Genomic DNA, 57421 nt, shown 5'->3' with positions numbered 1-57421 from the left:
ATATATCAACTGGAGAAGAACCGGTGTACCTACTTTCAGCGTAGGTGCCGGTACTGGTAACAGTGGTGTTATCCCCAAACGCTTTAAGTACCCTGACGCAGAGCGCTCAGCTAACACTATTAACTGGACGGCTTCCCTACAAAATCAGTTTAAAGGGACTACAGATGATATCAATGCGAGTATGTGGTTGCTGAAGTAGCTTTTAGCCATTAGCTTTTAGCTTTTAGTAAATGCAGCGTAGATTAACAATTGTTGATCTACGCTGCATTTACTAAAAGCTAAAAGTAATAGCTGTTAAACTAAACGAAGTTTAGTTTAACTTAACATTAAGTTCAGCTATTGTTAACAATGTGTTTACATTGGACCCTCACCTTTGTCCCAAACCATTCGTTACGATATGCTGAATATTCCCTGGTTGCAGAAACGATTGCAGAACGCGCACCACCTTACTTTTTCCTTATATGCTGCCTTAGTAGCTTTTGGTACCTATTCCTGCATGTACGCCTTTCGTAAGCCCTTTACAGCGGGTATTTTCGAAGGCGTAACTTTTTTGGGGATAGATTATAAAATATGGTTAGTGATTACGCAAACTATCGGGTATGCCTGCAGTAAGTTTTATGGTATCCGTTTTATTGCGGAAATGAAGGGGAATAAACGGGCGCGGAGTATTATGGTGCTGATGGCCATTTCCTGGCTGGCATTGCTCTGTTTTGCGATAGTGCCGGCACCTTATAATATTGCTTTTCTTTTCTTGAATGGCTTCCCTTTAGGAATGATATGGGGGCTGGTATTTAGTTACCTGGAAGGCAGGCGCAGTACGGAGTTTATGGGAGCAGTATTATCTATCAGTTTTATCTTTTCATCAGGATTTGTAAAGTCGGTGGGTAAAATGACGGTAGTGGACTGGCATGTAACAGAGTACTGGATGCCATTTGTAACGGGGCTGATATTTGCACTGCCCATCATTATTTTTGTGATATTACTGGAACAAATACCGCCACCAAGCGAAAAGGACGAGCAATTGCGAACCCGGCGTGCGCCGATGAATAAGCAGGAGCGAAAAGATTTTCTGCAAGCGTTCTTACCTGGTCTGGTACTGCTGATAGCCAGTTATGTACTGTTAACTGTATTGAGAGATATGCGGGATAATTTTGCTGCAGATATCTGGAAGGACCTGGGCTACGGTGCGCGGGCGGGGATTTTTACACAAACCGAAATCCCTATTTCTATTGCCATCATTGTTATTATGGGATTGCTGGTGTTTGTGAAGAATAATTTCCATGCCTTTATGCTGAATCATTTTATTGTGATTACGGGTTTTGCGATAGCCTTTATCAGTACATTATTGTACAAGCAGCATCACATAGATCCTGTGTGGTGGATGACTTTAACGGGTCTCGGTTTATATATGGGCTATATTCCGTTTAACTGTATTTTTTTCGAACGATTGATTGCTGTATTTAAATACGTGAGCAACGTAGGCTTCATTATTTATGTGGCAGATTCGTTCGGCTACCTGGGTAGTGTATGTGTGATGTTATTTAAGAATTTCAGTGGAATGTCGTTGTCGTGGAGCCAGTTTTTTATGGATGCAGTACTCGGTGTATCCGTTACCGGTATTGTGATGATGATAGTGGCAGCCTGGTATTTTAAAAAAAGATTTGAATCAGTGAACAATAAAAATGCTGCAACACTAACAACAGATGTGCAGCTGGCTGCCTGATCACGGGCGCATTAAAAAAGGCAAATCGTTCATGCTATATGAGCGATTTGCCTTTTGTTTTTATAAGAGGAATTCAATTAGCTTTTTGCGTCTGTCGCATCAGCATTGCTTCCTTTCTTTGATGGTTCATCTTTGGCATCTTTGAATTCACGTATGCCGCTACCCAAACCACGCATCAGCTCAGGTATCTTCTTACCACCAAACAATAACAATACTACTAATGCTATCAGCAGCAATTCTTTGATACCTATTTCCTGCAAAAATAAAAGCGGGATATTCAGAAAAGATGTTGTCATTATATCAGATTTAATTGTGTTCTTTTATATACGGTGAATGCAAACATAAAGTTAGCACGATTTACCAGTTTTTTTGTTTTTTAGGAAGATATTTAAATATTTTAACATAATTGACTTACTGGCAATTAGTTACAAATTAGAAAATATCACTTTTACCTCCTCATTTTCCACTTGTAAATGCGAAATCCGGCCATAATCGATTTGAATATCGAAAGCATCCACCAGTGCAGTATCGGTCACATGCGCTAATATACACCGGATCACTCCGCCATGTGTCACCAATACGGCATCATTTCCTTTGGCGATTACTTCCTCAAGTAATTGAATGCTGCGCGTATACAGTTCTTCATAGCTTTCTCCACCCGGAATGTGCTCAAAAACCACGTTGTCGGCCCATTTACGGAGCGCGGTACGGCTGATATTATCCCAGGGCAGCATTTCCCAGTCGCCGAAATTCATTTCTTTCAGGCGGTCATCTTTAATATAATTGCTGCCAAACAAGGCAGCAGCCAGCTTTTCGCAACGCTGCAAAGGGCTGGTATATACATCCATTGTTCCGGCTGGCAGCAGGGGCTTTACCCTGGCTGCTTCTATGTCAAAGCCAGCGGCAACATCCACGTCAGATGCTCCATAACAAACGCCACTTTCTATTGCCGGTGTGGTATGCCGGATCAGGTATATTTCCATGTGAGAATACAAAAGCATAAATAAATAACGGTTTCGGATACCTGTTGCACAGCTCCCAGGCAATCGCCCGTATAACCTCCTATCCACTTCTGCATTAGCCGTACCAGGTACCAGCGGGCCAGTAACAGCGCCGGAATGGTCAACAGCAGGGTATAGTTATGCAGGTAAATAATGGCGCCTATAAAAGGCAGCCAGCCCCATATAGCGGCTATCGCCAGATCAGATAAACTGATGCCTTGTGCAATAGGCTTTGCCTTACTATCGTCGTTTTCGCGTACGTACCGGTGCGTGTACACTACGGTGATGGCCATAAAGCGACTCAGTGGCTGCGCCGTAATAATAGTAATCATGACCAGCGGCAATGAAAGCTCCCGCAGCGCTAAAAATTTCAGCGTCATAATCAGTAAAAGCCCCAGCATACCATAAGTGCCAATGCGGCTGTCTTTCATGATATCCAGGATCTTTTCTTTTGTCCAGCCGCCACCAAAACCATCACACATATCAGCAAAGCCATCTTCATGAAAGGCGCCGGTAACCCATACGCCCATAATAATAGACAGCAAAATGCTGATCATGGGCGGAGCAATGTTGCCCAGGATGTACAATAAGGCAATCATGAAACTACCCGTTATCCATCCTATCAGGGGGAGAAAACGGGTAGCTTTATTAAGCATTTCCGGTGTATATGGAATACTAACGGGAACGTGTATACGAGTATAAAACATGATAGCGGTTAGCAACAACTGCCATTGTTTCTTCATATGGTACGATTTGATACCTGCGCACTGTTAAAGCTGGCCATTTCTGTTAGAAATGCTACGGCACTTTGTATCAGCGGTATCGCCAGTGCCGCGCCGGTGCCTTCTCCCAGGCGCATATCCATTTGTAATAAAGGTGTTACTTCGAGGTGCTGCAGCATTGCTTTATGCCCTTTTTCTTCTGAGCAATGCGCAAAAATACAATAGTCTTTTACAGCAGGCTGTATGTTGGCTGCTACCAGCAATGCTGCGGTAACAATGAAACCATCTATCACCACCAGCATCTGCAGCGCAGCAGCTTGCTGTATGGCGCCACAAATCATGGCTATCTCAAAGCCACCAAAGGTGGCTAATGCCTGTTCAGGTGATGCAGGTGAAGCATGTTTGGCTACCACCTGTTGTAATACAGCCCGCTTTTGTGCCAGCTGTTGCGCATTACTGCCGGTGCCTGCGCCCGCACATTCGGCTACCGGTATTTTGGTAAAATGGCTCATCAGCAATGCTGCTGCAGAGGTGTTACCAATTCCCATTTCCCCGAAGCCTACAATGTTGCAACCCTGTTCATGTAATAGTTTTACTTCTTCTGCACCGGCCTGCATCGCCAGTTTGCACTGATCGAGCGACATAGCAGGCATATGCAGAAAGTTCTGCGTACCCATGCCCATCTTGCGGTCTTTCAACAGCGGATGTGGTGCAAAAACATGGTTTACACCGGCATCTACTACAGTCAACTGTAGCTGATGCTGACGGCAAAAAACATTGATTGCTGCACCGCCCTGTAGAAAATTATTCACCATCTGCGCAGTAACGGCCTGTGGAAAAGGATTTACCTGTCCATCAGCGGCAATACCGTGGTCGCCTGCAAATACAATAATAGATGGTTTTTTGATAATCGGTGTCAGCGTATTCTGTACCAGACCTGCCTGCAATGCTATGCCTTCCAGCTTTCCCAGTGATCCGGGCGGTTTGGTTTTCTGATCTATTTTATCCTGTAATGCTCCTCTCAATTCCTGTGACACAGGTGTTATGCGGATATTGCTCATCATGCGGGTGAATTTATTACGCTTCCTTTTTTATGACTACGGGTATACCGGATACCATCAGTACTACGGTGTCGGCTATACGTGCAATGTATTGGTTTACCCAACCCTGCAAATCTGTAAACTGTCGCCCGACTGCAGTTTCCGCATGTACGCCCATGCCTATCTCATTGGTTACTACAATAAAAGTACCGGCCTTTTGTTGCAGCGCGTGTATTTCTGCTTTTATAGCTTCCAGGGTATTGTTCACATCATACGTCTGTTGTTCAAAGAAGTTCGTAAGCCATAAGGTAACACAGTCTACCACTACGGTATGTCCATCCAGTGGTAAACGGCTTACATACAATTCCTGTTCATAGTTGATCCACATGGCGCCCCGCTCTGCTTTGTGCCGCTGTATCCGTTGTACAAAATCATCATCCCACACTTTGGCAGTCGCCACATACACCGGGTGTGCACTCAGTGATAGCGCCATTTCCTGCGCATACCTGCTTTTACCAGACCGCGCACCACCTGTAATTAGAATCAGCATGTAGCTTTTAGCAGTTAGCTTTTAGATAAGTAATTGTTAAAGCGTTTTGTCAGCGTTGTAATACTTAGCTTTTAGCCATTAGTAGTTTCCTGCATGGCTAAAAGCTAAATGCTGCTAGTTAAATACTGGCATCGCCGGGAAGAAGAAGCCGGTGTAGGCTACACTTTTCTTCAGGCCACCACTGGAAGCATCATAGATGTAAAGTGCATTATCTTTATAGTTGTCGCCATAACCCGATTTCACATCTGTTACTACCAGGGTGTTATTACCAGGATTATATCTTACGGCGGCGCCAATCAGTTCGCGACCAGCCGGAATAGTAAGGAATGGAGTAGAAAGGGAAGCGCTATTACCTACGGTGTATTTGTAGATTTCTCTGCCACCAGCTCCCCAGCTGTTGGTTTTGCCAATGAATACGGCATTTTCAACAGAAGAGGCAGTCAGCATACCCGCATTCCATGCGCCCCAGGAACCGTTTACTGCAAATGGAACAGCAATGGTATCTACTCCCAGTGTTTGTGCATTAATGGCAAAGAGTGATTGGCCCTCTGCAGCCCAGATACGACCATCGGGTGTCATAGCAAAACCTACATCTGACTTCTTGAGCACTTGTTTGGCCACACTGAAATCATTGATGTTTAATGCTAATACCCCATCTGTCTGAGACATTACAAATATATAAGCGCCCGACTTTATCAGGCCACCTATTTGTCCGTTTACATTGTTTATTTTGCTACCTGCGGTCAATGCGGTCAGGTTGATAGGATACAGACCATTAACAGTACCAATAAGACCAGTACCCGTATTTACACCCAGGAAGGAATTACCATTGGAGGGCAGTTGATCGATGCGGCCGGTCTCTTTCATGGTGCCGGCGTCTGCTACTACTAAACCTGCTCCATCTTTGGATACCAGGTAAATTTTATTATTGAAAACGGCGCCATACTCTGTAGTGGTGCCTAATGTTTTACCCGGATTATTACGTTGAAATACATGCTGGTAAACGGAATCTTCTCCGTTGCGGTAGAAGTTTACATCACCCGGCTCATGTCCAAACCAGCCTTCATTTACCAGGAAAAATCCATTTTCAAATTTACCCAGCACTTTTACCTGGTAGTAATAGCTGGCCATGGCATTGCCGGAAATTATTTTATAAGAGATGGTATAATCACCTCTTTCTGTTGCTGTAAACGTAAAAGTTGAATCAGTACTCTTCTGTACACCATTCACCAGCCACTGGAAGGTTGGATTTTTAATATCTGCCAGCTGAGGATTCAATACCCTGCTGTCACCAATATAGATTGTGTCTTTACCATCTTTTAAACCCGGAGCTACAATCTGAGGAACGACTACTTCTGCCTGGTTATCTTTTGAGCAGGAGGCTAAACCCGCTATAGATATGGCTGCTACAATAAAGGAAAGTTGGAATTTGCGTGAAATACTGCGCATGTTTAGTTATTTATTTACGTATATCTTGTTTTCGTATGGGTATTACAGTTAGTGACTGTATTGATGGTGCCTGTACAGAATGCTGATGCAGAAGAGGGAAATCCCTATAATAATTTAGAGATTTGGAATCAGACAAATGTAGTCATCTGCCCAATATCCAAATCTCTAAAAAACAAATTCAAAATATTATTGCGCAAAACGCAGTCTGCGTTTTACCACTTCAAAGCTGCCGAAGAAAATAGTGCTGTAGATAAGATTGCCAACCAGGGTATACCACATGTAAGGGATCGCCTGGATATAGCAGCTACTGAATCCTGCCAGATCTTTAGTGTAAGGCAATCCGGTCAGCATATCGGTAGATCCGCTGATCCACACACCGAAGTTGGATACCAGGAAGTGAATGAGCGCAGCGCCCGCAGAACCCATCAGGATATTTACCACACTTGCTTTTTTGATCATCAGTTGTCCCAGTAATACGATCAGCACAAAGCTGGCGTAGTTCCAGATCCAACCCTTGTACAGTAAGCCATCTGCATATTGCTTATGAAAAAACTGCATCAGGATGATATCACTGATAAACAAGGCCAGTAAAGGAAAAGCATATGATTTCCACTTTTGTGAAAAGGAAGCCCCGCCAAATAAGGCCATAGCGCCAACAGGCGTGAACATAGCTATTGGTGACATGTTCGCATCAGCTCCCAACAAGACGCGTATTACACCTGCCGCCAGGATGAAAAGCAGCAATACACCAAAGCGCGGATTAAGATTCTTTAAAGACATTATGTTGGTTTTAATGTTTACAAATTGACTGTGATGCCGGTGGTAAAGTTAAACCGACGTGAATTATAACCGGAAATATCAAAATACTGATAATTTGTAATATTTCTAAATCCGGCGAAAATTTTAAGCAAGTTACCAAATTTATATTCACCGTATAAATCCAGGGTATAATAATCCCCCATAGGCACTTTTGCTTCGAACCGCTGTCCGGTATACTTATATGTAGCCGACACATAAAGGGCTGGGGTGGCCTGGTACCCTAAAGTCGCATTCACCGCATGTTTAGGTATTCTGTACAGGTTGTAGTAAGATGTATCTTTTTTATCCTGTGAAACGGTAATACGCCCATCTACATAAGTATAATTGGCGGTCAGTACTAATCCCTTTGTAATCAGCCAGCTAGCCTCCACTTCAGCCCCATAGGCCTTTTGTTTGTTGGCATTCCGATACTGGCTGACCATGGTGGTCGGATCATAAAAGAAGATGATCAGGTCGCGGGTTTCCCTCGCAAAGCCGGTTACCCGGAAGTCTAACCGGTTATGCGCCACATTGGCCTGGTAGCCCATCTCATAGCTGGTAGTGGTTTCTGGCTTCAGTCCGGTGTTGCCATACCCGTTTGTATATAACTGGTACAGGGAAGGTACACTGTAAGCAGAAGATATATTAACAAATAGTTTATGATGATCGTTGATCAGGTAAGAGGGATTGATGGAAATGGTTTGGTTATTTCCATATAAGTTGTGGTAGTTAAACCGCCCGCCCAGTTCCAGGTTGAAGCCCCCGAGATTGTGTAACAGCAGGGAAGCATAGAGGCTGGTTTGATTGGTATGGGAGCTGTCCGGAGACAAAGAGGTAGTATCCGGCCTGGAGCTGTAGAACGACTGCAGATAGTCCTGCTGCTTCATATTGGAGCGGGTATACGAGGCGCCGCCAATCAGCCGTATCTGGCTCGTCACATCCCAGTTCACATAGGTTTCTACCTGGTGGGTATTAGCCGTAAACAGGGTACTGTCAAATTTCGCATAGGCAGTAGGCACCTGGAAGGAAGAGTCATTTACCACTGCGCGTTTGGTGCGCTGATAGCTGTATAGCACATGCCAGGACCCATTCTTAAAACGGTATTCACTACTGAAGCCATTCAACAGGTATTTGGAAGTACCGGTATAATCTTTATCATCCACATAGCGATCTTCATCCAGGGAATGATGATAATCGTTCCAGTTCAGCAGGTACTGAAAATTCCAGCGGGAGCCGGCGCTCAGTCCCAATTTGGCGAATACGGCATTTTGCCGAAAGCCATCTTTATCAAAACCAGCCTTGCTGGTAGAATCATGTGCGTCAGAAAAACCATCGGTCTTTTCATGTTTGTAGCTTACGAGGTAAGAAAAGCGTTGTATGTTGCCATGTACGTTTACATTGCCCTGGAAATCACGGTAGCTGCCGTAACTGCCGTTTAAGCCCACGCCAAATTTCTTATCTCCGCTTTTGCGGGTAATAATATTGATCACACCAGCTACGGCGTTGGAGCCATATAATGTAGACTGGCTACCACGGAGTATTTCAATTCTTTCTACCTGATCCGGGGTAATAAAATTAAGGTCAAAGCTGTTGTTAGACTGAGAGGCATCACTAACCGGTAAGCCATCTACCAGGATCAGCGCATTACCACTGGCAGCACCACGCATAATCACAGATGGTACGGTGCCGGGTGTATTTTCGGACCCTATCAATACCAGTCCCGCCTGCTGGTTCAGGATGCTGGCAATGCTCTTGCCGCTATTCTGTTGCAGGTATTCATGAGAAAGAATGGTAACTACTTTGCCGGTTTCACTGGCTTTTTGAGGGCCTTTGTTAGCCGTTACAGTGACCTCATTCAACTGACTAATCCGGCTGGAATCCTGTGCAATAGCGGCTACGTATAGCAGCGTAAAAAGAAAAGTAGTGTAAAGTTTTAATTGCATCCGCGAAATTTTTATGTAGAAAAACTAAAAATGCAGCGAAGATAAAAGTTAGGTTACTTCATCTACGCTGCATTTCTAAAAGCTAAAAGCTAACTGCTAAAGCTTATCCCGGCATCCGGGAAATATATTTATCCATTTCTTTAATCTGGCTCACGATCTGCGCAGTGGTAGGCTTTTGTGCCTTGGCTCTGCGGAAGTATTCTTTGGCAGATTTGAAGTCACGACGGCTCATGGCAATGGAGGCCAGCGTTAACAGGGCAGCAGCCGTGTTTTCCTTGTCAGGTAAACCTTTACGCATGGCGATTTTCAGGTTCTGATCAGCCGTTTTCAAATCATTTTTCTGATAGGCAATGGTGCCCAGCTGAAAGTACTGCATGCCTTCGTATTCCTTCATCGGACTACCGGAGTTAATACTCTGACGGATAGTGGCTTCAGCTTTATCGAGGTCATTGGAATACATGGCCATGTTGCTTTGCATAAAGTAATATACAGAGCGGATAGGTTTGTAAAGCAGTTTAGGGAACTTCACCTGGTTCATCAGGGCGGTAGCCCTTTCAATATCTCCGGCTTCCACGGCTTCCTGTACCATTCTCATGGGACCAAACATCACGTGTGTAACCAAACATACCAGTGCCAGCACCAGCACAATGGTAGCTTCCCACCAGCCTACAGTTAAGCCCAGTGCAATACCGCCTGCTAATAATATAATACCTATCGGGAGGCGATATAGAATAAAAAAATTAAATGCTTTCATGAAAAAACAGTTCGTAAATCACTAATAGAGGGTGCAAAGATAAATAAAAAAAACACCTCATGGGTTTTCATTTACGACGTTTCAGATTCGCCATGGCAATAGCACTTAATATGATCACCACCCCTAGTATCTGTAGGGCAGATACGCTTTCGTGCAAAAAAATGGTGGCCGCCAGCATGGCTACCGGCAACTCCGCCGCACTGAGGATAGCTCCCAGGGATACCCCTGTTTGCGGCATCCCTTTGGAAAAGAGGAAGGGAGGCAGCACCGTACCAAAGAGTGCCAGGGGAATTCCCCATATCCAGAGGTTGGTACCAGTAAAACGGCCATTAAACAGATAAAGCGGGGGGAAGATCAGGGAGATAATTACAAAGGCCCCGGTAACCAGCCAGGCGCTTTTCAACACCGGCCCAAGCGATGCGGCTACCCGGCCACTCACCACAATGAATACGGTGTAACATATGGCCGCCAACATCCCAAAGCCTATTCCTTTCCAGTTAAGGGGCGTGTCTCCGGCGTTGAATACCCCGCCTGCCAGCAATGTACCACCCAAAATAAAAAATACCGCCAGCCATTGTATAGGAGAGGGCCGTTTTTTGTAAATAACCCACTCGGCGAGCATGCTCATCCAGGTAAACTGCATCAGCAGTATAATGGCTACACTGGCCGGAATATATTGTACACTCTGATAATAAGTAATGCTTACCAAACCGGTGGAACTTCCCAGTATAAAACAGGTACGTGCATCCTTATTATTAAGTCCATAGGTTTTACGGCCCGATAATAAATGAAGTATCCATAATACCAGCATGCCGAACCCTGCCTGCACACTGCACAATTCTCCTAATGTATATCCCTGGTGATACCCTGATTTAACGATCGTTGATAATATCCCAAAGCTGCAGGCACCTAATAGTACCAACAGTATACCTTTCCACATAACAATTGTTTTAGGGTGCGAAAGTAGATGAATTTTGTGTTACTCCCTTTGAACAGGAGTAACACAAAATCGGTTATTTCTTTTTCTCCAGATTGGGTAAAAGTGCAGTGAGGATTCCTATTAAAGGAAGATACGCACATACTTCATATACATAAGAAATACTGGTGGCATCGGCTAAGCGGCCCAGTAAAGCAGAACCTACACCAGCCATACCAAAGGCAAGACCAAAGAACAGACCGGCAATCATGCCTACTTTACCTGGCACCAGTTCCTGCGCATATACCAGGATAGCAGAAAATGCAGAAGAGAGTATAACGCCAATGAATACACTTAATACAGCAGTCCACATCAGGGTAGCATGTGGCAGCAATAAAGAAAACGGCGCCACACCCAGAATAGAAATCCAGATCACATATTTGCGGCCAATACGATCACCGATGGGGCCACCAATGAAAGTGCCTGCTGCTACGGCAAACAGGAAGATGAACAGGTATACCTGCGCGCTTTGTACCGATACATGGAAACGATCCATCAGGTAAAAAGTATAGTAGCTGGTCATGCTGGCCATGTAAAAGTATTTGGAGAAAATCAGCACCAGTAATATACCCAGGGAAAAAACAACCCGTGTGTTAGACAGGGTCGGCTGATCCAGCTGCTGTACTACTTTTTTAGGCTTAATGCGATGTGTATTGTTCAGGTACCATTTGCTGATGTTCAGCATGATCACAATAGCAATTAACGCGGCTACCGAAAACCAGATCACATGGAATTGACCGAATGGTACAATCACCATGGCCGCCAGTAAGGGACCGAGTGAACTACCGGCATTACCACCCACCTGGAATAATGACTGCGCCATACCATGCTTACCACCGGATGCCATGTAAGCAAGTCTGGATGCTTCGGGATGAAATACGGCTGATCCAATACCTACCAGTCCTACGGATACCAGTACCATAGGGAAGGTATGCGCCATAGACAAACTGACAAGTCCCATCAGCGTAAAGCCCATGCCAATGGCCAGTGAATAGGGTTGCGGCTTTTTATCGGTGTACAAGCCTACCAGTGGCTGTAGCAATGATGCCGACATCTGGAACGTGAGGGTAATTAAACCTACCTGTGTAAAATTTAGTTTCAGTGAATTCTTCAGTACAGGATACATCGCGGGGATGAGCGACTGCATGGTGTCGTTCAGGAAGTGGGTAAAGCTTAATGCCAAAAGGATAGACAGCACCGTTTGCTGTGCTACCTGCTGTGCAGCGGCTTTGGGCTGATCGGTAAATGTTGTTTCCATTTCTGTTCTTTTGAGATCAGATCATCTGATGTTTAAGGGTAAAAAATTATTTAAGCTGGTGATGGTTTTATTTCCAAAACCAGTACTGTTAAGGTTAAGTATATATCTTTTTGTAAGCTGGACGGGCTTGCATCCAACGCCTTTTAAATAAACAAAAACCAATTCAAGTTAACACGGATCCAAAGCAAGCCTCCATCACTAAATACTTCGTGGCACGTCACTGATTTTGGTGGCCCAAACCAGTGCTTTCTTTGGATCTTTATCTATAATACTTTGCAAGAGCGCATCATGGTAATGCTGGGTTGTTATGAAAGTATTAGTGTTGGTATAGCGCAACAGAAACGAATTCTTTAAGTGTTCTGATACGGTTCGGTAAAGGTCGCGCATGATCTCATTTCTGCCCGCTTCCGCAATCGCATTATGAAAATTGATATCCGCCTGTATACAAGGTTCCAGCTGATTACTGGCGGCATATTCAAAGCGCTTCTTCAAAAAGCCCTTCATTTTTTCTATGTCTTTGTTATTGCGATGCATCGCTGCCTTCTCCGCAATTTTTACTTCCAGTAAAAAACGCACTTCATTCAGGTCTTCAAAATCTGCCCGCTGCAGCCGCTGCGATAAAGCCTCTCCGGGGCCCGACTGAGACAATACAAAGGTGCCGAGCCCCTGCTGTACACGTACCAGTCCTCTGTGCGCCAGTATTTTCACTGCCTCCCGGATGCTGGATCGGCCAACGGAAAACTGTGTCATCAGTTCCGGCTCCGTAGGGAGTTGCTGCCCTACTACGTATTTGCCGGCAACGATTAATTCCTGCAGCCTGTCTGCTACTTCCTCAGCCAGGCTGAGTCGCTTTAAAGGAGAAATGTTTAAATTCGTCATATCATCTGATGATTGCAAAGATAAGCGCTTTTTTATTTTTTTTATTTTTTTGAGAAGATTTTTTGGGAGATTGTTTACTGAAAACAGATGGATACACTGCTCGATACCTTGCAAAACTGGCCTTCCTGGCTGCTATGGATTATTTTCCTGGCGGAGAATACTGCTATTTTAATAGGAGTACTTGCCTGGGGGAACAAATTGCAGCGGAAATCCCGTCATATGTTTGCCTATACCCGGCGGCAGTGGCGTATTGCAGCCGTTACCACCATCCTCAATACCGCCATCACCTATGCAGGATACTGGCTATGGACACAAGACGCCATCCGCCTCACTACCGCTTTTTCAGGTAGGATCCTACTCGATGCCGCTTTCCTTTTTTTCGCCATGGATTTGCTGATGTATGTATTCCATTATGTAATTCATAAAACGCCCTTGTATCAACTGCTGCATACCTTACATCATAAAGCGATTGATCCGGAACCGATAGATCTGTTTATTTTGCATCCACTGGAAACAATCAGTTTTGGTGCTTTATGGCTGCTGTTATTATTATTGTTTCCGCTGAATATTTATGGCATTATCATCTACCTGATCATCAATGTTATTTTCGGTATGACAGGGCACCTGGGAATGGAACCATTGCCTGCAAAAGTGCGTCAGTGGCCAGTGCTGAAGTATCTTGGTACTTCCACCTTTCATCATACACATCACCGGAATGAGCAGTGTAATTTTGGATTTTATACCAGCATATGGGACCGTATCTTTCACACATTTAATCGCTGATAATAACACATTCATCACTTTCTGCTTTGTTCTCTGTAGCAATAAGTTTATTTTGGCAAACTGCTTATAAACATCAACCGCTATATGAGAAAATTGATTTTATCATTATCCTTATTCATTACTTTTCGCGCCTATGCACAAGATGCGCTGAAGTACCAGACTCCTCCCGAAAGTATACTGCAATTAGCCATGGCTGCACCTCCACCACAAACGGACTTTAGTAGTAAGGGTGATGTGATGCTGGTGATGGATCGCGCTACATTCCCAACAATTGAAGAATTATCACAACCGGAATATCGTTTGGCCGGATCGCGTATTAACCCGGCCAACTTCGGCCCCAGCAGGGGCAGTTATGTGACAGCTATTCGTATTAAAGATATCAAAAGCAATAAAGAATATGCTGTATCCGGACTTCCTGCCAATGCGCGCATCAGCCATGTGAACTGGTCGCCTTCACAAAAAAGTATTGCGTTTACCGTTACCAATAATAACGCCATTACTTTATGGAAAGCAGACATTACTACCGGTACCGCCTCGCAGCTAAGTAACCGCCACCTGAATGATATTGCAGGTCCGGTGTTTACCTGGATAGACGATAACCGTATACTGGTATTAGCTGTTCCTGCTGCGATTGGCAAAGCGCCGGAAAAACCGGTAGCGCCGGAAGGTCCTACGGTACAACAAACCAGTGGAAAAGCAGCACCGGCAGCCACTTTTCAGGATATGCTAAAGAATCCATACGATGAAAAACTGGTGGATTATTATTTTCAATCCGAACCGGTGATCATCAGCAATAATGCAGAACAAGTAATCGGTAAAGCTGCGATTTATATAACAGTTGCTCCATCACCCGATAATCAATACCTGTTGGTAGAAAGTCTGCACCGTCCGTATTCATACCTGGTGGGTGCCGACCGCTTCCCTACAGAAACAGAGATCTGGAAAATAAATGGTGAAGGGGTGAAAAAAATAGCCAGCAATCCGTTGGACGAAGTAAGACCCAAAGGTTTTGATGCTACCAGCAATTATCCACGTCATTTTTCCTGGCGCAATGATGCTGCGGCTACTATCTGGTGGGTGCAAGCCCTGGATGGTGGCGATCCTAAAAAGGACGTGCCTTTCCGTGATGTAGTGAATGTGCTTCCAGCGCCATTTACCGCCGACCCAACAGCATTGGTAAAAACAGTAAATCGTTTTGCAGGAATCAGTTGGGCCAATAACCAACTGGCATTGGTGTCTGATGCCAACAGCACACAACAAAAAACAAAAGTGAGCCGCATCGACCCTTCTCATCCTGAACAGGCCCCTGTGACCATTATTGACCGTTCTGAAAATGATCGTTATAATGATCCGGGAAACCCGGTGATGGTGAAGAACCAGTATAACAGGTCGGTATTATACGTTTCTCCTGCACACGAATTGCTGATGGCAGCACCAGGTGCATCTCCTGAAGGAGATCGCCCTTTCCTGTCAGCCTTTAACGTGGATAACAGTAAACAACGCATTCTGTGGCGCTCTCAGGCGCCGTATTACGAACAGGTAGCGAGTGTGATAGATCCGGCCAAACTTGTAGTAGTGGTGGCACGTGAGTCTGTTACATCTCCCGTAAACTACTACCTGCAGGACCTGAAGAAAAAAACATCCGTGGCCCTTACGGCATTTCCTCATCCGCAGCCGCAATTGAAAGGAGTACAGAAACAACTGCTGAAATATAAGCGTAAAGATGGGGTAGACCTCACCGCCATGTTATACCTGCCGGAAGGCTATGACCCTGCTAAGGATGGTCGCCTGCCAGTGCTGATGTGGGCTTATCCGCGTGAATATAAATCTGCCAGCGATGCCGCGCAGGTGCGTGGATCTGCCTATAGATTTACCCGTGTAAATTATGGTTCTCCCATTTTCTGGGTAACCCGCGGTTTTGCGATCATGGATGCTACCGAAATGCCTATTGTGGGAGAAGGGGATAAAGAACCCAATGATACTTTTATTGAGCAACTGGTAATGAATGCCGATGCTGCGGTAAACAAGATCACTGAAATGGGGGTGGGAGATAAAGACCGCATCGCTGTTGGTGGTCACTCTTACGGCGCTTTTATGACGTCTAACCTGCTGGCACATACGAACTTGTTTAAAGCCGGTATTTCCCGCAGTGGTGCTTACAACCGCACCTTAACACCTTTTGGATTCCAGAATGAACAGCGTACCTATTGGCAGGCACCGGAGGTATATTATAAGATGTCTCCGTTTTCTTATGCTGATAAGATCAAAGCACCTATTCTGATGATTCACGGTGAAGCGGATAATAACTCCGGTACTTTCCCGATCCAGAGCGAAAGGTTATACAATGCTATCAAAGGCAACGGTGGTACTGCCCGCCTGGTATTTCTGCCGCAGGAAAGCCATGGATATGCTGCAAAAGAAAGCATCCTGCATATGCTGTGGGAAATGGATGAATGGTTAATGAAATATGTGAAATAAGAATTACGAATTACGGATTTGTGGGAAGACCGGCAGTTGTTGATCTACCCACAAATCCGTAATCCGTAATTCCTAATTCGTAATTCGTAATTCTCCAAAAACAGTGATAAGTAAAAAGTACCATTAAACCCCCTAATACCACAACCCCTTTAACAACTTCCGTTGTACCTTTGTCTCATCATGTCAAAGGCACTCATTCCAACATACGATATTTGTTCTCTGGCTATGGGAATGCCGGCATCTGAAGATATCCTGGTGGCCCGTTTTTCTGAATATTTGGCGGCACACAGGGACATTCATTTTCCTCACCGGCACTCATTCTACCATCTGGCGTTTTTTACTGCCGGGGATGGTAGTCATACCATTGACTTTGAACGTTTCCCGGTGAAAACAGGGCAGTTGTATTTTATGGTGCCCGGGCAGGTGCATAGCTGGTTTTTTGAAGGGCAGATAGAAGGCTACGTGATGAATGTATCCGCTGGTTTTTTTAATGCCTTTTTACAGGATGCAGCCTATGTGGAACGATTCCCTTTTTTCAGCGGCGTAAGCGCAGAAGGAGTGGTACAACTGCCTAAACCTGCCATTCCTGTAGTAACAGCACTGTTTGAATCTATGCTAAAAGAAATGGATGGAACGCAGGCGTACAGCCAGGACATGTTGCGGCTACAGGTATTGGAAATGTTTATCGCAGTAAGTCGCGCCAGCAGGCAGGGACTATCCAAACAGGAGCCGCCGCATAATTACGTATTGCTGCGCAACTTCCGTAAACTGGTAGATCAGCATTATATGCAGTTACGGCTGCCAAAGGAATACGCTGCCCTGCTGTATGTAACGCCCAATTATCTCAATGCTTTTTGCCGGCACATGCTCGGGAAATCTGCCGGAGAAATTATCCGCGACCGGGTACTACTGGAAGCAAAAAGGTTATTGATCAATGCAGATATGAGTATTGCAGCCATCGCCTGGCAACTGAATTTTGCAGACAACTCTTACTTCACCAAGTTTTTTAAAAAATACGCAGGAGTTACACCGGAGGAGTTCCGGAAAAATATTTCCTGATAAATCTTCATTATATGTGTGCAGATAAAAATCATGAAAAACCCAACCTACTGAAAAGCCTGTTGGGGAACAAGTGTGCCCGTTGCAGACGTGGATCTATTTATACCACCAACAATCCCTACGATTTGAAAAACTGTCTCAAGATGCCAGAAAAATGCCCGGTATGCGGACAGCAGGTAGAAGTAGAAGTTGGCTTTTACTACGGTACCGGCTATGTGAGTTATGCACTGTCTATAGCCGTATGTGTGGCCAGCCTCATAGCCTGGTGGTTGTTCATCGGTTTCTCTATTTATGATAACCGTATTTTCTGGTGGCTGGGCGTAAATGCTGTGTTGCTGCTGCTTTTACAGCCTATGCTCATGCGTTGGTCCCGCACCATCTGGATGGCTTTCTTCGTGTATTATGATGAAAACTGGCACCAGGGTCCACCGGAAGGCACCGGCAGGTCAAATGCAACATTTAAGAATGCGATATAATTAATGTGGGATTAATTTTAACAAATTGCGGATTTGCAGGTTATATACTGTAGATCCGCATTTTTTTTAAAGTAATCTCAGAGGTATGAACAAGCCAATTGATGTATGAAGACGAATTATTCGTTATATTGTATAACTATTTAGCCCCTTATTCCAGTAGTAGCTTTTACTAACATCAATGCTTAAACGATGATGTGGTTCAGACAGCCGGGAATTTTACTTTTCTGTTTATTTTTCTTTTTAGTCAACCCCCTGCTCAAAGCACAAGATAGCAGTACGGTGAATCTCCCCGCACAGTGGACCTTGCAGCAGTGTTTTGACTATGCCATGAAAAATAATATTCAGCTAAACAGTTTACGTCTGAGTCGTATGAGCACGGAACAGGACCAGTTGCTGTCCCGGGCAGCCAAGCTACCTAACCTGACAGGGTCGGGATCCCAGTCGCTCAACGGTGGTAAAACATTGAATGCTTCCGGTGGCAGCTCCTATGAAGTGTATACTTCCGGCAACTACTCCGTGAATTCCAACGTCACCATTTTTCAGGGTGGCTACCTCAATTTTGATATCAAACAAAAGAACCTGTTAACACAGGTAGCAGGACTGAACATCGCACAGCAGGTCAATGATATCACCGTACTCATTACACAGGCTTATCTCAATATTTTACTGGCAAGAGAAAACATTGTATATGTAAAAGATGTGGTAGCCACGTCCGAAGCCCAGGTAAAACAAGGCCAGCAGCAATACGATGTAGGCAGCATTGCATTGATAGGGCTGGTGCAATTGAAGGCCCAGTTGTCTAACGATCGTTACCTGCTGACTACCGCAGAAAACCAGCACCGGCAAAATAAGCTGGTACTGAAACAATTGTTGCAATTACCCAGCGGCTACGACTTTGAAATAACGGAACCGGATACACTTATCTCCAACACACATCTGTATGCCTTACAGGAAGCGCAGGATTCTGCGTTGGCTAACAGGCCTGAAATAAAAAACAGTGAACTGGGTATTCAGGTCGCTAACCTGGATCTGGCAAAGGCAAGAACAGGGTATTGGCCTACATTGACAGCCGGTGGCGCATTGGGTTCCTCTTATAATGGTGGCGGTACTGGTAGTACTTATTTTAAGCAGTTGGATAATAATTTTTATCAGCAGATAGGGCTCACTTTATCTGTGCCTATTTTCACCCGCCGCGTAGTAAAAACAAATGTGGAAAAAGCAAAGATAGAAATAGATCAGTCGAGGCTTACACTACAGGATACCAAGACAAATCTCTCGCAAACAGTAGAACAGTCTTATATCAATGTGCTGAATGCACAATCACAATACGATGCTGCCGTGGAACAGTTAAAGTACTCACAGGAAGGCTATCGGATCGCCAGCGAACAACTGAAGGTAGGAGCAGCCAACATCGTGGTTTTTCTACAGCAGAAGAATTTATATATACAGGCATTACAATCTTATATACAGGCTAAATACAATGCTGCTCTGAATATCAGGATATATGATTTTTACAGGGGCATACCGGTCAAACTATAAATGCAAATGAGGTATGAGAAAATATAAAGGTGTTATCATAACTATAGTGATCATACTGCTGGTGGTTGCTATCTGGTATTTCTTTATCAGGAAAAAAACAGCACCGGTTTCTTTTGAAACAGCCCAACCCACCTATGGACATATTGCTACCACCGTTACCGCTACAGGTACTATTCAGCCGGTAGATACCGTTGCTGTAGGTACACAGGTGTCTGGTACACTCAAATACCTGTATGTGGACTTTAACAGCCAGGTAAAGAAAGGACAGCTGCTGGGAGAACTGGATAAAGATTTATTCCAGGCACAGGTAGATCAGCTGAGAGCGAATGTACAGGTAGCGCAGGCGAATCTCGCGTATCAGAAAAACAATTATGAACGACAGGAACTATTATATAAGACTGGCGCCATCAGCAAAGCGGATTATGACGTAGCCCGCAATCAGCTGGACCAGGGCAAAGCGAATGTAGCCAGCGTAAGTGCACAGCTGGCATCGGCACTAAAGAATTTTTCCTTTACAGAAATACATTCTCCTATTGAGGGGGTGGTATTGAACAGGAATGTGAGCGTAGGACAAACTGTAGCGGCCAGTTTCAATACACCTACCTTATTTGTAATAGCAAAAGATATTACCAAAATGCAGGTGGAAGCCAGCGTAGATGAAGCAGATATTGGTAGCGTCATGGACTCTCAGCGTGTAACCTTTACCGTGGATGCTTATCTGGAAGATGTGTTTGCAGGGCGGGTGCAGGAAATCAGGCTGCAGCCTTCTGTTTCTGCTAATGTGGTGACCTACAATACTATCATCAATGCACCTAATGATAATAAGAAGTTAAAGCCAGGCATGACGGCTAACGTAACCATTTATACTGCAGAGAAAGATTCTGCCTTGCTGTTGCCTGTAAAGGCGCTCAAGTTCAGACCGGATTCTGCACAGTTAAAGGATTACATCATACAAAGTGCTGTACGTAAAACGCCGGCGGAAAGAAAAGATACCACCGGCAGAACATTTAAAAGTACTGCGCGCATTGGCTCTTCCAACTATGTATGGCTGTTGCGTGGCGATACACTGGTACAGAAGCGTATCAGAACGGGATTAAATGATAATACACATATCGAAGTACTGGCAGGGATAAACGAAAATGATGTGGTAGTAGTGGGCGTAAATGCTGCCGGTACTGTAGTAGCGGCGGGAGGTACCAGTAGTCCGTTTTTACCAAAAATGGGAGGGCGTAGACGATGAGCAACGGCAAAATATTAGAATTGCAGCAGATCAAGCGTGAATTTGTGATGGGCACAGAAATCGTGCGTGCCCTGAAAGGGGTCACCTTTGATGTATTTGAAGGAGAGTTTGTCACCATCATGGGCAGCAGTGGTTCCGGTAAAACTACCCTGCTGAATATCCTCGGATGTTTGGATAAACCTACTTCCGGGAATTATCTGCTGGATGGTATCAATGTGAGTAGTTTGTCGCGCAATGAACTGGCGCGGTTACGCAATCATAAAATAGGCTTTGTATTCCAGGCATATAACCTGCTGCCCCGTACATCTGCCCTGGAAAATGTAGAACTGCCTTTGTTTTACAATCCGGAGCTGACAACCAAAGAACGCAGGGAGCGGGCATTGGGAGCACTTGGGTCGGTGAAGCTGGCAGACAGGGAAGGGCATACACCCAGTCAGCTTTCCGGCGGACAGCAACAGCGTGTAGCGATTGCACGGGCTTTAGTGAATCACCCGGTGATGATCCTGGCAGATGAGGCTACCGGTAACCTCGATACCCGTACTTCCTACGAAATCATGGCGCTGATGCAAGAGCTGAATCAGCAGGAAGGGAAGACGATCGTGTTTGTAACACATGAGCCGGATATTGCCGCATTCAGCAGCAGAACGGTGATGTTGCGGGATGGGAAGGTGGTGAAAGATAGTAAGAATGAAAACGTACGTTCGGCAAAAGAAGCCCTGGCATCTTTGCCGCCGGCAGAAGATTATTAATTAACCCGTAAGGATGAGTGCAATTAATCTCATAATGATCGCTTTAAGGGCATTGCAGCGGAATAAACTCCGCGCATTCCTGACCATGCTGGGCATCATCATTGGTGTGGCCGCGGTGATTGCTATGGTGGCAATAGGAGAGGGCTCCAAGCAAAGCATTCAATCACAGCTGGGTAATATGGGATCTAACATGATCACGATTTTGCCCAGTAGTAATGTGTCCGGCGGGGTAAGAATAGGTGGCACCAGTTTTCAGTCGCTAACCATCGTAGATGTATTGGCCATACAGAAAAATGCGGAATATGTAAATGGCGTATCGCCGGTTGCCTCTACCAAAGGACAGGCGATTTTCGGCGCACTGAACTGGCCTACAACGCTGCAGGGCGTGGCACCTTCTTATTTTGACATCCGTAAACTTACGGTCAGTGATGGTATTAGTTTCTCCGATGCAGATGTGGCTACGGCCGCCAAGGTATGTTTATTGGGACAAACCGTGATCAACAACCTGTTTCCCAGTGGTGAAAGCCCGGTAGGAAAAGTTATCCGGCTGAACTCTATTCCCTTACAGGTAATAGGCACATTGGCGCCTAAAGGACAAAGCTCCTTCGGACAGGATCAGGATGATATCATTCTTACACCATATACCACAGTACAAAAGCGTATCCTGGCCACTATTTATTTTCAGAGTATTTATGCCTCAGCGGTAAGCGAAGGTGCATCTGAAGCTGCGACAAATGAAATTATAGATATCCTGAGAACCACGCACCGGCTGCGGCCAAGCGATGAAAATAATTTCCAGGTAAGAACCATGGAAGAGTTGATTAAGACACTGAGTTCTACCAGCAGCCTGCTAACCATCCTGTTAACCGCTATTGCCGGTATTTCCCTCGTTATAGGAGGTATCGGTATCATGAATATCATGTATGTATCAGTAACAGAACGTACCCGCGAAATAGGCTTGCGGATGTCTATCGGCGCACGTGGAATTGATATCTTACTGCAGTTCCTCGTAGAGGCGATTATCATCAGTATTACCGGCGGCTTAATAGGTGTGGCATTGGGTATTACTTCTGCCAAAGTAATTACGCTGACGTTGGGCTGGCCTACTATGGTATCTGAATCTTCTATTATCCTGTCTTTTGTGGTATGTGCGTTTACAGGTGTGTTTTTTGGATATTATCCGGCGCAGGCCGCATCCAGACTGGATCCTATTGAGGCATTACGGTATGAGTAATGACCATTTGTCTACTGATTACAATCACAAAGCGTAGCGATTCCTTCAGCTATCCATGTGCGGAAAGCACTTTCTTTTTCAAATTGTAAAAGGTTCAATGGTTTCCCGGTGATATCTTCCAGGGAAAAGCCGTCTGCATGTGTTTCTACGGCCTGCCGGGTAGCGATTTCCTGTTCCCCGGAAGTGGCGCCGAGTATTTTTCTGAATTCAAATACTACACTGTCTGAAGTATCGTTGGCGTGGATCACCGCCACAATAAACTCGTATTCCCCGAATTGTTGCAGTGCAGTGATGGTGCGGGTATTTATTTTGTAGCAGGTGCCTGGTGTGAGTTGCATAAGCGGATGTTTAACGATGATATGAATATACGGAACAATTACTATCTTGTAAACATGGAATTAACCTCTCTTCGAATGTTGTTAAACCCTGTAACAACTGCAGATATCGCTGCTATACACCGGCTGCATAGTATGCCGGAAACGGATGAATATAATACGTTGGGTATCCCTGCATCGGTGGATGTTACCACTGCCGTGGTACATGGATGGTTGAGTGATGCGGATCAAAAAGTATGGCGTATAACGTTAAAGGATACACGGGAATTTATTGGCTTGATTGCGATGAAGTTTAAAGCCGCTCGTTTTAGGAGTGCGGAAGTATCGTACAAGATCGATGCAACCTATTGGGGCAAAGGTTTGGCCACTGAGGCGGTGGAAGTATTGCTGCAGTATGCTTTTAATAATTTGCAACTGCATCGGGTAGAGGCTGGTTGTGCGGTAGATAACGTAGGTTCAGCGCGGGTGTTGGAGAAAGTGGGTATGCAACGGGAAGGCTGTAAGCGCAAGGTATTGCCCATCAGGGGCAATTGGATAGATGGTTTTACATATGCTATACTGGAAGAAGATTATAAGCAACAAAAAGGCCGGTAGGTTTCCCTGTTCCGGCCTTTTGTATATTATTCTGATGGAAAAATTAGTCTTTCTTCTTATCATGTATTTGTGATTTCTTCAGATACACTTTCTTTCCCTTTCCGTTCACAATATATTTCTGATCTTTCTTATTGATGTAAACGGTTTCACCGTTTGGACCTTCCTTGTCTTTGTACACTTTATCCGTTACTGCGGAGGCGCCTTTTACAGCAATAGAAGCGGTTTTATTGCCTATTTTTTTGGCGGTACTGTCAATGCCCTGAGCAAATGTATGTTGGCCAGCCAGGGAAATAACTGCACCAAGGGCGGCAGCAAATAAGAATTTTGAGATATGCATTGGAGTTTTCATGTTGTTACTTTTAATGTTTAATAAAATGATTGCCTGTTTGTAGGTTAATTTCAACAATAATGCCATATCATTTGTTCTATGACAGCCAGTTTTTTACAAATATAATTTTTGCTGTATTGGCGTGGCAGACCGGGGATTTTCCCCCCATGGGATCCATTTTATTTTCGTATATTCATGTCCGGTAACCCAATACCTGTGAAGTCAACGATTAAAGGTCTGTATCTATCTGTTCCTACACCTTGCGAGGAGAATTGGACTCAAATAACCTGCACTGCGGCCGGAAGGCACTGTAGTAGCTGTGAAAAACGGTAGTTGATCTCTCCTTAATTATCCGATGCTGAAATTTTTGCTGTTATTAATAACAGTGAGGGGAATGTTTGTGGCAGACTTTCCGATGATCAGCCGTATAGAAAAGTGACGCCTGCGATAGCAGCGCGTTGCCAGTTTGTGTCCGCTATAATGATCACAACAGGACTGGGAGTGGTATTGCAACTTCAGGCCATGCGAAAAAAAAGAATTAATGTGTGTGGAAATGGGGGCTACTCCCGCATCATCTGTTGGAAGTGCATCAGCCGTTGATATCACCTTCACCTGAAATCCGCAACCTGCCTGAAATAGGAGTAGCGGGAGTATCTTAACATGTTAACAGAACCATAGCAATGAAGTCAAAACAAGCATTGTACCTGTCTCTTCCCACTCCGTGTGACCAAAGCTGGAATGAAATGCGGCCTGTATCGGGCGGCAGGCATTGCAGCAGTTGCAGCAAAACCATCATAGATTTTTCTTTATTAACAGATGTGGAAATCTTTGCGGCCATTCACAACAGTAAGGGGACTGTTTGTGGAAGGTTTTCTGATGACCAGTTGAATAGAAGTATTACAATGCCTGTACCACCGCGGCATTCATTTGTTCCTGCTATGATTATGACTGCAGGTTTGGCAGTTGGTATCGCAACAGCAAGCCATGCTGAAACGAGAGGACTGGAACAAATTGAAATGAACATAGTGCCAACGCCTTTGGCCGATACCAGCATTGAGGCTAGATCTTATGGTTTACCAGAAGTAGTGGTGGTCGCATATGGGATTAAGAAACGCACATATACTGCTGGTGTGGTATGCGTGACGACTAAGGAGATTAAACCGCTGGTCCAACCCCTGGCTGCCCAACCGATTACTTCCAAGGAGGAGTCCGTGCCAGGAAATAAGAAAAGGAAAAAACGATTCCTTTTTTTCTAATGAATAAAGATTCGCGTCCGGCAGCCACGCGATCATTCACTTTTTCTATATAACGCGCAAATAAAAAACCTCCCAGGCTGCCCGTAGCCCGGAAGGTTTTACCCGTATGTGTCTGCCATATAGTTGACAGTTCTTCCTTCTGATATTAATTACCCCAGAAAATATCTTCCTGCTGTATATCCGCAGCATATATCTTAGCGGCGATGATTTTGCCGTCTCTCACCGTATATACGTCTACGTTATCGGTGTGTAATTCTGCGCCTGGCCTGCTGGCTTTCCAGGTAAGTACTACAGAAGCCTGGTCGCCGTTTACTGCAATGGTTTTAATATCAGCGAGGGACATGGTATTCTGTGATACTTCAAACATACCACCTACCATCTGGAATACTTCCCCACTGGACTTTTTAGTGCCGGAGAAACGGTTGCTGCCTGGCTGATCCCAGTTGATTTCAGGGTGTAATAAGGCGCCTAATTTTTCGAGGTTTACCTGTTGAACTGCGTTTACAAATTCAGTAACTACCTGTAATGTTTGCTTTTCCATTTTTATAAATTTTTAGTTTGTTGATAAATTGATAATGCAAAGCTACTCCGGCGTACTCCTTTATCATTTACCTTAACACGACAATTACTTACCATTTAACGACAACCTGTTTTTTGTAAACAGGGAGATGAATATCTTTATAGTATGAAACAGCTGGTATTAAGTATGATTGCTTATGCGGTGCAGCGGGATGTAGATGCCACACAGTTATGTAAACTGGCAGGCATTGATTTGACAGCACTGAAACGGAAAAATGCGGCGCCGGTAACCGCGCAGCAATTGCAGGACCTGTGGTTAAATGCCAGCAGGCTCACCAATGATCCCCTGTTTGGGCTTCATTTTGGGGAAGCGCTGCAGCCGGCAGCTTTGGGTACGGTAGGAGAGATTATACAAAGCAGTGCCACCGCCGGAGATGCATTAACGCATGCGGCAGCCCTCACTCACCTGGTAACAGACGAGTGCCGGATAGAAATACAACGCTCCGCCAAAACATTTACCGTGAAACTGTTGCCGGCAACTGACTATGGTGCTACACCCCCTTATGCTTTCCGGCAACTGATAGATTTACTCCTGGTGCTGGTTATCCATGAACTGGATGGATTGCTGCTGGAAAAAATTGTTCCGCAGGCAGTACGTTTGGCCTATACGGTTCCTGATCCGGTGGAGTATGAACGTGTTTTTCGTTGCAAGTCCTCAAAACGGGCGGGAGAGTATGTGCTGGTATTTGATATCAAATATTGGGATGAACCGCTTTTAACGGCTAATTATGAATTACAGAGCCTACTATTGCAAAAGGTAAGCAGTATGTCCCAGCCTGCGGCTCAGCCGCAAACACTGCAAATAAGGATTTACAACTATCTCCTGGCCAATTCTTACCTGGGAGTTTCCTCACTGAACGATATGGCTGCCAACTTCAATATCAGCCCACGCAGTTTGCAGCGGAAACTGAAGGAAGAAGGAGTGAAGTATCAGGATATTGCAGATGCTGTAAGGCGTTCATTAGCGGTGTATTATATATCTTCCGGTAATTATCCTTTGAAAGATATTTCGTGGATGCTTGGTTATAATGAGTTGAGTGCGTTTACAAGAGCATTTAAGCGGTGGACGGGTAGTACACCAGTCAATTATCAGTCGTTGTAGTTCAGGAAGGTATCTTTGTGTACAATGCCCCATTTCTTCACAAAAATATATTCTCCTTTTTCGAGGGCGGTGATGTAGTCCTGCAGCCATTCTTCAAAGGAACCGGCTTCAATAACGCGGTGACCGTCGTCATGCCATAGTGTAATGATCTGCCCACGTTTCCCTTCGGGAGCCGGGTCAAGGTCTATACAAAGGTGATTGCCGAAGCCATCGCTGGTAAATGGTATCCACAAAGGATTCCACCAGTCGTTTTTGATGCCGGTGTCTGGTGCGGCAAGAATAGGTTCATCATGCCAGGTAAAATTGCCGGCGTCCAGTTGGTCTTTCCAGTGTTGCCATTGTACAATAATGTCTTCTACTCCCAATAGCTGATCTGCATCTACCAGTCCTGCCCTGGCTTTCTGTTGTCCGTTGTGTATGGAATAAAATGCTTTGAAAGAGGCCGGCAGGGCCGTTCCTATTAGTTTTTCAAGTGACTCCACCGCCTCAAAGGTAACGCCGGGATGAAGGATGTTGAGCAGTCTTGGGGCATGCTGTTGCATCCAATTCTCCCATCTGGTCCAATATTGCTGCATATGGTATGGGTTTTAACGACTATAAAGATGTGAAATTTTATCTATAATTTTATTCATTCTTCGCAGATGTTTTTTATAAGGTAATTATCAATAATTTTGTAGCTCTTGAAAAGAGTACAACATCATTAAAAGTAAATAACTCCTTTATGGTACAGTTACCTAAATTTCTGATTGCAGACGATCCTGTAACAGATCCGGAAAATGAATATATTTTTCATACCGAAAAACCCCGCTTCTTCGCCAAACGTGTAGAAGAAGATGAAGAAACTGCCTACATCGATATCGTTCACGAAATTGATAATGTAGAAGAGTTCTATAAAAACACACCGGAGAAGAAACAGGAACTGCTGGAACAGCTGGAAGAATGGTACTTCTCTTACATGGAGTGGCTGGAAGATGACGGTGAGGAAGAAGAGGACGAAGAATAGTAACAACGAAGGAATTATAAAAAAGCGTCCGTCTACAACGGGCGCTTTTTTATGTCCGGCTTAGTTTATCGCCGCTTGTAACTCTTTCCTGTAGGCAGACGGATTTACGCCCTTGTATTTTTTAAACATCCTGTTAAGATGACTTTCGTCTGTAAAGCCCAGCTCATCAGCAATTTCTCCCACCCGCATGCTGCTGTACTGCAGCCTTGTTTCTACCAGCTTTAACTTATACTGCGTAATATATTGTTGTAAGCTATCGCCATTATTACGCTTAAAATACTCACTTAGATAAGTAGGCGAAATGTTAAAATCAGATGCAATCTGCTCTGCGCGCAGCTTCTCTGGTGAATAGATATTTTCGTGTATATAATGCAGTATATTCAGGGAGGCTTCGTGCTTCGTAGGATGTTTGGGCTGTTCCGGCATCTGCAGTAATATATTCCTGGCAATGACCATGATCATGGTATTCACGATCTGTTGGGCCATTTCCCGGTGATACGGCTGCTGATTGACCAGCTCCCGGGTCAACGCTTCCACCAGCGATTTTACCAGGGGCTTATCGTTTTTGTTTTTTAAGATGCAGCCCGGCATATGATTGTGATTCTGGAAAATGAACTCCAGTTGCTGTATCCATTCTTTTTGCTGATTCTTAAGGTAGATGTTATTGAAGCGGATGAAGAAGAATTTCGTGCTTTCCTTTACATCAAAAGAGTGACAGTCCTGCGGCATTACCAGGAACAGTTTACCCGGACTGTAAGGCAGCTGGTTTTTGTTAACACACTGTATGCCACTGCCTTCCACAATGTACACGAGTTCAAAAAAGTTATGCTTATGAGGATCAATCGGGCATTCAGAACATTCCCGGTATTCAATCTCAAAAGGCTGATATAAGTTCTCTTGTAGCATACCCGCAAAAATACAGAATGATCCTAAAATTGTACAATTTTATTTGCCAGGTTCCTATTGATCTTTGCTATATAAACTCATACAAATGGAAAATAATGCGATTGTATTCTTTTTGCTCCGCCTGACAGTAGCCGCCAGTATGTTTGGCCACGGTTTGGTAAGGCTCCCCAAACTAAACGGCTTCAGTGGCTGGATGGTAAAAAGCTTTGAAAAATCCATGCTGCCCAATCTGCTGGTAGTTCCCTTCAGCTATGTATTACCCATTGCGGAATTCATCATCGGTTTATTGCTCCTGCTGGGCTTATTTACCCGTGGTTCTCTCATAGGTGGCAGTGTAGTCATGATAGTGCTGATATTCGGTACTGCTATGATTGAAAACTGGGAAGCAATACCTACTCAGCTCATTCATGCTGTCTTTTTCGCCGGACTACTGGCTTTTATTCAATATAACACCATCGCTGTTGATCATCTCATAAAAAAATAATGGCTACAAGAAAAGAATTCCTGAAAACAGCCGGCCTCGTTGGATTGGCCGGCATGGTAAGTCCGGGCGCTGTCATTGCACAGCCTGACCATCGTCCTGCATCGAAATCTGGCCCTGGCTGGGCAGATGGCTCTCGTCTCGTAGTGTCGGTATCTATGCAGTTTGAAGCCGGCGGACAACCGGAAGAACGCCCGGAAAGCCCTTTCCCGCAAAATATGCACAAGGGATACAAAGACCTGCCCGCGAACACCTGGTATGAATACGGTTACAAGGAAGGTATACCACGTATGCTCGATAACTGGGATAAACACGGCATCAAAGTTACCTCACATATGGTAGGCAGCGCAGTAGAAAAGAACCCTGCCCTGGCTAAAGAAATTGTGCAGCGTGGTCATGAGGCGGCCGCACATGGCCGCGACTGGTCATCGCAATATATGATGCCGTATGAAGAAGAAAAGCAATTCATACAGGAAGGTATGGAAGCTGTGAGAAAGGCCACCGGCGTTACTCCTGTAGGCTACAATGCCAACTGGATGCGCCGTAGCGAAAATACCCTCACCATACTCCAGGAGCTGGGATTTCTGTATCATATCGATGACCTGAGCCGCGATGAGCCCTTTATCACAAAAGTGAATAACATTGATTTTGCAGTAGTGCCCTACACGCTGCGCTGCAATGATATTCAACTGGTCGCCGGACAATGGTTTTCTACTGATCAGTTTCTGCAACAGGTAAAGATGGAATTTGACCAGCTGTATGAAGAATCTGCCCGGCGCCGGCGCATGATGTCTATTAGTTTTCATGATCGCATAGGAGGTACCCCTCAGCTGGTGAAGGCCACCAGTGAGCTGTTTGCCTATATGAAACAACATCCGGGCGTAGTATTCAAACGAAAAGACGACATCGCAAAAATGGCATTGACTGATAAACATACCATCAGAGAGTAAATAAAAAGACAGGCAACGGGCCTGTCTTTTTATTTTGCAATGAATATTGTATTATTTTGTTGCCACGACACATATGCTATGAACGTATTTAAAACACAACCCGAAGGCTTTGCTGTTATCAGAAAACAAGCCTTGCTCAGATTTGCACCGGTGATGTTGTTCGGGGTAATCGTTGTACTGGCCGCAAATTTCAGATCGGCAGCAGCCGGCTTTGATATGGAAACCCTCTTAATCACCTTCCCGGTCATGCTGCTTGCTGTGGTAATAGGTATTTCCAGAGGGATGAAGCGGAGAAGAAAATTATTCGATAGCTTCTCTATTGAAGTGAATGAAGACACTGTTATCAGAACCCAGGACGATACACCCGAGCTGGCGTTGAACCGCCTGGAAATTTCCAGCATCAGTAAAGACCATACTGGCGTGATCACTATCAGGGGAATGGACCAGTACGACGTGATCCAGATCCCCGCCGGCATGGAACGGGCAGATGAACTGGAAGCAGCGCTTTTGCGTATCATGCCTTTCTCAGAAGGAGAGCAGCGCTCACTGCTGGAACGTTTTGGCTGGATCACCGGTGTACTCGCTATCTTATTGATGGTGGTGATCAGATTTGTAGAAAATAAGATAGTAGTCATAATAAGTGGTGTATTGCTCATTGTACTGCTCATCTGGGGTTTTATAATAGGGTATCGTAACAAAAACGTCCCTGAGCGCTACAAACGCAGTATCTGGATCGCATTGCTGTTGATTGCAGCGGTGATCATGGCCATACTTATGAAGCTGGGATGGGTAAACGATTTTTGGGAGATGAATGCTTAACTTAACATTCCGGAAACTATACAAGCATGAGGAAACCTACACATCGGCCGGAAGAGAAAGTGATATTTAACAACCTGCTGGATCAGTACATCTATCAGGGGCTGCCTACTGAAAGCATTGATGCTAAAACGGATTTTACCATCCATAACCTCAAAGCTATTCACGAAGAACTGCCTTATACCTCTATTGTATACAGAACCAATTTCTTTTCTTTTGTTTTTGTGAAAGATGCCATCGGCAGGTATACTACCGATGAGCAGGTCTTTAACACATCTCCTGGTACTATTTACTTTACTAATCCGGGGCATTTCAAATCATTCGAATGGCAGCAGATTGAAGACGTACACCTGATTACCTTAAGTGAGTCCTTCCTGAAAGAAAATGTGCATCCGAAAATATTTGAAGAATTCCCTTTCCTGCTGGCGGAAACGGTACCACCCAGGGTATTGAAGCCGGGAGTGTTCGCGGAATTTGAGCAATTATACGGGCAGATAGAGAAGGAGTATTTGTCTACTTCTCCCTATAGAACACGGATGATAGGGAACCTGTTTGTAGTACTACTGCTTAAAATAAAAGAATATTTCTGGGAAGATTATAACCCTATCTATGAAGGTAACCGCAGCTCCCAGATTGTAAAAACATTCAAAAGAACGCTGGAGCAGCACTACCGTGACCTGGTAAACGGAAAAGCCGAAAAGGTATACCGGGTGCAGGACTACGCCGATGCACAACACCTCCATCCCAACTACCTGAGTAATGTAATCAAAAGCAAAACAGGTAAGCCCATAGGTACCTGGATAGCTGAAAAAACTATTGCCGAAGCCAAATCCCTGCTGCAAAACTCTACTGCCTCCATTAAGCAAATCGCCTCACAGCTGGGCTTTACGGAGGCTACCCACTTCAGCAACTACTTCAAGAAACAAACCGATATTTCCCCCGTTTTATTCAGAAAACAACACGGCAACACCACATCTTAGATATTTGTAACTAATAGTGTAATTCTTATACTTTTTGGCTCCGCGAATATTTCACCTTTGTTCTATCATTTAAAACAAAGAAATATGAGCACTTTAAAAGATAAGATTATCCTGGTAACTGGTTCTTCCAGGGGCATTGGCGCTACTATCGCCCGTCAACTGTCTGCTGCCGGCGCCGCCGTAATTGTTAACTATGCCGGTGGCAAAGAAGCTGCTGAACAGGTAGTAAATGATATCAAACAACAGGGGGGAGAAGCCATTGCCATACAGGCAGATGTAAGCCGGGGAGAAGAAGTAAAAGCCTTGTTTGACGCCGCCATTGCGCATTATGGCCGTATCGATGTGCTGGTAAATAATGCTGGTATTATGATTAACAAATTAATCAAAGATACCACCGATGAAGACTTTACCCGTTAGTTCGATATCAATGTAATAGGTACATTTAACACCATGCGGGAAGCCGCTACCCGCCTGGCCGACAAAGGGAGTATCATCAACTTCTCTACTTCTGTAAATCGTATTATGCTGCCTACCTATGGTACTTATGTGGCTACCAAAGCAGCAGTAGAACAATTAACCCGCGTATTTTCCAAAGAAGTAGGAGCAAGAGGTATTAATGTTAACTCCGTTTCACCAGGGCCTACCAACACCGAATTATTTACCAATGGTAAATCAGAAGAAGTTATTGCCCGCCTGGCCTCCCTGTCCGCTTTTAATCGCATCGGTGAGCCGGACGATATCGCAAAAGTAGTGTTGTTCCTGGCCAGCGATGAGGCCAAATGGATCACCGCACAGAATATTGGCGCCAATGGTGGTATGGCCTGATAATAAGTACCACATCAGCAAACAAGTCTCTCTAAAAATTGTTAAAATCAGATCACATGAACAGTTTAAAAAGTAAAGTTGCCCTGGTAACAGGATCCGCCAGAGGATTGGGTAAGGCTATCGCAGAACGTTATGCCGCCTTAGGAGCAGATATCATTATCAACTACTCCCGTGATAAAGCTTCTGCGGATGAAGTAGTGAGTAATATAACAGCCATGGGTGTACGCGTTATTGCCGTGCAGGCAGATGTAAGTAAAGTGGCAGACCTGGAACATTTATTTGCCACCGCCAAAGAGGCTTTTGGTAAAATAGATATCGTGGTGGCCAATGCAGGCATTGAAATGGTAGAAGTACCTGTAACTGATTTTACAGAAGAACAATTCGATAAAGTATTTTCTATCAATACCAAAGGCACCTACTTTACTATGCAACAGGCGGCAAAGCATGTGGAAAACAATGGCCGGATCATTTACATCGCCTCCAGCACCACGTCTTTCCCTGTGCCCGGCATGGCCGTGTATGGTGGTAGTAAAACAACGCCCCGGTACCTGGTAGATATTTTATCAAAAGAAATCGGGCACAAAGGCATCACCGTGAATTCTATTATTCCGTTTGCAGTAAATCATTCCGGTATCTTTGTGGACCCGGCAGCTTATCCTGAACTGAGAAAACAACTGCTGGACAGCTGTCCTATGGGCAGACTCGCAGAAGTAGAAGATGTGGCCAACCTGGCAGAATTTTTTGCAAGTGATTTATCATCTTTTGTATCCGGTCAGCACCTGCTGGTAAATGGCGGCGCTACCAACTAAAATTCAACAATCATGATACTCAAAGTACTCAACGCTGCACTCATCCTTTTTGCCGTATTTATGGGCCTGAAACAGGGCTGGGCCATGATTGGCAACAAGCCGGAAATGGTAACGATGTTCGGTAAATGGCATTTCAGTCCTACTGCTATTACCATCAATGGGATAGTAACCGTGTTGAGTGCTTTGCTGATCCTGTTTCCCCGGACCTTTCTTTTAGGTAACTTCCTGATGGCAGCCACCATTTTGATGATCATCTGTTTTCACCTGGCTGACCGGGAACTCAAAGGGGCGGCTATTGAACTGCCTTTCTTTCTCCTGAACCTGGTCATCATTTACCTGCAGCACCCACTCGCAAAAACGAATTAAATGAAAGCATTGCTTTATATAGCGCTGTGCTTATTGCCCCTGGCGATGAGCGCACAGCGCACAACTCCTCCAACTAAAAACAACAAGATGAACACAGACAAACTTACCAACGAAACTGTAAAGAAAGCCATTACGGCATTGCAGGCAGGTGATAAGAACGCCTGGTATGCATTATTTACCCCTGACCCGGAGTTGTTGGATGATGGAAATAAAATTGATTTTAAGTCGTTTTCAGAAGGCGCATTAGGGCATGAACGCTTTACCGGTATTGATAAAGTAGAAAATAATGGGTTGGATCTTTATGGTAAATTTCACAGTGATAAGTGGGGTGATTTTAAAACGTACTTTAAATTTCAGTTGAATAAGGAAGGGAAGATATCCCGGCTGGCGATAGGACAGGCGAGTTATTGAGGATTATAAAGCACCTGACTTGTCATGATCTTTGTTTCTATAAAAACAATACTATTGCAGAAAATATCATCATCATGAGAATTGAACTGACTAATGTAAATGGGAAAGGAATTGCTGAAATAATATCGGATAATATGGAAGTAAACAATACGGAAGATGCTTTGGATATATTAGGCAATTGCGGCTACCAGGGGGCGGACAATATCATTTTGCATGAGAAGAATATCATTCCGGATTTCTTTGATTTAAAAACAAGAATAGCAGGGGAGATCCTGCAGAAGTTTTCTACTTATAATGTCCGTTTGGCCATAGTGGGTGATTTCTCAAAGTACACCAGCCAGAGTCTGAAAGATTTTATCTACGAGAGTAATAAAGGGGGCAGGGTTAATTTCGTTAATACCGTAGCGGAAGCAACGGAGAAGTTAAGCCGATGAATTTACTAATGAAATTGTGATGGTAATTCTTTTATTCTTCTTGCGGGGATTAAAGTTCCCGCTCCATCAGGTATAGATCGAGGCCCTGGCCCCAATAATCTTTTTGTGTTTCTACCAGGTTGTAACCAAATTTCTCAAAGAATTTATATGCTTTTTGAGAAGTGGTTACAACCAGTTTTTCAATAGTTGGACCTGATTTAAAAATTGTCAGACAATGTTCGACCGCTTTTCTTCCCAGCCCGTGCCCCGTATATGCCGGATGAAATAATATCCAGGTGATCTGACCCACTTTTTTCTCCTCATTTACATAGTATCCCACACCTCCTGCAATATTATTCTCGTGTTCTATCGTGAAGTAGAGATGGGCATTTTCGCTTAAATATGCTTCATAGTCAGCCAGTTCCTTAGGATCAAAATATTCCGGCGTATTGAGCTTGAAAATTGTGAGTAAATCGTTTTTATCAGTTGCTTTATAAGCGCGTATCATGTGTTGTTGATTGGGTAGAGAATATACGCATTCTTATTTACAGAATGATAATTTAAAGCAAATCTTATATCGCCGGTCGCCGGGTCCTTTTTTTAATACCGTAATTTCCTGACATGGAAAGGAATCATGATAATTAAAAGCTGATAAATCTATTTTGTCGAAATCTTCATTGGCGATGGCCCTGGCAATAGTAATATGCGGCGTAATTTTTTTTGACGACCTGGGAAAGAAGGCGGCTAGTAGTTGCATATGAAGCTGGTGAATAGGAGCTGGGTTATTGATCTTTAATACCAGCGATTTGGATTGATCTCCATGCTTGAAAATAAAGCTTCCGCCCAGTACAATGTCGAAACCAGGACAAGACGATAGCACATTTTTTATCTGTTTGCGGATTCGTTCATCATCATCGGGAGCTGTGAACTTCAATAAAGAGATATGTGCAATTGACTTCAGATTGTTTACAGACAAGGAAATCTGGTTACCCAATGCCTCTTTTGCTGCCCGCACAACTTCCTTTATCCTTTCAATGGGAGAAAGAATAAGAAAGTAAGATGTGCCTCTGACAGGCACCATTTCATAATGGAATAAGCTTAATTGGTTCGGATTTCCATGACGCATATAAATGAACATTGAGGCATATAATAACAATGCAGGCATTCAAATGGTTGTGGGGGTAAGGTAATTTAGGCCTGATTGCATTACTTTTATGACACAGCTTTTTACTGCCTTAACATATACCCAATTATACCCATGAACTACAAAATCCTTCTACTGACAATTAGCCTGCTGTCTTGTGGAGAACATCAGGAGGCTGTAAAAGCAAAAAGCAGCGACACGAAACCTGTGGTTGTGGATGATGAAGCTGCCCTTTTCGCGGAGAAAAAGGCTTCTTTGGATCAGTTATTCTTACTAAACAGGGATTCGGCAAAATTCACTTCACAGGATATGTGGGGCTCTTTACTTATCGGACATTTATTCGACAATACACAGAAAGATGCAGTGCTCAGATATAAGGACAACGACACGGTTGCTAATATTATCGTTCTGAGACAGTCAGGCAAAAACTGGGATACTATTTTTTCTACGAAAATTTGGCCGGTGGAAACAGTTGTCTGGGACGAATTCATTGAAGTGGCTGACTTCAACGGAGATAATATTCCCGACTTGAAAATTATAAAGAATTTTTGGTATTATCATACGGGTGAAAACGCGGATCTATGGCTATATAGTAAGGATCACTTTACAAAAGTGGAAGGATTTGATAGCATCGTAAGTGCTACATATGATAAGCAAACGAACTTAATTTATTCCTATCAGAGTAACGGGTGTGCAGATATGGCGATGTACTTCGGTGTTTTCAAAGTTGTTGGCAATAAAGTGGTGAAAATTAAAGAGATGAACTGTAATTGTTGTCTGGAAACCGGTGACAGTTGTTCAATAGAAGTTTTTGGACAGAAGCCACATCTCGTTCCTTACAAGAAGGCTTATAAATATGTTCCGGCTTTTTACGCGGAAGGTGTGAAAGATAAATGTGAGATGGTACCACTAAATAACCAGATAAACAAGTAAAGCCAGTAGAGATACTGACTTTCCAATATTTGTACCATCTTTATTTCCGCCTTTATAATGTTAACAACGTGATACCGGTTACATCTACATCCCCGTTTTTTTTCAGGAACTCATACGTCATCCGATCTGCTTTACAGCCTATAAACCGGACCCATTTTAAGCTCTTGTTTTTAAAGTAGATGTTAATAAGCGTTGCGTTCTGGAATGTCACCATGTCAAAGGCGCAATTTTCAAAATAACACTCCTCCAATTTGCCCTCGAAAACGATATTTTCAATCTGCATTCTACTAAAAGAGGTACGATTCCACACTGCATTTGCAATTGTATTATTCGTAAAAACCCCGGATTTAAGATCCGCTCCGGTAAAATTGGCCGCGGAGAAATCGCAGCGGTTGATATGGCTTCTTGAAAATTCAGCTTCTTTCAGGGAACAGTTTTTAAATATATTGTTTTCTAAGTGAGAAGTCTGAATATCGCAGCTGCCGATATCGGAGTTTGAGAAGTCACAGCTCTCAACATGGTTGCTTTTTAGAATAAGCCCCGACAAATCTGAACTGATAAACTTGCAGCGCTCCATGTGGGAGGAGTTGAATTTTTCATGCAGATTTTTCGCCCCGGAGAAGTCAGCGTCCACCCAGTGTTCGCCTGACATATTCCATCTGGGCTTTTTGGGCTGGTTTCCGGATGGCAATTCAGCCGATTGCCCAACCGAGAGATCCACAGGTGCCACCTCAGTGGCTTTAGATGAGAAGCTTTCTGAAAAATAGTTAAGGTCAACACCCAGAATTTCCGCAAGACGATTAAAAGTAGTGATGTCCGGCATTGATTCTCCGCGCTCCCACTTTCCGACTGCCTGGGAACTGATGGATAAACGCAGCGCAAGTTGCGCTTGAGAAATGTCTATTTTCTTTCGCGCTTCGGCAATTCTATCGCCAATCATTTTAGTATTTAGCATCATCTCTTTATTTATTTTTTCGATACTACAAAGGTATTCTGAGGTATTTCCAGGATCAAAAAAAAGCAGAAACTTATGGTTGTATGTATGCTACTTATGGTTGTTATTGACAACGGTAAGTAGTGAATATCGCTGCTCATTACAATTCATGGGAAGATTTTGAGGGATGCGGTAAAGAAAAATGCTCAATTTAAGTTTTGCGAAGATTAGGTGAATATTGTTGTACGAATCTTTTCGTATATTGTTGGAACTTTATTATTCACTAACAAATCTCAAATCACCAGGTGATGGACACATCTATGATCTCACGTATTAAAAACATTGAGCGCCAGTTAAGAATATATCGGGCAGGTTGCATTATACTGCTTTTGGTAGTAGGGGCGGTTGTTTGCATGTCTACCAGGAGTAATGATGATATTTTGCGTGTAAAAGGATTAATCATTGAAGATGCACAGGGGAAAGCACGTATTATCATGGGAGCGCCGGCTCCCAAAGTGCCAGGAAGGATCCGTACGGATGATTTCACAGGTGTTGCCTATATAGATGAGAATGGAGCTGACCGCCTTACTTTCGGGAAAGAGCCTGATCCTATGACAGTGGGTGGTATCAAGCCCAGGTATGTAGGTGGCGTAGGCATCCTGATCCACGATAAAGCAGGTGTGGAGCGTGGTGGTTATGGTGTGCTGGACGATGATAGAGCTTTGTTGACGCTGGACTGGCCCAAAACAGGGGAGGCGCTGGCATTATCGGCTGATAATCATTTCGCAGCCATCGGCCTATTTCATTGGAGTAAACCTGGCGTATATCGGGAAGCGCTTACTATGGGTGTCATCAGAAAGTCCCAACAATCATTCCTAAAGATTACTGATACCGGTGGTACAGAGCAGCTGAGGGTGCAGACAGACAGTACACAGCCTCCACTGATCAAGCAGTATAATAGCGCAGGGAAAGAGATCTATTCAAGGGGGATTCGCTAGTATCATCACGGGCAGGCATATCGGCGAAACAGCCCCAGAATCTCAAAGTGTCAATCTCTGCATATTTTGGGGTAATGTTTTGGGTAATTTTTTACTTAATTCCCTTTATCTCTCTTAGTCGTTCTTTCCCTTGAAAGATAATCCAGTAATAGAAAACGCCCAATCTCAGTAAAGCTGAAATTGGGCGAGTAAGCGTTCTGGTAGCCTCAACAGGGATCGAACCTGTATCTAAAGTTTAGGAAACTTCTATTCTATCCATTGAACTATGAGGCCATACCCCATTTCTGGGATCGGGTGGCAAAAGTAAGGGTTTTAAATTAATATTTAAAGACTTTCTATATCTACTTTCCCGTTGGCAGGGGCATAGATCCCATCGATTTCTTTCTTGAATTTTTCCAGGATCACTTTCCGCTTTGCTTTCAGCGTAGGCGTGAGTTCGCCGGCATCGACTGTCCATTCATGGGGGAGCAGTACAAATTTTTTAACCTGTTCAATATGGCTGAAAAACTGGTTGTACTTGTCTACCGCTTGTTTGAAGAGGTCCAGTACTTCGGTATTTTTCACCAGCTCCTCGTTGGAGGTGGTGGAAATACCATGTTTGGTGGCCCAGTTACGCAGGTTGCCAAAAGAGGGAACAATCAGTGCTGCAGTGAATTTACGGTCTTCACCTACTATCATGATCTGTTCTATGAAAGGGGATTCCTTGAACTTGTTTTCAATGGGTTGCGGCGCCACAAACTTACCACCGGAGGTTTTAAACAGTTCTTTTTTGCGGTCCGTTATTTTCAGGAACTTATTGTCTATCAGTACGCCTATATCGCCGGTATGGAACCAGCCATCTTTGATGGCATCAGCGGTGAGATCGGGGCGTTTATAGTATCCAATAGTGATATTAGGGCCTTTACAGAGGATTTCTCCGTCTTCCGCCAGCTTAACTTCCACATTGCTGATAACAGGACCTACGGTGCCAAACATCCTGTCTTCCACATTATAGCGGTTTACGCTGATAACGGGTGATGTTTCTGTGAGGCCATAGCCTTCCATGATAGGAATGCCTCCTGCGGTAAATATTTTCAGTAAGCGCACCTGGCAGGCGGCGGCGCCATTCACGATGCACTGTATATTACCTCCCAGGGCGGCGCGCCATTTGCTGAAAATCAGTTTGTTAGCCAGTTTAAGCTGCAGGTTATACCAGGCTCCCTGGTCCTTGTTGATTTCATATCGTTTGCCGATGTCTACTGCCCAGAAAAACAAAGCTCTTTTGATGCCTTTGAGTTCCAGACCGGTAGCCATAATCCTTTCGTATACTTTTTCCAGGAGTCGTGGTACGGTAGTAAAAATGGTCGGCTTTACCTCTTTCAGGTTATCGCCGATGGAGTCCATGCTTTCCGCATAATAGATGGGCACACCGGAGGTGAGATACAGGTAGGTGACCATTCTTTCAAATATATGATTCAGCGGAAGGAAGCTGAGGGCTTTCGCGTTGTTATTTACAGGCAAATAAGGCTGACAGGCCAGCACATTGCTCATGATGTTATGGTGACTGAGCATTACACCTTTAGGCGTACCTGTGGTGCCGGATGTATAAATAATGGTCACCAATTCTTCGGGAGATATATTTTTCTTTACGGTTTCTATCTGTTCAAAATCCGCTTCGTCGCCGAGATCCACCACTTCTTTCCAGTGTCTGGCGCCATCCACTTTGTTAAAGGTGAATATTTCCCGGATGGTAGGGAACTTATCACGCATGCCATTGATTTTGTTTAGGAGTTCTTTGTCGCTCACAAAGAGAATGCGTGCTTCTGCATCGTTTAGCACGTAGGCCAGTTCGTTTTCACTGATCGTTGGGTAAATAGGAGTAAGCACAGCACCTAATTGCTGACAGGCCAGGTCCGTGATCATCCATTCTGGTCTGTTGGGGGAAATGATTGCTATTTTATCTTTTTCTTCGTTGTGTTTGATTCCAGCCCGGATGCCCAGTTTGAGCAGGCCAGAACTGAATTTGAGGGTAATGTCCGCTACTTCTTTTGTACTATATTTTTTCCATTCCCCGTTTTCTTTGCCGGCTAACATATCTGCTTTAGGATAGTTAGCTAATTGGTAAGAAATCACATCAAATAGTCGTTGCGGTTGGTCCGTCATGCTGCTGTAATTTTGTTTTGGCTCAAATATGTCAAATGCGCGTGTGTTGTTGTTCTTTCAGCTTTTCATATTCTTTCAGTGTATCTCCGAAAGGGTCTTTATGATAGGCATTAAAGTATTGAAAAGATAATGCTATTCCCCAGCCCAGCGCTGGCCATACAGGCCACGGTGTGCCATTTGTTTTATCGCTGTCTGTAAGAAACCAAACAGCCCATAACCCCATATTAATAACGAGATATATGATAAGATGTGATTTGAATCCAGCCCTGGCCTTCGCTATACGCCAAAGTCGATCGTCTCTTTCTTGTGTAGTTTCCATTGAAGTCAGTTTTAGGTAATAGTGGTTGTACTAAATTTAAAATATTTTATTGGCTTCAGGGAGAAAAAAACGAAAAAAGCAGACTTAGCGGGTGGCCTTGATACTAAAGGTGATATTCACCTGAGAGTTGATCAGTTTGTCCTGCAGAGATTTATCTGCTCTGTAACTGATACCCCATTGGGTACGGTCGATATTGAAGTTGGCTATGGCATTGAGGGAGGTACTGCTGAAGGTTACCCGTGCAGGAAAGGAGATGTTTTTAGTAATGGACTTCAGTGTCAGGTTGCCGTTAATAATATGGGTGGCATTTTTTAAGGTGAGATCATCGCCCACCGCCTGATGGAAAGGTGCTACGCTGGTGATTTCAAAAGTGGCAACGGGATATTTTTTAACATCGAAAAACATTTCGCCTTTCAGCTCAGTTTCCAGTTTGTGTTGCATGGCGGTATCTGCTATGAGGTCGAGGTCTTGCAGGGAATTCATATTAATGATGAATTGTCCGCCGGTAATGTTACTGTCTTTGACGTAAAGGGCGCCACCGGCCAGTTTCAGGGAACCGTGATGTTTACCGGTTGGTTTGGTGCCTGTCCAGGTTACCTGGCTACTGACCGTATCCGGCAAATAAGCGTTGCCGGTACCTGTCTGTACGGTCTGTGCTTCCGTAATCTTCGCCTTGTCAGCTTTGGGCGCCTGTTCGCAGGCAATGATGCCAACGATAAAAAGTAATATTACACATAGCAGTTTTTTCATAAATACATGTATGCTTTAAAAAACAAGCGCCCCTTAAAACCGGGACGCTTGTTAATAGGTTTTACTATTCAGCCAGTTCCCGGTTGCCTACCCACACAAATCGCTTCACTATAAATTCCTGGTTGGTAAAACTGGCATTGCCTGCCGGATTACCGCCGGTAACGTGAAAATCAGAAAATGCAGCATGTTGATTTACCCATATAAAGCCAGTGAGATTGAAAGATACCGGGGTAAACACGCTGTTCATCTCTTCCGCAATCTTTTCTTTTGTATCTCCATCGGTGGTATAAGCACCGCAGGTAATAGCGCCATATTTCAGGGCCATTTGTCTGGCCAGTTGAATGCTATGGTCTGTATCTCTGGTTTTAATCAACAGGATGACCGGTCCGAAAAGTTCTTTTTCGTAGATGGCCGTATCTGCGCTGGTGACCTCTAAAATGGTAGGGGCGCATACCCTGGCATTGGCGAATTCTTCATTCACCACCGGCGTGCCTTCCAGTATTACTTTTCCGCCCAGGTGATGGGCTTCTTTAGCTCTGGCAAGGGTACTGTCGTTTTGTATGGCGCCTAATGTGCCGGCGCCCATCTTAGGGTGGTTGACCAGGCCTACTATGGCATCCTTAAATTTCTGCACTACTTCGTTAAAGGGTACCTGTCCATTATCGGTACGTACCCCGTTTTCGGGGATAAAAAAGTTCTGTGGCGCAGTACACATCTGCCCGGAATACAGGCTAACAGAAAATGCTAGATTCTGGATAACAGCATCCAGGTCTTTCACACTGTCCAGTATCACAGAGTTTACCCCGGCTTTTTCTGTAAATACGGTTTTGCCAGGTAGTGATTCAATGTAATTACCAAAGGGGCTACCTCCGGTATAATCTATTAATCTAACTTCCGGATGCTCACACAACTCTTTGGTGATCAGGTGTTCAGAGCTATCTGCTGCCAGCTGGCACAGGTTCGGATCATATCCGTTATCCTGTAATGCCTGTTGAATGGCACTAACAGCAATGGCTATAGGAAGTACAGCCCTAGGATGTGGCTTTACGATTACAGCATTGCCGGTAATCAGGTCAGCATACACACCGGGCAGGGTATTCCAAACCGGGAAGGTAGAACAGCCTATTACCAGGCCGGTACCCTTCGGAATGGGTTTAAATGTTTTGTATAGTTTGATACTGGTTTTGCCCATGGGCTTTTCCCAGGTAAGATTGGGCGGGTAGCGCTGTAACTCATGATATCCGGTGGCTACAGCCTCCAGTGCACGGTCATTGGCATGTGGGCCGGAAGCCTGAAAGCTCATCATAAAGCTCTGGCCGGTGGTATGCATGGTGGCATTGGCAATATCAAAAAAGTAGTCTTTTACGCGTTCCAGTGTTTCCGTGAGAATACCAGCTCTTTCTGATACGGCTACTTTGCCCCAGCTTTTCCCAGCTATGGCTGCTTTTGCGAGCAGGTCATTAACGGCAAAAGTGGGATAGGTAACGCCCAGCACTTCGCGGGTATAAGGAGATACCTCTTCTCCGCTCCAGCCGGTTTCGCCGGTTTGCAGTAGTTGTTTGAAAGGTTTCCCCAGCAGTTGCTGATAGCTCTGAACGCCCTTGGCATGGGCATCTTCGCCGTAAGCTTTAGGATGCTCCGGATATTGCGAATAGAAAGTTCGTTCGTGGTTCGCTTTTACAGCGTTGTCAATAATGTTTTGGTGTTTGTTAACGAGCATATTCAGAATTTGAGATTTACAATTTACGGATTTAGTCATTCAGTTGCTACAGCAACTAAATGACTAAATCTATAAATCAAAAAATGTCTAAATACTAATATCCCGAATTTATCAGCGTAAACCTTCCGTCGTTATAATATTCGTCTGGTCTTGGCTTTAAAGGATTGTTACGTTGGTAGTTCAGGAATGCATCATAGTCCTGTTTATGTAATCCTATCCATGCTTTATAACCGGCCTGGTTGGCCGCAGGGCCAAAGAGCCACTGGTTGTAAGATTCAAACATCCCCTCCCGCAACAGGTTGCGTTGAAAATCGAAGAGGGCAAAAGGATATTTCATGCCATAAAAGCTAAACCAATCCAGCAGAAAACGGGTGCGTACCATTACCAGTACTTCCGGGTCTATTCCTCCTGTTACCACACTCATCTGCTTGCCCATACTCGTTTTGTAAGCTTCTACGAAGTCAGCGTTGCTTTTTTTGCCCTTTTTATCATCTGGCAGCATGGCATCAAACAGCGAAGGGTCATTGAATAATTTCTTATAAGATTCCAGCACAATGTTCCTTATTTCAGCCGTGCGGGTGGTAAAACTTTCCATATTCATGAAGGTTTCGCCGTATAATATGCACCACAAAGGGTTGTTACTGAAATCATATGTTTTGGTGGCATTGTAGTAGTTGCCTGGAAATGCAGGATCCTGTTCAATGCCTTTGATCCAGCTGCGTAATGCGCCATCGTACATTTTAAAGTTCATCAGCAGCGTGCCGTTGTCGTTGTATAACTCACCACTGTTAGGAAACTTTTTAAGTGCCCGCTCATACATACGCTGAGCGGTTTTCCATTCTTCCCTGCCTACATAGATATTACCGGCAATCTGGAAAGCCTGTACATCCACATCCCGGTGGTTCAGTAACGGCTCAACTACACTTTTCGCTTTAACAAGGTCACCTTTCAGGTAGAACGTAAAAGCCAGCTGTTTTTTATATTCATAATTATCCGGCTCTAATTGTAAAGCCTGGTTCAACACCAGGATGGCATTAGAATAGTCTCCACTGCGAATGAAGCCGGAAGCTGTATTGTACAACTCTTTGGCATCCTGTGCAACCACTACCTGTGAAAATAAAACTCCTGCAACTATAAAAGCTTTCAATAAAGATGACCGTTTGTTCATTCCTTGTCTGTTCGTTTGTTGTAAAAGTAAGGAAAATGGGGTAATGTCCCACGGATCAATCGATGAGCAGGCGAGGTAGGGGAAAGATAGCTTTTATATTAATTTATTTGTTTATTTGAATCAATGATGTCTTTATTGAAGAAAATAATCGTTACCCCGAAAATAATGACAGCCATGGCTATCACCGGCAGGAAGCCTGCCACCCTCGTTAACTCGCCCAGTATATTCAAATTATCTTTTTCGCCCATACTAAGGAGCAAAGAAATAAGACTGAGCATGGCATTAGAGATAAAAGTAAAGATCAGGCTACGGGATCTGTAATAAAGCCAGCCCAGGAAAAGGGAGATAGGCAGGTAAAGTAGTATGGACGTAGGATAAATATAGGGAAGCGCAGCTATCAGCGTAATGGCTCCCAGAGCTTTATTGACAGGATATCTTTTTAATAACCCATTCAGAATGATTCCCCGGAAAACGTATTCCTGCAGGGCTGGAAGAAGGAATATGAATATCACGCAATAGATCAGCGGATGACGTCGGGAGTATCCATACCCCATCCAGTCGAATGGACTGGTTTCAAGAAAATATTTTAGAATCGCCACAATTACATATAAAGCCGGCACCATCAGTAGCAACATCCATAAATTATTTCCCTGGGGAATACTTAAAGAGAGTGGGGGCTCGTTCCGCTTTTTTTGTTGGTTATACAGGTATAAGGCTAACAGCGCAACGGGTAGCATTACATTCAGCAAATATGCGGGGCGTACTAATGCCAAAAGTAGGAAAGAGGCATAATTAGCAAAAAATAAAAAAAGCGCCAGGCTGGCGAAAAAGAGCGCACCGCCAAAGACAAATGCTTGTTTCATGGAAGGATAAGGAGTTACGGTCAACTCAAAATCATCTTTCAGGAGATCAGGTTGCTGTACAACAGACATAGGTAATGGCGATATAGGTGAATAAAAAATGCCCCTGCCGGGATAAGCAGGGGCTATAAAGATATTAAATGATATGTGTAATCAACCCATCTCTCAGCTTGGGTTCAAACCAGGTACTCTTGGGTGGCATTACGTTTCCGCTGTCGGCAATATCAAACAGCTGTTGAATAGTCACCGGGAACAATGCAAACGCCACTTTCATTTCGCCACTGTCAACACGTTTTACCAGTTCACCTAATCCACGGATGCCGCCTACAAAGTCAATGCGTTTATCGGTGCGCTGGTCTTTGATGCCGAGCAATTTATCGAGCACATTGTTGGAAAGAATGGTCACGTCCAGGATGCCGATGGGATCAGTAGTATAGGTTCCTTCTTTGGCTACCAGGCGATACCATCTGCCATCGAGGTACATACTGAATTCATGCAGCATGGAAGGTTGTTGTGGCAAATGACCAATTTCTTCTACTGTAAAGTCATAGTCCAGCCGCGATAACAACGCTTCTTTGCTAAGGCCGTTCAGGTCTTTTACCACACGGTTATAATCCAGTATGGCCAGCTGGCTGGCGGGGAATATGGTGGTCAGGAAATAGTTGATTGGATTTTCTACGGATGTAATTTTTCCGGCTGCTTCCAGCTCTTTTTGCACCAGGCTGGCAGAGGCGGCGCGATGATGACCGTCTGCGATATAAGTGCAGGGCACTTTTTCTGCAAACAGGGAAGTGATATCAGCTACGGTCGCAGGCGTGTTGATCACCCATATGGTATGTTGGATCCCATCTTCTGCGGTGAAGTCGTACACCGGCTTATTATGTTCCTGCCAGTGATCTACCAGGGCATTGATTTCCGGCACATCATTATATGCCAGGAATACGTTGCCGGTTTGCGCTTTGGTGGTTTTAATATGGTTAATACGGTCCAGTTCTTTGTCCGGGCGTGTAAACTCATGTTTTTTGATGATGCCGTTATTGTAATCGGCAATGGAAGATACGCATACCAGCCCTGTTTGTGCGCGGCCGTTCATGACCAGTTTATAGATGTAATAAGCCGGCTGTGCTTCCAGGAAAAGTACGCCTTCAGTTACGAGGCGATGCAGGTTTTCTGCTGCTTTGTCGTACACCTGCTGGCTGTGGGTATCTATCCCTTCCGGCAGATCGATTTCGGATTTAGAAACATGATAATATGAATAAGGGTTACCGGATGCCGCAGCTTTTGCCTCTTCCGAGCTGAGTACGTCGTAGGGCCTTGATGCTACTTTTGCTGCCAATTCTTCTGTTGGCCTTAATCCGTTAAAGGGTCTGATAATAGCCATGATGAATGATGTATGAGTGAGGAGTAAATATAATAATAAAAAACAATGAATAATCATTAACGAATTACGGAGCTGCAGCCAGACATCAGTGAGATGATCTATCCGCAGCTCCGTAATTATCAGGTATGTAAAAATTTTTACGCCTTCTTCAGGGAGAAGTATTTCATGGCTTCTACCATCACTTCTACACTCTCGTAAGGCAGGGCGTTATACATAGATACGCGGAATCCGCCGGAGAGACGGTGTCCTTTGATACCTACAATGTCTTCTTTTTTACAGAATTTCAGGAACTCATCCTCCATTTCAGGTTTATCCATAATAAAGCAGGCGTTCATTTTACTACGGTCTTCCTTTACCACTGTGCCGCGGAACAGCGGGTTGTGGTCAATTTCATCGTAGAGTAATGCTGCTTTCTTATCATTGATTTTTTCAATGGCAGGAATACCTCCCTGTTCTTTTAACCAGCGGAGTGTCAGCATAGAAATGTATACTGCAAAAACAGGAGGTGTATTCAGCATGGAGCCATTTTCTATATGGTTCCTGTAGTCGAGTATAGCGGGTATTTTGCGCGATACCTTGCCCAATATGCTTTTGCGTATGGCCACCATGGTAGCACCGGCGGCGCCCATGTTTTTCTGTACACCTGCATAGATCAGCGAGTACTTGTTGAAGTCCATGCTGCGGCTCATAATGTCACTGCTCATATCTGCTACCAGGGGAACATCGGTAACAGGTGTCATATGCCACTGTGTACCATAGATGGTATTGTTAGTGGTAATGTGCAGATAACTAGCCTGGGGCGGGATGGTAAACTGCTTGGGAATGTGATTGTAGTTGCTTTCTTTGGAGCTCGCCACGACGTCGGCGAAGCCAAACAATTTTGCTTCTTTGATAGCCTTATTAGACCATACTCCGGTATCTACATAAGCGGCCGTTTCACTGCTTTCCAGCAGGTTCATTGGCACCTGCATAAACTGCGTGGTGGCTCCGCCATGTAAAAAAAGTACTTCAAAGTCGTCATCAAGCTGCATCAGTTCCCTCACCAGGTTGCGCGCCTCGTCCATCACCGCTACAAACGGTTGTGTTCTGTGGCCAATTTCCAGTATAGACATCCCTGACCCTTCAAAGTCAATCAGAGCTTTACTGGCCTTGTACAATACCTCGTTGGGTAATACAGAAGGACCTGCGTTAAAATTATGCACCTTCATGTTGCGATTCAGATTAAATTCATTTTTTGATCTTTCCACTTTGTTTTGGTTTTTCTAAGGAAACGGAAAAAAAACGGCACGGGTATTTTAAAACCTAAGGTGCGTGGTGTAGGATAGGCTAAAAGATGGTATGGGCAAAGATAAAATTTCTTTTCTAATTATTAAGTATTACCCTAAATATTTTAACCGGTTTACTCTTCCCTTACCCGTAGCTTACCCTCCAGCCATTGCTGTTGCAGCTTTTCCACCTCCTGTAACTCGTCCGTAGTAAGGGTTGTATGCGTCAGCTCCCGTAAAGATGGCTGCCCTGCATTTACCCACGCAGTATACCAGGCGGCGGCTACTCCTGCAATGGCATTTTTCATTCTCCTTTCTACCATGTCTCCCATGGAAAGATAATAAGCTTTCGTATAGTCATCGGCGTAAGTACGTACTAACAACCCATTTCGGTTTTCATAAGCGAAACGACGGCCCGGAGAAAATTGTTCACTTAATCGTTTTTCGTATAACAGCACTGTGTCTGCCTCCATTCCGCTTACCCGGATAATGTCCCAGATAAACTTGCGCGGCTCCGGAATATATTCCGCTTTGCCGGCCCAGTAATCAAACTCCTTATCAGCCAGTAACTCAGGAATGCGCGACTCCCACAAACCATGAATTCCCTGCTGACCGGTAAACTGACCGTTATGATTGGAGCAGACATGCAGCGGCACATGCGCATCCGCAATATAGTGCCCCAACTCAGCCGATAATCGCAAAATGCGCTGCTGGTCTTTTTCCCGGAAAGCTTTGGTGAGCATCGCCATCATCTTTTCCAGATGCCACGGCAATATGCCATTCCGGTTCAGCGAATCTGCCGTATAACGTGACACAGCATCTGTCCAGTTACGGGGAATATGATCATACGGAGGTTTGTCAAATAAATCAATATCGATGAAATGCCGGGCCCCTTCTGCAGCTACCGCATAGCGGCGCTTATCCGGATCCGTGGCGTGCACGGTAATGTACTCCAGCTGCGGCTTGTACAATATCATCATTTCCGGCGGCAAACAAAATACTGCCAGCCGGTTGATTCGCTGATGCGCAAAGAATCCCCAGGCACGGGCTTCTGCACATGATAATAACATTACAACAAATAATACGGAAATACGTATGTAGGCGTGGGTTAACATATGGCTATATTTTTTGGGAAGACGAATATAGCCATTTTCGCTTTTTCAAACCGACGGATAACCAGATTTTTTCCAACCGGAAAAACCATTTATCATCCGCCGGCAACGCGTATTAAATATTTGTTACGCCACCGCTTACGGCAAATTTCATCGCCTCTCCGGCAGATACATTTGTCAGCGCTTTCACCCTGTCTTTAGGCACCATAAACACTTTGCCGGTAATAGCATAGGCGTGCGGCACATATACTGCCATATATCCCTCCAAACCGAAATTGCTTACATCCGCCTGCGTAATGAATCCCATCTCCCAAACATCTACTCCGTAAATCTGTACCAGCACCGGATGATCAAATTTTTTCTTCTCACCTACAAACGCATCAAACACATCCTTGATAGAAGTATAGATGTACTTGATAAACGGTGTCCGCTCCAGCAGATGATCAAACAAGTCAAAAATCCGCCCTATGATAAAAGAAGAACTGAGATAACCTACTCCAATGATCAACAGCAATACCGCCGCGAATCCTACCCCTTTATATTTCAGAAAACTAAAAGAAGCGCCTTCCGGAATTAACTCTTTAGGAATGATATTATCTATGGTAACAAACGCCCAGTACAGTGTAAGCGCCGTAATCCCAATGGGCGCCAGTATGAGCAGTCCCTGAAAGAAGTAACGCAACAGTCTCGATGCAAATACTTTAAATCTAAGCTTTGGCGACATGGTTCATAATTAGAAGCGCAAATTAGTCAATAATGCGCGGAAAGTATAAAAGCCATGCATCCGCGCAATCATATCACACCCCCTCCCAATCATTTCCTGCTAAGTTTTTAACTGTTAACCTTTATAATATCAGTTTATTATTGAATGTTGCCACATATAAAAAATAATTACTGGAAACTTTGGAAGTTTGGAAAGTTTCCATAGTTTTGTTGTGCATAACAACAGGGTTATTGCTGTAAAACTATGGAAGCACAGGAACGTATTATGGACACGGCTTTCAGCCTATTTCGTCAATTTGGTACCCGCTCAATTACCATGGATGATATCGCTGAAAGAATGGGTATCTCTAAGAAAACATTGTATGCCCACTTCACCGATAAGGATGATATGGTCACTCAGACCATCAGCCGGTTCATAGAAGTGGTAAATGAAGAATGCCTGGCAGATCGCCAAAAATCCAGGGATGCTATCGAAGAGCTTTTCCTGGTAATGGATATGATAGATCGCCGGCTGCGCAATATGAATCCCGTCATTATGCTGGATCTCCATAAATTTCATACAAAAGCTTTCCAGGTTTTCGAGGAGTATCAGAATAACACGCTTGCTACCCTGATCCGGGAAAATATGGAAAGAGGCATCAGCGAAGAATTATACCGGCCGGATATCGACATCAGAATATTAACACATTACCGCATTCACGCCTGTATGATCTGTTTTAAACCGGAGCTCTTCCCGGGTGGATATGATATGAATAAAGTACAGAGAGTATTGCTCGAGAATTTTTTGTACGGTGTGGCTTCTCTGAAAGGATATCAGCTTATTGAAGAATATAAACAACTATCGCAAAATAAATAATACTATGCTATCAATCAAAAGGCTCACCAGTATGGCTTTTATGGTGTGGCTGCTGTCAGTGGCCATCAACGTCAGGGCCCAGCAACAGCAGAATCTCACCGAGCCAATCAGCCTGTCTGCCAAAGAAGCGGTAGACTACGCGCTGGCTAATCAGAGCTCCGTGAAAACTGCCAAACTGGATGAACTGATACAGCTGGCTAAAAATAAAGAGATCAGTGGTTTGGCGTTGCCTAATATCGCAGGAACGGGTTCTTATCAGTATAATCCAATGGTACAGAAACAAATGTTCAATGCCAAAAACTTTGGTTCTCCCGTTGATTCCTTTACTGCCGTATCATTCCAGCTCAAACACAATATGCTGGGAGAAGTAAAGCTTACGCAAACACTCTTTGATCCCAGCGTACTGGTAGCATTGCAGGCCCGGAAAACACTGGAAGTACTGGTGTCACAAGGCGTTACAAAAAGCCAGATTGATGTAAAGTCAGAGGTATATAAAGCATACTACAATGTACTCTCTGCCAACAAAGCATTGACCATTCTTACTGAAAATGTTAACTCACTGGAAAAAATCCTTGGTGAAACCAAAGAGATTTATAAAAACGGGTTGGCGGAAAAACTGGATGTAGATCGTCTCGTAGTGCAATACACCAATCTGCAGACAGAACAAACCAAACTCCGTAACCTGATTGAATTAGGTATCGCCTCTCTGAAATACCAGATGGGAATGCCACTTAAGCAGGCTATTATTTTGAAGGATACACTGTCTACTCAAAAAATTGTGGAAGATGTACTCGACATGGATAAATTCGATTACTCCCAACGTATCGAATACCAGTTGCTGGAAACACAGAAGACGGCGAATGAATATGATCTGAAAAGATATAAGATGAAAGGTTTGCCATCACTGCAACTGTTCGCATCTACCGGTGCACTCAGGGGTAGTGATAAATTCGATTACTTTCAGAGCCCGATGTGGTATGGTTACGTAAATACAGGACTCAATCTCTCCGTGCCCATCTTTACCGGCTTGCAGCGTAAGCGCCAGGTAGATCAGGCATGGCTGACCGTAAAGAAAAGTGAAGTGGCTATTGAAAATGCCAAGTTGGGAATAGACCTGGAAAGAGAACAGTCGGCCTCTACTTTCCGTAACAACGTACTCACCCTGGAAGCACAGGAAAAAAATATGGGACTGGCGCAGGATGTATATCATACCACCCAGATCAAATACAGGGAGGGCGTAGGTTCCAGCCTGGAAATGACGACTGCTGAAAATGATCTGCTCACTGCACAAAATAATTATTTCACTGCTTTGTTCAATGCGATCGTTGCTAAAATAGATCTGCTGAAATCATACGGCAAACTATAAGCTCAATTATTTCAATCACCATTCACTACTAATACCATGACCAAAAGATATTCTTTCCTGATCCCCTTCATCACACTCGTACTGGCTGCCTGCGGCGGTGGTGGCGGAAATAAAACGGAACAGCTGCAGCAGTTGAAACAGGAAAAAGTAAAATACAATGAAGACATCGACAAGAAAATTGCTGCACTTGAAAAAGAAGTAGGCAAAACAGATTCTGTGCAGAAAATGAAAGATGTCACCGTTACTGAAGTAACTGATACTTTATTCGAGCATTATATTGATGTACAAGGTAGCGTAGACGCCCGCGAAAACGTGAACGTTTCCGCCCGTGTACCAGGCGTGATCACCAGCATTTCTGTAAAAGAAGGACAAGCTGTAAGCCAGGGACAAACATTGGCCCAGGTAGATGACCAGGTGTTGAAAGCTAACATGGCAGAACTCCGCACACAGATGGAACTGGCCAACACCCTGTTTGAAAAACAAAAGAATTTGTGGTCGCAGAAAATAGGATCTGAAGTACAATACCTGAACGCCAAAAATCAGAAAGAAGGACTGGAAAGGAAAATGGCTACCCTGCAGGATCAGCAATCACAAACCCGCATCATTGCACCCATCAGTGGTACAGTGGATGCTGTGATCGCCAAAGTAGGTGATAACGCTGCACCGGGCAACCCGGCCTTCCGCGTAGTAAACGCCAATAACCTGAAGATTACTGCTAACGTGGCAGAAGCATATGCAGGCCTGCTGAAAACAGGCGACCCTGTAGTGATTGCATTCCCGGATATTAACCGCGAAATACGCAGCAACATCAGCTTCGCTTCCAGAACCATCGATCCGCTGAGCCGCACCATTAAAATTGAAGTGCCGCTGAAACCGGATAACGGCCTGCGTCCTAACATGATTGCACACATCAGGATCGTAGATTACACCGCTAAAAATGCAGTAGTAATCCCCGTAAGCGTGATCCAATATACTTTAGGCAAACCTTATGTAATTGTTGCACAAAATGCTAACGGTAAACTGGTAGCACAGCGTAAAACAATTGAACTGGGCCGCACTTATAATGACCGGGCGGAAATAAAAACTGGTTTGGGTAAAGGTGATAAAATCATCACTACAGGTTTTCAGGGGCTGAACGATAACGACCTGATTAAATTATAAAGCTGCTTCAAACAGCTAAAATCAAGTGTATGCAAGATAATCTCAATAAAGAATTTAAGCCTACCAGTTGGGCCATTGATAATAAGGTGAGCATTTATGTGGCCACTATTATCATTGCGCTCGCAGGTATTCTTTCCTATAATAGTCTGCCGAAGGAACAATTTCCGGAAGTAGTGTTCCCGCAATTCTATATCAATACCATCAATGCCGGTACTTCTCCGGAAGATATGGAAACAACGGTGACGAAACCTATTGAAAAGCAGTTGAACGGCATCTCCGGTGTGAAAAAAATCAAGAGTACATCCATGCAGGATTTCTCTGCGATCACCATCGAGTTCAATGCCAATGAAGATATTGAAGCTGCCCGTCAACGGGTGCGTGAAAAAGTGGACGATGCTAAAAAGGATTTGCCAACGAACCTTACACAGGAACCACAGATCGTAAAAATCGATGTGTCGCAGATTCCTATCATGAACGTAAACCTTTCCGGTGACTTCGACCTGCAAACTCTGAAAAAGTATGCAGATGATATGAAAGACCGTATTGAGGCACTCAATGAAATTACCCGTGTAGACCTGGTGGGTGAACTGGAACGTGAGATCCAGATCAACGTGGACAAATACAAAATGGATGCGGCCAAAATCAGTTTCGATGATATCATTCTCGCCATACAGGGTGAAAACATTACCATCTCCGGCGGTTTAGTGGCAATGGATGGTCAGAAACGTACCCTCAGTGTAAAAGGAGAATATAAAGATCCTGCACGGATTGGTAATATCGTTGTACGCGGACAGTCAGGTGCTACTGTATATCTCAGGGATATTGCCAATGTAGTGGATGGCTTCCTGGAGCAGGAAAGCTACGCCCGTTTGGCAGGTAAGAATGTAATCACGCTGAACGTGATCAAACAGAGTGGTAAAAACCTGATCGATGCATCCGATAAGATACAGGCAATTACGAAAGATATGCAGGAAAATTATTTCCCTAAAAATCTGAACGTAACCATCACCGCAGATCAGTCTAAATCTACCCGTGTAACCTTGCACGATCTGATTAATACCATCATCATCGGCTTCCTGCTGGTAACCCTTATCCTCATGTTCTTCATGGGAGCAGTGAATGCGATCTTCGTGGCACTGTCGGTACCTATCTCCATGTTCATCGCATTTCTGCTGATGCCCACGTACGGCTTTACGCTGAATATGATGGTGCTGTTCTCTTTCCTGCTGGCATTGGGTATTGTGGTGGATGATGCCATTGTGGTGATAGAAAACGTACACCGGATATATAATGAGCGAAAAGACCTGGGTATTGTGAAGGCGGCCAAGATAGCTGCGGGAGAGGTCTTCCTACCGGTATTCTCGGGTACGCTTACAGTATTGGCGCCTTTCGTTCCTTTACTTTTCTGGCCTGGCATCATCGGTAAATTCATGTTTTACTTACCGGTAACGCTCATTACCACATTGGGTGCTTCACTGATCGTAGCTTATATTATCAACCCCGTTTTTGCTGTTGATTTTATGGACCGGCATGAAGGGGAGAATCATCCCAAGCCGAAGTTCGATAAGAAATTCACGATTCTCTCCGCTGTGTTTGCGGTATTTGCGCTCATCGGATATGCCAATGGCAGCGTGGGTGTAGGGAACTTTGTGATCTTCCTTTACCTGGTCATTTTGCTGGAACGCTTCTGGTTAGGTGGCGTGGCACGTCGCTTCCAACATGGTTTCTGGCCTAAAGTGCAGGAGCGCTATAAAATTATCCTGAAGTGGTGCCTGCTGGGATGGCGTCCTGTGTGGATTGTGATAGCTGCTTTCGGTCTGTTGTTTTTCAGTATCGTGCTAACGGCTATACGAAATCCGAAGGTGGTATTCTTCCCGCAGGCAGATCCTAACTTCATATACACATACATAGAATTGCCGAACGGTACTGATCAGAAATACACGGATTCTATTACCAAGATTGTGGAAAACCGCATTACCAAAGTAGTAGGAACGAAGAACCCCATCGTGGAATCCATTATCTCCAATGTGGCCAAAGGTGCCGGTGATCCTTCACAGATGGATCTTAGTGTACAACCACAAAAAGGTAAAGTAACTGTTGCCTTCGTGGAATTTGGCGCCAGAAATAATCAGTCTACCGTACAGTATCTTGACAAAATCAGGGACGCTGTGAAAGGGATACCGGGTGCCAATATCACGGTAGAGCAGGAGCAGGGCGGTCCGCCAACAGGTAAACCAGTGAATATCGAAATCACCGGTGATAACTTCGATGAGTTAACCAATACTTCGTTCAGACTTAAACGTTACCTCGACTCCTTACAGATTGGTGGGGTGGAAGAACTGAAAAGTGATTTCGAAGATAACAAGCCGGAAATAGTGGTGAACATCGACCGTGAAAGAGCCAACGCAGAAGGGATCTCCACTAAGCAGATTGGAGGAACTCTCCGTACCGCCTTGTTTGGTGCGGAAGCTTCCAAGATCCGTGATGCGAAAGATGAGTATAAGATCATGGTAAGATTAAATGAGGCTCAACGGAATAATATCAACAACCTGATGAACCTTAACCTGGTATACAGGGATATGAATATGGGCGGGGCTATTCGCCAGGTGCCATTGTCAGCGGTAGCGGACATTCATTATTCCAATACTTATGCAGGTATCAAACGTATAGATCAGAAACGTGTTATTACGCTCTATTCCAACGTATTAACGGGTTTCAATGCCAACGAGGTAGTGCAGCACATCGAAACATCCTTGCATGACTTCACGCATCCTTCTTCGGTATTGATTAAAATGACCGGAGAGCAGGAAGACCAGCTGGAAACCATGAACTTCCTGTTGATGGCGATGCTGGGCGCATTTGGCCTGATCCTGATGATCATGGTAACCCAGTTTAACTCTATTGGCCGTCCAATGATCATCTTAATGGAAATCCTGTTCAGCATCATTGGGGTATTCCTGGGTTTCTCCATCTTTAAGATGAGTATTTCCATTGTAATGACCGGGGTGGGTATTATGGCGCTGGCGGGTATCGTGGTGCGTAATGGTATCGTACTGGTGGAATTCACGGATCTGCTGATTCAGCAAAAGATGCCGGTAAATGAGGCGGTAGTGGAAGCAGGTAAAACCCGTATGACGCCGGTCGTCTTAACTGCCATTGCTGCGATATTGGGTCTTATTCCGCTGGCAGTGGGCTTTAACATTGACTTTGCGTCATTGTTCAGTGAGTTCAAACCACATATTTTCTTTGGGGGAGATAACGTAGCGTTCTGGGGTCCTTTGGCCTGGACTATGGTATTCGGGTTGGTGTTTGCCACTTTCCTGACACTGATTATGGTACCGGTCATGTATGCCATGAACAAGCGTTCTATAGATGTATTGGATAAGTATAACATGCCACGGTGGCTGAAGTACGTGCCATTCCTGGTGTTATTTATAAAAATATTCATGAAACGGTCAGACGTAAGGATGTTACACGATCCTAAATATTTGTCTGCCAAGCCATATGATTTCTTTCCGGAACCAGAAGTAGAAGAAGAGCCGGTGAATGGGAAGAAAGTGGGTGGAATCTCCGTTAATTAAGTTTTTTTTCAATACAGTGTAACAGTTGTAGGTTAACAGTCTCCGTCCCGATTCTTCGGGACGGATTTTTTTTGTATATTGTAGTCGAATTGGTTTTTTTTTATTCCATTAACAAATTTTAACATTTGGAATGAGTGGCATTTGAATAGCCTTTATTACTTTTGACCCTTCAGACAGTTACACGTTACTAGCCATATACAGCC

58 protein-coding genes, 1 tRNA gene and 1 pseudogene (1 of these 60 cut by a window edge) are annotated in these 57421 nt (G+C 44.3%); 29 read left to right on the top strand and 31 right to left on the bottom strand.

The annotated features are described in order from the left end of the window. Both AC1DP6_RS28225 and AC1DP6_RS28220 read left to right on the top strand, forming a co-directional pair. Positions 1-199: the end of a SusD/RagB family nutrient-binding outer membrane lipoprotein gene (locus AC1DP6_RS28225; protein ID WP_477057863.1), read on the top strand. It extends 1388 nt beyond the left edge of the window; only the last 199 of its 1587 coding nucleotides appear in the window; its start codon lies off the left edge, out of view; the stop codon is at positions 197-199. A gap of 198 nt (positions 200-397) precedes the next feature. Beyond that, positions 398-1723 carry a DUF5690 family protein gene (locus tag AC1DP6_RS28220; RefSeq protein WP_477057862.1) on the top strand — a complete coding sequence of 442 codons (1326 nt, stop codon included), beginning with the start codon at positions 398-400 and terminating at the stop codon, positions 1721-1723. Between the two features lie 77 nt (positions 1724-1800). Here AC1DP6_RS28220 and AC1DP6_RS28215 read toward each other — a convergent pair whose 3' ends face one another. The 12 genes from AC1DP6_RS28215 to AC1DP6_RS28160 form a co-directional block, all read right to left on the bottom strand. Next, positions 1801-2019 carry a Sec-independent protein translocase subunit TatA/TatB gene (locus AC1DP6_RS28215; protein WP_441576350.1) on the bottom strand — a complete coding sequence of 73 codons (219 nt, stop codon included), beginning with the start codon at positions 2017-2019 and terminating at the stop codon, positions 1801-1803. Positions 2020-2148: 129 nt separating this feature from the next. Beyond that, on the bottom strand, positions 2149-2706 hold the full coding sequence (gene cobC, locus AC1DP6_RS28210) for an alpha-ribazole phosphatase (protein WP_477057861.1): 558 nt from the start codon (positions 2704-2706) through the stop codon (positions 2149-2151). Further along, complete coding sequence (locus AC1DP6_RS28205; RefSeq protein ID WP_477057860.1) at positions 2691-3467, bottom strand: adenosylcobinamide-GDP ribazoletransferase; 777 nt, start codon at positions 3465-3467, stop codon at positions 2691-2693. Before AC1DP6_RS28205 ends, cobC begins: the two co-directional genes overlap by 16 nt. Beyond that, the gene (gene cobT, locus AC1DP6_RS28200) at positions 3464-4510 is read right to left on the bottom strand and encodes a nicotinate-nucleotide--dimethylbenzimidazole phosphoribosyltransferase (protein WP_477057859.1); all 1047 of its coding nucleotides are present in this window, start codon (positions 4508-4510) and stop codon (positions 3464-3466) included. The genes AC1DP6_RS28205 and cobT overlap by 4 nt, the downstream gene beginning before the upstream one ends. A gap of 13 nt (positions 4511-4523) precedes the next feature. Next, entirely contained in the window at positions 4524-5036 is a 513-nt protein-coding gene (gene cobU, locus AC1DP6_RS28195; protein WP_477057858.1) for a bifunctional adenosylcobinamide kinase/adenosylcobinamide-phosphate guanylyltransferase, read from the bottom strand. 114 nt (positions 5037-5150) lie between these two features. Continuing rightward, positions 5151-6485 carry a DUF5074 domain-containing protein gene (locus AC1DP6_RS28190; protein WP_477057857.1) on the bottom strand — a complete coding sequence of 445 codons (1335 nt, stop codon included), beginning with the start codon at positions 6483-6485 and terminating at the stop codon, positions 5151-5153. Between the two features lie 186 nt (positions 6486-6671). Further along, complete coding sequence (locus AC1DP6_RS28185; protein ID WP_477023532.1) at positions 6672-7265, bottom strand: DUF6580 family putative transport protein; 594 nt, start codon at positions 7263-7265, stop codon at positions 6672-6674. 17 nt (positions 7266-7282) lie between these two features. Continuing rightward, a complete protein-coding gene (locus tag AC1DP6_RS28180) occupies positions 7283-9226 on the bottom strand; it encodes a TonB-dependent receptor (RefSeq protein WP_477057856.1) in 1944 nt (647 codons plus the stop codon). Positions 9227-9329: 103 nt separating this feature from the next. Next, positions 9330-9980, bottom strand: coding sequence for a tetratricopeptide repeat protein (locus AC1DP6_RS28175; protein WP_477057855.1), 651 nt, complete (start codon positions 9978-9980; stop codon positions 9330-9332). Between the two features lie 67 nt (positions 9981-10047). Further along, positions 10048-10920, bottom strand: a complete 873-nt coding sequence (locus AC1DP6_RS28170; protein WP_477057854.1) for an EamA family transporter — start codon at positions 10918-10920, stop codon at positions 10048-10050. A 73-nt stretch (positions 10921-10993) separates the two neighbouring features. Continuing rightward, on the bottom strand, positions 10994-12214 hold the full coding sequence (locus tag AC1DP6_RS28165; protein WP_477057853.1) for an MFS transporter: 1221 nt from the start codon (positions 12212-12214) through the stop codon (positions 10994-10996). 198 nt (positions 12215-12412) lie between these two features. Continuing rightward, the gene (locus AC1DP6_RS28160) at positions 12413-13093 is read right to left on the bottom strand and encodes a FadR/GntR family transcriptional regulator (RefSeq protein WP_477057852.1); all 681 of its coding nucleotides are present in this window, start codon (positions 13091-13093) and stop codon (positions 12413-12415) included. Positions 13094-13180: 87 nt separating this feature from the next. Between AC1DP6_RS28160 and AC1DP6_RS28155 the strand changes: the two genes are divergently transcribed. From AC1DP6_RS28155 to AC1DP6_RS28120, 8 genes are all read left to right on the top strand, one after another. Continuing rightward, entirely contained in the window at positions 13181-13876 is a 696-nt protein-coding gene (locus tag AC1DP6_RS28155) for a sterol desaturase family protein (protein ID WP_477057851.1), read from the top strand. An 84-nt stretch (positions 13877-13960) separates the two neighbouring features. Further along, the gene (locus tag AC1DP6_RS28150; RefSeq protein ID WP_477057850.1) at positions 13961-16354 is read left to right on the top strand and encodes an alpha/beta hydrolase family protein; all 2394 of its coding nucleotides are present in this window, start codon (positions 13961-13963) and stop codon (positions 16352-16354) included. Between the two features lie 180 nt (positions 16355-16534). Continuing rightward, positions 16535-17413, top strand: coding sequence for an AraC family transcriptional regulator (locus AC1DP6_RS28145; protein ID WP_477057849.1), 879 nt, complete (start codon positions 16535-16537; stop codon positions 17411-17413). Between the two features lie 14 nt (positions 17414-17427). Continuing rightward, a complete protein-coding gene (locus tag AC1DP6_RS28140; RefSeq protein ID WP_477057848.1) occupies positions 17428-17889 on the top strand; it encodes a DUF983 domain-containing protein in 462 nt (153 codons plus the stop codon). A gap of 189 nt (positions 17890-18078) precedes the next feature. Further along, positions 18079-19428, top strand: a complete 1350-nt coding sequence (locus AC1DP6_RS28135; protein WP_477057847.1) for a TolC family protein — start codon at positions 18079-18081, stop codon at positions 19426-19428. A 13-nt stretch (positions 19429-19441) separates the two neighbouring features. Further along, positions 19442-20668 (top strand): efflux RND transporter periplasmic adaptor subunit, encoded by a 1227-nt coding sequence (locus tag AC1DP6_RS28130; RefSeq protein WP_477057846.1) that lies wholly within the window; start codon positions 19442-19444, stop codon positions 20666-20668. Then, positions 20665-21417, top strand: coding sequence for an ABC transporter ATP-binding protein (locus AC1DP6_RS28125; protein ID WP_441576367.1), 753 nt, complete (start codon positions 20665-20667; stop codon positions 21415-21417). The genes AC1DP6_RS28130 and AC1DP6_RS28125 overlap by 4 nt, the downstream gene beginning before the upstream one ends. A gap of 13 nt (positions 21418-21430) precedes the next feature. Next, positions 21431-22651 carry an ABC transporter permease gene (locus AC1DP6_RS28120; RefSeq protein ID WP_441576368.1) on the top strand — a complete coding sequence of 407 codons (1221 nt, stop codon included), beginning with the start codon at positions 21431-21433 and terminating at the stop codon, positions 22649-22651. Between the two features lie 11 nt (positions 22652-22662). Here the strand turns inward: AC1DP6_RS28120 and AC1DP6_RS28115 are convergent, their stop codons facing one another. After that, a complete protein-coding gene (locus AC1DP6_RS28115) occupies positions 22663-22989 on the bottom strand; it encodes a hypothetical protein (protein WP_477057845.1) in 327 nt (108 codons plus the stop codon). Positions 22990-23064: 75 nt separating this feature from the next. On the opposite strand from AC1DP6_RS28115, the gene AC1DP6_RS28110 reads away from it, so the two are divergent. Beyond that, positions 23065-23580: a GNAT family N-acetyltransferase gene (locus tag AC1DP6_RS28110; protein WP_477057844.1), complete on the top strand. Its 516-nt coding sequence runs from the start codon at positions 23065-23067 to the stop codon at positions 23578-23580. A gap of 43 nt (positions 23581-23623) precedes the next feature. On the opposite strand, the gene AC1DP6_RS28105 is transcribed toward AC1DP6_RS28110, so the two are convergent. After that, the gene (locus tag AC1DP6_RS28105) at positions 23624-23929 is read right to left on the bottom strand and encodes a hypothetical protein (RefSeq protein ID WP_477057843.1); all 306 of its coding nucleotides are present in this window, start codon (positions 23927-23929) and stop codon (positions 23624-23626) included. Between the two features lie 659 nt (positions 23930-24588). Here AC1DP6_RS28105 and AC1DP6_RS28100 point away from each other — a divergent pair. After that, entirely contained in the window at positions 24589-25164 is a 576-nt protein-coding gene (locus AC1DP6_RS28100; RefSeq protein WP_477057842.1) for a hypothetical protein, read from the top strand. A 145-nt stretch (positions 25165-25309) separates the two neighbouring features. On the opposite strand, the gene AC1DP6_RS28095 is transcribed toward AC1DP6_RS28100, so the two are convergent. Next, entirely contained in the window at positions 25310-25705 is a 396-nt protein-coding gene (locus AC1DP6_RS28095) for a nuclear transport factor 2 family protein (RefSeq protein WP_477057841.1), read from the bottom strand. 144 nt (positions 25706-25849) lie between these two features. Here AC1DP6_RS28095 and AC1DP6_RS28090 point away from each other — a divergent pair, with 144 nt between their 5' ends. After that, on the top strand, positions 25850-26845 hold the full coding sequence (locus AC1DP6_RS28090) for an AraC family transcriptional regulator (RefSeq protein WP_477057840.1): 996 nt from the start codon (positions 25850-25852) through the stop codon (positions 26843-26845). On the opposite strand, the gene AC1DP6_RS28085 is transcribed toward AC1DP6_RS28090, so the two are convergent. Then, entirely contained in the window at positions 26833-27420 is a 588-nt protein-coding gene (locus tag AC1DP6_RS28085; RefSeq protein ID WP_477057839.1) for an SMI1/KNR4 family protein, read from the bottom strand. The two genes, AC1DP6_RS28090 and AC1DP6_RS28085, sit on opposite strands and share 13 nt — an antisense overlap. A gap of 146 nt (positions 27421-27566) precedes the next feature. Here AC1DP6_RS28085 and AC1DP6_RS28080 point away from each other — a divergent pair, with 146 nt between their 5' ends. Beyond that, positions 27567-27848, top strand: a complete 282-nt coding sequence (locus AC1DP6_RS28080) for a hypothetical protein (protein WP_441576376.1) — start codon at positions 27567-27569, stop codon at positions 27846-27848. Positions 27849-27908: 60 nt separating this feature from the next. Here AC1DP6_RS28080 and AC1DP6_RS28075 read toward each other — a convergent pair whose 3' ends face one another. Next, positions 27909-28754, bottom strand: coding sequence for an AraC family transcriptional regulator (locus tag AC1DP6_RS28075; protein WP_477057838.1), 846 nt, complete (start codon positions 28752-28754; stop codon positions 27909-27911). Between the two features lie 85 nt (positions 28755-28839). Here AC1DP6_RS28075 and AC1DP6_RS28070 point away from each other — a divergent pair, with 85 nt between their 5' ends. The 9 genes and pseudogenes from AC1DP6_RS28070 to AC1DP6_RS28030 all read left to right on the top strand — a co-directional run bounded on the left by AC1DP6_RS28070 (position 28840) and on the right by AC1DP6_RS28030 (position 34826). Then, complete coding sequence (locus tag AC1DP6_RS28070) at positions 28840-29238, top strand: DoxX family membrane protein (RefSeq protein WP_477057837.1); 399 nt, start codon at positions 28840-28842, stop codon at positions 29236-29238. Then, complete coding sequence (locus AC1DP6_RS28065) at positions 29238-30185, top strand: polysaccharide deacetylase family protein (RefSeq protein ID WP_477057836.1); 948 nt, start codon at positions 29238-29240, stop codon at positions 30183-30185. Before AC1DP6_RS28070 ends, AC1DP6_RS28065 begins: the two co-directional genes overlap by 1 nt. A 78-nt stretch (positions 30186-30263) precedes the next feature. Then, positions 30264-31004, top strand: coding sequence for a hypothetical protein (locus AC1DP6_RS28060; RefSeq protein ID WP_477057835.1), 741 nt, complete (start codon positions 30264-30266; stop codon positions 31002-31004). A 26-nt stretch (positions 31005-31030) separates the two neighbouring features. Beyond that, the gene (locus AC1DP6_RS28055; RefSeq protein WP_477057834.1) at positions 31031-31981 is read left to right on the top strand and encodes an AraC family transcriptional regulator; all 951 of its coding nucleotides are present in this window, start codon (positions 31031-31033) and stop codon (positions 31979-31981) included. Positions 31982-32065: 84 nt separating this feature from the next. Then, positions 32066-32806, top strand: a pseudogene (locus tag AC1DP6_RS28050) (SDR family oxidoreductase). A 56-nt stretch (positions 32807-32862) separates the two neighbouring features. After that, positions 32863-33615 carry an SDR family oxidoreductase gene (locus tag AC1DP6_RS28045; protein WP_477057833.1) on the top strand — a complete coding sequence of 251 codons (753 nt, stop codon included), beginning with the start codon at positions 32863-32865 and terminating at the stop codon, positions 33613-33615. A 12-nt stretch (positions 33616-33627) separates the two neighbouring features. Then, positions 33628-33981: a DoxX family protein gene (locus AC1DP6_RS28040; RefSeq protein WP_477057832.1), complete on the top strand. Its 354-nt coding sequence runs from the start codon at positions 33628-33630 to the stop codon at positions 33979-33981. Beyond that, positions 33982-34392: a hypothetical protein gene (locus tag AC1DP6_RS28035; RefSeq protein WP_477057831.1), complete on the top strand. Its 411-nt coding sequence runs from the start codon at positions 33982-33984 to the stop codon at positions 34390-34392. 74 nt (positions 34393-34466) lie between these two features. Then, positions 34467-34826 (top strand): DUF4180 domain-containing protein, encoded by a 360-nt coding sequence (locus tag AC1DP6_RS28030; RefSeq protein ID WP_477057830.1) that lies wholly within the window; start codon positions 34467-34469, stop codon positions 34824-34826. Between the two features lie 49 nt (positions 34827-34875). Here AC1DP6_RS28030 and AC1DP6_RS28025 read toward each other — a convergent pair whose 3' ends face one another. Together AC1DP6_RS28025 and AC1DP6_RS28020 are read right to left on the bottom strand one after the other, a co-directional pair. Beyond that, the gene (locus AC1DP6_RS28025) at positions 34876-35313 is read right to left on the bottom strand and encodes a GNAT family N-acetyltransferase (RefSeq protein WP_477057829.1); all 438 of its coding nucleotides are present in this window, start codon (positions 35311-35313) and stop codon (positions 34876-34878) included. Positions 35314-35346: 33 nt separating this feature from the next. Beyond that, complete coding sequence (locus AC1DP6_RS28020; RefSeq protein WP_477057828.1) at positions 35347-35931, bottom strand: 2'-5' RNA ligase family protein; 585 nt, start codon at positions 35929-35931, stop codon at positions 35347-35349. A 132-nt stretch (positions 35932-36063) separates the two neighbouring features. Here AC1DP6_RS28020 and AC1DP6_RS28015 point away from each other — a divergent pair, with 132 nt between their 5' ends. Then, entirely contained in the window at positions 36064-36882 is an 819-nt protein-coding gene (locus tag AC1DP6_RS28015; protein ID WP_477057827.1) for an XAC2610-related protein, read from the top strand. Positions 36883-36934: 52 nt separating this feature from the next. Here the strand turns inward: AC1DP6_RS28015 and AC1DP6_RS28010 are convergent, their stop codons facing one another. Next, positions 36935-37840 carry a helix-turn-helix domain-containing protein gene (locus AC1DP6_RS28010; RefSeq protein ID WP_477057826.1) on the bottom strand — a complete coding sequence of 302 codons (906 nt, stop codon included), beginning with the start codon at positions 37838-37840 and terminating at the stop codon, positions 36935-36937. 284 nt (positions 37841-38124) lie between these two features. On the opposite strand from AC1DP6_RS28010, the gene AC1DP6_RS28005 reads away from it, so the two are divergent. Continuing rightward, on the top strand, positions 38125-38814 hold the full coding sequence (locus AC1DP6_RS28005) for a hypothetical protein (protein ID WP_477057825.1): 690 nt from the start codon (positions 38125-38127) through the stop codon (positions 38812-38814). Between the two features lie 198 nt (positions 38815-39012). Here the strand turns inward: AC1DP6_RS28005 and AC1DP6_RS28000 are convergent. The 11 genes from AC1DP6_RS28000 to AC1DP6_RS27950 form a co-directional block, all read right to left on the bottom strand. Next, a tRNA-Arg gene (locus tag AC1DP6_RS28000) sits at positions 39013-39087 on the bottom strand. 51 nt (positions 39088-39138) lie between these two features. Beyond that, positions 39139-40956: an AMP-dependent synthetase/ligase gene (locus AC1DP6_RS27995; RefSeq protein ID WP_477057824.1), complete on the bottom strand. Its 1818-nt coding sequence runs from the start codon at positions 40954-40956 to the stop codon at positions 39139-39141. A gap of 31 nt (positions 40957-40987) precedes the next feature. Beyond that, positions 40988-41275 (bottom strand): 2TM domain-containing protein, encoded by a 288-nt coding sequence (locus AC1DP6_RS27990; protein ID WP_133807442.1) that lies wholly within the window; start codon positions 41273-41275, stop codon positions 40988-40990. A gap of 84 nt (positions 41276-41359) precedes the next feature. Next, the gene (locus AC1DP6_RS27985) at positions 41360-42025 is read right to left on the bottom strand and encodes a YceI family protein (RefSeq protein ID WP_477057823.1); all 666 of its coding nucleotides are present in this window, start codon (positions 42023-42025) and stop codon (positions 41360-41362) included. Positions 42026-42089: 64 nt separating this feature from the next. Next, positions 42090-43745, bottom strand: a complete 1656-nt coding sequence (gene paaN, locus AC1DP6_RS27980) for a phenylacetic acid degradation protein PaaN (protein WP_477057822.1) — start codon at positions 43743-43745, stop codon at positions 42090-42092. 94 nt (positions 43746-43839) lie between these two features. Next, positions 43840-44913, bottom strand: a complete 1074-nt coding sequence (locus tag AC1DP6_RS27975) for a tetratricopeptide repeat protein (protein WP_477023498.1) — start codon at positions 44911-44913, stop codon at positions 43840-43842. Between the two features lie 98 nt (positions 44914-45011). After that, entirely contained in the window at positions 45012-45845 is an 834-nt protein-coding gene (locus AC1DP6_RS27970; RefSeq protein WP_477057821.1) for a lysostaphin resistance A-like protein, read from the bottom strand. 64 nt (positions 45846-45909) lie between these two features. Next, on the bottom strand, positions 45910-47154 hold the full coding sequence (locus tag AC1DP6_RS27965) for a DUF1015 domain-containing protein (RefSeq protein WP_477057820.1): 1245 nt from the start codon (positions 47152-47154) through the stop codon (positions 45910-45912). A gap of 137 nt (positions 47155-47291) precedes the next feature. After that, positions 47292-48401 (bottom strand): 3-phosphoserine/phosphohydroxythreonine transaminase, encoded by a 1110-nt coding sequence (serC, locus tag AC1DP6_RS27960; protein WP_477057819.1) that lies wholly within the window; start codon positions 48399-48401, stop codon positions 47292-47294. A gap of 152 nt (positions 48402-48553) precedes the next feature. Next, entirely contained in the window at positions 48554-49489 is a 936-nt protein-coding gene (locus AC1DP6_RS27955) for a zinc dependent phospholipase C family protein (protein WP_477057818.1), read from the bottom strand. 157 nt (positions 49490-49646) lie between these two features. Further along, entirely contained in the window at positions 49647-50255 is a 609-nt protein-coding gene (locus AC1DP6_RS27950) for a DUF502 domain-containing protein (RefSeq protein WP_441576402.1), read from the bottom strand. Positions 50256-50498: 243 nt separating this feature from the next. Here AC1DP6_RS27950 and AC1DP6_RS27945 point away from each other — a divergent pair, with 243 nt between their 5' ends. From AC1DP6_RS27945 to AC1DP6_RS27930, 4 genes are read left to right on the top strand one after another with little or no spacing between them, the layout of a single operon-like run. Further along, the gene (locus AC1DP6_RS27945; RefSeq protein ID WP_477057817.1) at positions 50499-51110 is read left to right on the top strand and encodes a TetR/AcrR family transcriptional regulator; all 612 of its coding nucleotides are present in this window, start codon (positions 50499-50501) and stop codon (positions 51108-51110) included. Positions 51111-51114: 4 nt separating this feature from the next. Continuing rightward, positions 51115-52476, top strand: a complete 1362-nt coding sequence (locus AC1DP6_RS27940) for a TolC family protein (RefSeq protein WP_477057816.1) — start codon at positions 51115-51117, stop codon at positions 52474-52476. A 36-nt stretch (positions 52477-52512) separates the two neighbouring features. Next, positions 52513-53637, top strand: a complete 1125-nt coding sequence (locus tag AC1DP6_RS27935) for an efflux RND transporter periplasmic adaptor subunit (RefSeq protein WP_477057815.1) — start codon at positions 52513-52515, stop codon at positions 53635-53637. 29 nt (positions 53638-53666) lie between these two features. Continuing rightward, the gene (locus AC1DP6_RS27930; RefSeq protein ID WP_477057814.1) at positions 53667-57218 is read left to right on the top strand and encodes an efflux RND transporter permease subunit; all 3552 of its coding nucleotides are present in this window, start codon (positions 53667-53669) and stop codon (positions 57216-57218) included. The last annotated feature ends 203 nt before the right edge of the window (positions 57219-57421 follow it).

The organism is Chitinophaga sp. 01L420, assembly GCF_056399985.1.
Note: the sequence above shows the minus strand (reverse complement) of the source record. Positions and strands in the feature narration are given on the sequence as shown.

What these genes read in the sequence shown, in the direction of transcription:
- AC1DP6_RS28110 (WP_477057844.1), top strand. Translation starts at nt 23,065, where the DNA reads ATGTTGTTAAACCCTGTAACAACTGCAGATATCGCTGCTATACACCGG.
- cobC (WP_477057861.1), bottom strand. Translation starts at nt 2,706, where the DNA reads ATGGAAATATACCTGATCCGGCATACCACACCGGCAATAGAAAGTGGC.
- AC1DP6_RS28215 (WP_441576350.1), bottom strand. Translation starts at nt 2,019, where the DNA reads ATGACAACATCTTTTCTGAATATCCCGCTTTTATTTTTGCAGGAAATA.
- AC1DP6_RS28080 (WP_441576376.1), top strand. Translation starts at nt 27,567, where the DNA reads ATGGTACAGTTACCTAAATTTCTGATTGCAGACGATCCTGTAACAGAT.
- AC1DP6_RS27930 (WP_477057814.1), top strand. Translation starts at nt 53,667, where the DNA reads ATGCAAGATAATCTCAATAAAGAATTTAAGCCTACCAGTTGGGCCATT.
- AC1DP6_RS27970 (WP_477057821.1), bottom strand. Translation starts at nt 45,845, where the DNA reads ATGTCTGTTGTACAGCAACCTGATCTCCTGAAAGATGATTTTGAGTTG.
- AC1DP6_RS28175 (WP_477057855.1), bottom strand. Translation starts at nt 9,980, where the DNA reads ATGAAAGCATTTAATTTTTTTATTCTATATCGCCTCCCGATAGGTATT.
- cobU (WP_477057858.1), bottom strand. Translation starts at nt 5,036, where the DNA reads ATGCTGATTCTAATTACAGGTGGTGCGCGGTCTGGTAAAAGCAGGTAT.
- AC1DP6_RS27965 (WP_477057820.1), bottom strand. Translation starts at nt 47,154, where the DNA reads ATGGCTATTATCAGACCCTTTAACGGATTAAGGCCAACAGAAGAATTG.
- AC1DP6_RS28040 (WP_477057832.1), top strand. Translation starts at nt 33,628, where the DNA reads ATGATACTCAAAGTACTCAACGCTGCACTCATCCTTTTTGCCGTATTT.
- AC1DP6_RS27990 (WP_133807442.1), bottom strand. Translation starts at nt 41,275, where the DNA reads ATGGAAACTACACAAGAAAGAGACGATCGACTTTGGCGTATAGCGAAG.
- AC1DP6_RS27935 (WP_477057815.1), top strand. Translation starts at nt 52,513, where the DNA reads ATGACCAAAAGATATTCTTTCCTGATCCCCTTCATCACACTCGTACTG.
- AC1DP6_RS27985 (WP_477057823.1), bottom strand. Translation starts at nt 42,025, where the DNA reads ATGAAAAAACTGCTATGTGTAATATTACTTTTTATCGTTGGCATCATT.
- AC1DP6_RS28185 (WP_477023532.1), bottom strand. Translation starts at nt 7,265, where the DNA reads ATGTCTTTAAAGAATCTTAATCCGCGCTTTGGTGTATTGCTGCTTTTC.
- AC1DP6_RS28075 (WP_477057838.1), bottom strand. Translation starts at nt 28,754, where the DNA reads ATGCTACAAGAGAACTTATATCAGCCTTTTGAGATTGAATACCGGGAA.
- AC1DP6_RS28090 (WP_477057840.1), top strand. Translation starts at nt 25,850, where the DNA reads ATGAAACAGCTGGTATTAAGTATGATTGCTTATGCGGTGCAGCGGGAT.
- AC1DP6_RS27945 (WP_477057817.1), top strand. Translation starts at nt 50,499, where the DNA reads ATGGAAGCACAGGAACGTATTATGGACACGGCTTTCAGCCTATTTCGT.
- AC1DP6_RS28145 (WP_477057849.1), top strand. Translation starts at nt 16,535, where the DNA reads ATGTCAAAGGCACTCATTCCAACATACGATATTTGTTCTCTGGCTATG.
- paaN (WP_477057822.1), bottom strand. Translation starts at nt 43,745, where the DNA reads ATGCTCGTTAACAAACACCAAAACATTATTGACAACGCTGTAAAAGCG.
- AC1DP6_RS28025 (WP_477057829.1), bottom strand. Translation starts at nt 35,313, where the DNA reads ATGATACGCGCTTATAAAGCAACTGATAAAAACGATTTACTCACAATT.
- AC1DP6_RS28015 (WP_477057827.1), top strand. Translation starts at nt 36,064, where the DNA reads ATGAACTACAAAATCCTTCTACTGACAATTAGCCTGCTGTCTTGTGGA.
- AC1DP6_RS28060 (WP_477057835.1), top strand. Translation starts at nt 30,264, where the DNA reads ATGAACGTATTTAAAACACAACCCGAAGGCTTTGCTGTTATCAGAAAA.
- AC1DP6_RS28095 (WP_477057841.1), bottom strand. Translation starts at nt 25,705, where the DNA reads ATGGAAAAGCAAACATTACAGGTAGTTACTGAATTTGTAAACGCAGTT.
- AC1DP6_RS28220 (WP_477057862.1), top strand. Translation starts at nt 398, where the DNA reads ATGCTGAATATTCCCTGGTTGCAGAAACGATTGCAGAACGCGCACCAC.
- AC1DP6_RS28130 (WP_477057846.1), top strand. Translation starts at nt 19,442, where the DNA reads ATGAGAAAATATAAAGGTGTTATCATAACTATAGTGATCATACTGCTG.
- AC1DP6_RS28070 (WP_477057837.1), top strand. Translation starts at nt 28,840, where the DNA reads ATGGAAAATAATGCGATTGTATTCTTTTTGCTCCGCCTGACAGTAGCC.
- AC1DP6_RS28170 (WP_477057854.1), bottom strand. Translation starts at nt 10,920, where the DNA reads ATGTGGAAAGGTATACTGTTGGTACTATTAGGTGCCTGCAGCTTTGGG.
- AC1DP6_RS28140 (WP_477057848.1), top strand. Translation starts at nt 17,428, where the DNA reads ATGTGTGCAGATAAAAATCATGAAAAACCCAACCTACTGAAAAGCCTG.
- AC1DP6_RS28190 (WP_477057857.1), bottom strand. Translation starts at nt 6,485, where the DNA reads ATGCGCAGTATTTCACGCAAATTCCAACTTTCCTTTATTGTAGCAGCC.
- AC1DP6_RS28160 (WP_477057852.1), bottom strand. Translation starts at nt 13,093, where the DNA reads ATGACGAATTTAAACATTTCTCCTTTAAAGCGACTCAGCCTGGCTGAG.
- AC1DP6_RS28120 (WP_441576368.1), top strand. Translation starts at nt 21,431, where the DNA reads ATGAGTGCAATTAATCTCATAATGATCGCTTTAAGGGCATTGCAGCGG.
- AC1DP6_RS28020 (WP_477057828.1), bottom strand. Translation starts at nt 35,931, where the DNA reads ATGCGTCATGGAAATCCGAACCAATTAAGCTTATTCCATTATGAAATG.
- AC1DP6_RS28100 (WP_477057842.1), top strand. Translation starts at nt 24,589, where the DNA reads ATGAAGTCAAAACAAGCATTGTACCTGTCTCTTCCCACTCCGTGTGAC.
- AC1DP6_RS28125 (WP_441576367.1), top strand. Translation starts at nt 20,665, where the DNA reads ATGAGCAACGGCAAAATATTAGAATTGCAGCAGATCAAGCGTGAATTT.
- AC1DP6_RS28030 (WP_477057830.1), top strand. Translation starts at nt 34,467, where the DNA reads ATGAGAATTGAACTGACTAATGTAAATGGGAAAGGAATTGCTGAAATA.
- AC1DP6_RS28115 (WP_477057845.1), bottom strand. Translation starts at nt 22,989, where the DNA reads ATGCAACTCACACCAGGCACCTGCTACAAAATAAATACCCGCACCATC.
- AC1DP6_RS28010 (WP_477057826.1), bottom strand. Translation starts at nt 37,840, where the DNA reads ATGATGCTAAATACTAAAATGATTGGCGATAGAATTGCCGAAGCGCGA.
- AC1DP6_RS28085 (WP_477057839.1), bottom strand. Translation starts at nt 27,420, where the DNA reads ATGCAGCAATATTGGACCAGATGGGAGAATTGGATGCAACAGCATGCC.
- cobT (WP_477057859.1), bottom strand. Translation starts at nt 4,510, where the DNA reads ATGATGAGCAATATCCGCATAACACCTGTGTCACAGGAATTGAGAGGA.
- AC1DP6_RS27950 (WP_441576402.1), bottom strand. Translation starts at nt 50,255, where the DNA reads ATGTCGCCAAAGCTTAGATTTAAAGTATTTGCATCGAGACTGTTGCGT.
- AC1DP6_RS28155 (WP_477057851.1), top strand. Translation starts at nt 13,181, where the DNA reads ATGGATACACTGCTCGATACCTTGCAAAACTGGCCTTCCTGGCTGCTA.
- AC1DP6_RS28005 (WP_477057825.1), top strand. Translation starts at nt 38,125, where the DNA reads ATGGACACATCTATGATCTCACGTATTAAAAACATTGAGCGCCAGTTA.
- AC1DP6_RS28045 (WP_477057833.1), top strand. Translation starts at nt 32,863, where the DNA reads ATGAACAGTTTAAAAAGTAAAGTTGCCCTGGTAACAGGATCCGCCAGA.
- AC1DP6_RS28165 (WP_477057853.1), bottom strand. Translation starts at nt 12,214, where the DNA reads ATGGAAACAACATTTACCGATCAGCCCAAAGCCGCTGCACAGCAGGTA.
- AC1DP6_RS27975 (WP_477023498.1), bottom strand. Translation starts at nt 44,913, where the DNA reads ATGAACAAACGGTCATCTTTATTGAAAGCTTTTATAGTTGCAGGAGTT.
- AC1DP6_RS28055 (WP_477057834.1), top strand. Translation starts at nt 31,031, where the DNA reads ATGAGGAAACCTACACATCGGCCGGAAGAGAAAGTGATATTTAACAAC.
- AC1DP6_RS28205 (WP_477057860.1), bottom strand. Translation starts at nt 3,467, where the DNA reads ATGAAGAAACAATGGCAGTTGTTGCTAACCGCTATCATGTTTTATACT.
- AC1DP6_RS27955 (WP_477057818.1), bottom strand. Translation starts at nt 49,489, where the DNA reads ATGTTATTATCATGTGCAGAAGCCCGTGCCTGGGGATTCTTTGCGCAT.
- AC1DP6_RS28135 (WP_477057847.1), top strand. Translation starts at nt 18,079, where the DNA reads ATGATGTGGTTCAGACAGCCGGGAATTTTACTTTTCTGTTTATTTTTC.
- AC1DP6_RS27995 (WP_477057824.1), bottom strand. Translation starts at nt 40,956, where the DNA reads ATGACGGACCAACCGCAACGACTATTTGATGTGATTTCTTACCAATTA.
- AC1DP6_RS28150 (WP_477057850.1), top strand. Translation starts at nt 13,961, where the DNA reads ATGAGAAAATTGATTTTATCATTATCCTTATTCATTACTTTTCGCGCC.
- AC1DP6_RS28065 (WP_477057836.1), top strand. Translation starts at nt 29,238, where the DNA reads ATGGCTACAAGAAAAGAATTCCTGAAAACAGCCGGCCTCGTTGGATTG.
- AC1DP6_RS28035 (WP_477057831.1), top strand. Translation starts at nt 33,982, where the DNA reads ATGAAAGCATTGCTTTATATAGCGCTGTGCTTATTGCCCCTGGCGATG.
- AC1DP6_RS28180 (WP_477057856.1), bottom strand. Translation starts at nt 9,226, where the DNA reads ATGCAATTAAAACTTTACACTACTTTTCTTTTTACGCTGCTATACGTA.
- AC1DP6_RS28105 (WP_477057843.1), bottom strand. Translation starts at nt 23,929, where the DNA reads ATGAAAACTCCAATGCATATCTCAAAATTCTTATTTGCTGCCGCCCTT.
- AC1DP6_RS27940 (WP_477057816.1), top strand. Translation starts at nt 51,115, where the DNA reads ATGCTATCAATCAAAAGGCTCACCAGTATGGCTTTTATGGTGTGGCTG.